Below are 57523 nucleotides of genomic sequence, written 5' to 3'. Positions count from 1 at the left end.
AAATCCAGCATTTAGAGGCAGAGTTGGGGTTTCAACTGTTTCGCCGCACCAAGCGGACGGTGCATTTAACGGCAGCGGGACAGGTTTTTTTCGAGGAGGCTGAGAAAATTCTGCAGCAAGTCGATCGAGCAATTCAACTCGGCCGACAAACCAGTCGGGGCGAACTCGGCCAACTGACGATCGGCTTTGTGAGTTCTGCAGCACACAACGTGGTTCCAGCTATTTTGCAGGCCTTTCGCACTCGGTGTTCCGCCGTCAAACTCGAACTGCACGAGCTGACAACAAACGAACAGTTGCAGCGGCTGCGGTTCGGGCAAATTGATATCGGCTTCGTGCGCCCTCCGGTTGAGGAAGAGGGGATAAATTCTGAAATCGTTTTTCGAGAACCGCTGATCGTGGCACTGCCAGAAACGCATCCGGCGGCCGATCTCACGCATCTTGAATTACGCGAACTTTCCACCGAACCGTTCATTTTGTTTCCGCGTTCCCAGGCTCCGGGACTCTACGATGCGATCGTCAGTCTTTGTCAGCAAGCAGGTTTTAGCCCGAGCGCCGCTCAAGAAGCAATTCAAATGCAAACCATTGTGAGTCTGGTAGCCGCCGAGATGGGAGTGGCGATCGTCCCGGCGTCGATGCAAAATTTCCAGCGCAGCGGGGTAGTTTACAAAGCGTTACCAGAATCAACCTGCATTGTGGCGATCGCTCTAATTTGGCGCAGCGATCCAACGGCGGCGGTGCAGCGGTTTTTGGAAGTCGCCAGACACATTAGCGGATTTGAGATTTGAGATTGTAAATTTTAGATTGACTGGCAATTTGACAAAGTTATCAAAACTCAAAGATTTTCTGTGCAACAACACCCGTAGAATGATTAATTGATGCTCGCAGTTCGAGCAACTAGCGCCGTAAAAGTCGGCACGATGCGACCTGAACGGCTCACAATATCCCACATAACTATTCAGAACAAGAGAGCAAGGGATGGTATTGGCAACAGAAATGGGTTCGTCCCAACCGGAATCCTCTTTCGACCTATCTACTTATCTAGTCAGTCAAAAAGAGGCGATCGAGGTAGCTCTCGACAATGCACTCCCGGTCATCTACCCCGAGAAAATTTACGAAGCAATGCGCTACTCGCTGCTAGCGGGGGGCAAGCGCCTGCGTCCGATCCTGTGTCTCGCTAGCTGCGAACTGGCCGGCGGCACTACATCTATGGCAATGCCCACAGCTTGCGCTTTGGAAATGATCCACACCATGTCGCTGATCCACGACGATTTGCCGGCGATGGACAATGACGACTACCGGCGCGGCAAACTGACGAACCACAAAGTCTACGGCGAGGATATCGCCATTTTGGCTGGCGATGGTTTGTTGACCTATGCTTTTGAATTTATCGCAACTAAAACTGAGAACGTACCCCCCCAACAGGTGTTGCAGACGATCGCCCATTTGGCGCGGGCATCCGGGGCTGCTGGATTGGTAGGAGGCCAGGTGGTTGACTTGGAATCCGAAGGAAAGACAGATGTTTCTCTGGAAACTTTGAATTACATTCACGCTCACAAAACAGGCGCGCTGTTAGAAGCCTGCGTAGTTTGTGGGGCAATTCTGGCTGGGGCCTCGGCTGCCGATTTGCAGCGGCTGTCTCGTTTCGCTCAAAATATTGGGTTGGCTTTCCAGATAATTGACGACATTCTGGATATTACTGCTACTCAAGAAGAACTGGGCAAAACTGCTGGCAAAGATGTTCAAGCAGGAAAAGTGACTTATCCCAGCTTGTGGGGAATTGAGGAGTCTCGGCGCCAAGCTTCGCAGCTTGTTGCTGATGCTAAGGCTCAATTGGCAGTGTTTGGGAGCAAAGCTCTACCGCTGCTGGCGATCGCCGATTTTATTACCAGCCGCAGTAACTAGAAATACCAAACACTATGCAGGAAATTTGCAGCGGCATATTCAACAATCATGTACTCGTGGTTGCTTTGCTCGCTTGTCTGGCGGCTCAGATCATGAAGTTGCCGATCGAGTTGGTCAAAAATCGCAAGTTTAATCTTCAGTATTTGGTAACAACGGGGGGAATGCCCAGCGCTCACTCGTCTTTTGTGGGCGCTTTGGCTGCTGGAGTCGGACAAACGATGGGATGGGAAAGTCCGGACTTTGCGATCGCTGCGATCTTTGCAATTATTGTGATGTACGACGCAGCAGGCGTCCGCCAAGCAGCAGGCAAGCAAGCTCGCATCCTCAACCAAATTATTGACGAGTTTTTTGAAGAAGATCACAACCTTAATGAGGCTCGCCTGAAAGAGTTGCTGGGACACACTCCTTTTCAAGTGCTTGTAGGTTTGGGGCTGGGAATCACTATTGCTTGGATCGCAGGGCCTGCATATTAGTTAACTGTTAACTGTTAACTGTTAACTGTTGACTGTTAACTGTTAACTAATGACTACTGACCGAATTCTGCTTGCAGCAGGTCATCGTTGTCATCGGCGATCGTGGCGACAATAGTAATAACCCGAGAAATTTCCCCGGTCGAGATTTCCGCCATCGTCCGAGTCGATACTACGGCAACTTGATTATCAACAATTGCAAAATGAGATTCCAAAGTAGACAGCCAATTCATTTCTAGAATTTTCCGCATTAATTGAGCTTCATTCTTCGCTGGCAACTGCAGTACAAAAGCCCAAACAGTCAAAGTATCATCTTCGGTTTCGCCCGTCAGTTGCACGAACACTTCAACACTGCCGTACCTGAACTTCCAAAGATGTCCGCCAGCTTCACTTTGACCGACCATCACTTTTTGGTCTACAGCCATGCTGGCGATGACAGTTTCAATTTCTTCTGCATAGGTGACGGCTGTGGCTTTTTCGACCTGCTCGGAGGCGATCGCGCTTTCCCTCGATTCGCTTTCTGCGGAAGCTGTTTGTATGTTCGGCTCGCTGGTAGTCATAATTATATTTAGATGGAAAACTATTCCAATAATCAGTTTACTGGCTAAAGCTTAAAATTATGACTTTAAATAACTGGTTCCGAGGCTATGCCTGGGAACCAGTATATCTCGCTTGTTTGCGGAGGCAGACGCAAGTTTGACTTGCAGAGCGGTTTCAACCAGGTTCGCGATCCTGTTTAAGCCTTGGGCTTAGTCGCCGCCGGCTTCTTCTCAATGGTATTCAAGCCGTTGAGGAACATGGGCACCAATTTCTCCACAAATGCCTGGGGGTCGCGGTTCCAGGCGCGCTGAGCTACATCGACTCTGGTCATTTGCAGGTCGGGGGCCAGCAGGCTTGCGGGCAAGCGTTCCATCAGGTATTGCGGGCGTTCCCACATCGGCATGGTGTTGGCAATATCCACTAGGCGGGTGACGCGGCGGAGTTCTGCCCCCAGCATGATATCCATTCCCGATTCATAAGCTGCTTGTTCGATCGCCACATACTTGCGCTTTGCCTGTTCCACCTTCTGGCGGTGTTCCGGGCTTTTGTTGGCCATTTGGGCCAGCCAGCGGTTGCCCCAGCGGACGTGACCAGCTTCTTCTGGAAAAATCTTTTCGATGGTTTCGCGGATTTTGACGTTTTCTGCGGTTTGGGGAGCCTGTTTGAGGGCGTGGATGTGCGCTGAGAAGAATTCGCAGCCCCGCTTTTCGGTGACATTGATTGCTGCTAAAACTGCAATTATACCGTCATCGAGGTTGCGGTATTGGTCTTTGTTCAGCAGGCGGTCAAATTCGTCAATGTAGGAGATTCCCGGTGGCGTTCCCACATTTTGGCCGAGGTCTACCAGCAAGTCGGTGAGCCACATCGCGTGTCGCGCTTCGTCGGAAATGTGCCGGGAGAGGTCGCGCACGAGTTCGGCCGGTTCCCCGTCTAGCCGTTCGATCACGTCGGTGAGGTCTTTGCAACTGCGCTGTTCGCTGTAGCGGTAGCGGTTGAGGGTGATCAGGTGAATTTCGCGATCGCGCACTACATTAGCTAAAATTTCGCGCGCTCCCATTGCGTTACGCGGCTTGCGGGGATAGGCAACTGTCATACTTTTATGTTGTTTTGTAAAGATACTTGTATAAGTGTAACGCAGTTTTTTCGACAACCAATTCCCTCGCAGGGCTGAAAGTTGTTGTGTAGCAAGCAGATTGAATTTTATACAGACAATTTTTTTACTAGCTCAACCAATGACAATAGTTTGGAGTTGCGAGTCATGCCATTTTAGATTTTAGATTTTAGGTTAAAAATGACTGATGAGTATCAGGGTTTGGAGCTTTTCTACAGTTACATTATTTTTTTAAACTGCTATCACGCAAGGGTTGCGTGGATCACACAAAGCAACCTCATACACTCAAAACTTTTCAGGTTCCGTCGAGTCTGAAGCCTCAACACTAGCAGACTCTTGTTGAAATTTTCGCGCCTCTTCTACTTCTAATCTAGCCAGAGTTGTCGCCACATCGGCTAACTGTAAAGCAAGATTCATCCGACAAATCGGGTTTTTTTCCCTCCAGAGGTCTTTTGCCAAGAAATGTACTCGATAGCGAAACATTTTAATTGAATTTGGCGGAGTAACTTTCACGGTCATAGTCTTTCTTCGGTTGAAGTTTGAATGCGGAGTAGCACCCGTTCTAGCTCCAAGTAAACAAATGTCAGCATGATTACTTTATCTTCATCGGTGATTGTAACACTACAGGTTGCCGATCGAGGTTCAACGCCTTCGTGCCTGACAACTACAGTATATTTTCCCTGCTTCAGGTTATCAAAATTCACATCGGCCTCAAACAGGTCAACTGTCTCCTCGGCCAGCACTCGTCCTTCTTGAGTCAGTAAAGTGACAAACGCAATGCCGTCGACTGAAGTCATGGCGACGTTACTCTGATTGCGGATCATCACAAAAATATCGGACATCTTTTGGTCATTGTTAATTGCTAATTGCTAATTTAGAATGAGTGTAGAATCTCACAAAAAAAGGAGCATAAATACGGTGAATCATTTCAAGTTTTTTCTAATTTTGAGTGTTAGTGCAGCGGTTCTCGGTTTGGGAAAAAGTGGGGTCCTAGCTGCTGTCTCGAATATCTCTGAGACAGAGCCTGGTTTACAGCTTCACGGCGTGCGGGTTGCTCAAAGGGACGATCGCAATTTAAGCAACTCGAAAGGTACATTAAAAGAAGGCAGTGTCCTCTCTGTCGATCCTGATGAAGTTACGGGCATACCAAAAGCTGAGGCGCAACAGCGTTTCATTGTGAATAAGATATATCGGGTTCAGGAAGGCACTACCGCTGACGATTTGTTTATTGTTGATGAGAAAGCAACTAAATGGGCTGTAGAGGATGTCTCTGAGGCTACAATGGGTGCTACTACTAATAGCTTCGCCCTGATAGTGTCGGGTAACAGGAGAGTCAGGGCGCTGATCCAGCAGTTCTAAACTCCAAAAAAACGCCGCTTTTAAGGGCGGCGTTCTTATTAATTAAAAATCACAGGTTAAAAATGGTATAATCACCTTTTTTAACTTTAGATTTTTAATTATTTATTTTCTAACAGTCGTAGTAGAGAGCAAACTCGTAGGGGTGAGGACGTAGCCGCATCGGGTTGACTTCATTGTCGAGTTTGTAGGAAATCCAGGTTTGGATGAAGTCTTCGGTAAATACGCCAGTTTCAGTTAAGAAACTGTGGTCTTTTTCCAAAGCTTCTAAAGCGCCTTCCAAGGAACCGGGAGTTGAAGGAATTTTGCTCAATTCTTCAGGGGAAAGGTCGTAGATATCCACGTCCAAAGGTTCGCCCGGATCGATTTGATTCTTGATGCCGTCAATGCCGGCGCACAGCATGGCTGCAAATGCTAAATACGGGTTGGATGTAGCATCGGGACAACGGAATTCTAACCGCTTGGCTTTGGGGTTGGTTCCCGACAACGGAATCCGCACTGATGCCGATCGATTTCCTTGAGAGTAAGCTAAGTTTACAGGCGCTTCAAAGCCCGGAACTAAACGCTTGTAGGAATTGGTCGTGGGGTTGGTGATTGCCAAAAGTGCCGGTGCGTGCTTGAGAATACCGCCGATGTAATGCAGTCCCATTTGACTGAAACCAGCATATTGATCGCCTGCAAATAGAGGCTGGCCGTCTTTCCAAATCGACTGGTGAACGTGCATCCCGGAACCGTTGTCGTTAAACAGCGGTTTGGGCATGAACGTGATGGTTTTGCCGTATTTTTTGCCGACGTTTTTGATGACGTATTTGTAAGTCAGCAAGTAGTCGGCGGCTTGTACTAAAGTTGCAAAGCGGAAACCGAGTTCGCATTGACCGCCGGTGGCGACTTCGTGGTGGTGTTTTTCGATGGGTACGCCGCATTTTGCCATTGTCAGCAGCATTTCCGTTCTCATGTCTTGAGATGTATCGGTTGGTGCTACTGGGAAATAACCTTCTTTGTAACGCGGTTTGTAGCCGAGGTTGCCGCCTACTTCTTCTTTGCCCGAATTCCAACGACCTTCGATCGAATCTACGTAATAGTAGCCGGAATTTTGGGTTTGGTCGAAGCGAACGTCGTCAAAAATAAAGAATTCTGCTTCCGGGCCAAAGAATGCTGTATCGCCGAGACCGGTCGAAAGCAAGTAGTCTATGGCTTTTTGGGCAATGGTGCGCGGACAGCGACTGTACGGTTCGCCGGTTCGAGGTTCTTTGATGCTGCAAATGAAGCTGATGGTCGGTTCTGCCATGAACGGGTCCATCCAAGCGGTTGTCGGATCGATGACCATCGTCATGTCTGATTCGTTGATGGCTTTCCAGCCCCGAATGCTGGAACCGTCGAAGGGTACGCCGTCTGTGAATGAGCTTTCGTCGATTTGGTCGTGGTACAGGGAAAGGTGCTGCCAGATCCCCGGCATATCGATGAATTTGAGGTCAACGATCTGGATCTTATTTTCTTGTATGTAGTTTAAGGCTTCTTGGGGTGTCTGGAACATGACTTACTCCTGATATTGGTTGTGTCTTGGCGATCGGCCGATTTCAGACTGTTTGGGCGATCGTAGGCCTTCAGTACCCACTATTTTGTATCTATGGCTACAAAATTTTGAAATTGGTTCCCAGTGCGGCCGGGCAGTTCGTGATTCTTGCCCTGTGGATTATTTTTCGGCTGAAGATACAAGGCAAACGGCTGAATTTTGCTGCAGTTTGCCGAGGATAGACTACGCTCCCTGAAAATCCCATCTCAAATCTTAATCAAACGCCGATTTGTAGTAGTCTACAATAGGCGGTCTGTCTCAGATAGCAAAGTATTGATAAAGATTTTTGGGAGAGAAACTTATGCGCGATGCAGTGACGAGCCTGATTGAAAATTATGATGTTGCTGGTAGGTATTTAGACCGAGATGGTATCGATCGGTTGAAATCTTATTTTGCAACGGGCACGGCACGGGTACAGGCGGCGGCTGCGATTAACAGCAATGCTGCGGCAATTGTCAAGCAAGCTGGTATCCAGCTATTTGCTGAACAGCCGGAACTGATCCGTCCCGGGGGAAATGCCTACACGACTCGTCGCTACGCGGCTTGTCTGCGGGATATGGACTACTACTTGCGCTATGCTACTTACGCCCTGGTGGCTGGAAGTACCGACGTGCTCGACGAGCGCGTGCTGCAAGGTTTGCGGGAAACTTACAATTCTCTAAGCGTTCCCATTGGCCCGACGGTGATGGGGATTAGCATTATGAAGGAAATGGTTAAGGCTCAGGTGGCCGCTGCTGGCTTGTCTGTGGGGCCTTTTTTGGATCAGCCTTTTGATTACATGATTCGCGAATTGAGCGAACAAGATATTTAAGTCAATTTGCTAATTCTTTTAACAGCAAATTGCACTTGTGGCTGGCAGTTAGCAGCAGTTAGATCGATCGCTTTTTTTGGCCTCACAGCCTCCAAGCGATCTTTTTTTATGGGTTATACAATTTTAGATTAAAGATTTCAGATTAAAAATAATAGATTAAAAATAATAGATTAAAAATTTGAATAATTGGGAATAACTGATGAATTAAGGGTTTGGAGCTTCCCTACAATTGCATTCTTGTTTAAAAGTGGTGCTAAAAATCGTCAACACATCCCCAGATGAGGCATTTGTTCAGGGGATTTTTGGTTTCGCGCAGAGCGATTTGTGCGACGGTTGTTGCTTCTACTTCGCCATTGGGGTAAAGAATGTGGATGATGTCACCGCTGACGAAGGCGAGGGGATTTTCTTGACAATTGCCAGGATTTCTGATAGGAAAGTTAATTGTTTTCATGGTCGATCGCCCTGATGGTATTTGTAGCGCTTTTAGCTGCATATAAATCATCCGCTAGTCGCAAAAATTATTGTGTGATTTTATGAAGGTATATCTGTGATAAAACTACACAATGAAAGCGATCTCAGTCACATAATGTGAGGTGGGGCGATCGCCCCGCGACGATCGAAAAACCAAAATAATCGCCAAAAATTAGCAGTCGGGCCTGTGCGTAAGTGCTAATCTGGTACTGTTCTTAACCCTATCCGTACAGATTAGAAACCTTGGCTAAACAGCGACTAGACACATTATTGGTCAGCCTAGATTTGTGCAGTTCCAGACAGCAAGCTCAGGCCTTGATTCGGACTGGGAAAGTCTCTATCAACCAACAGGTAGTTGACAAGCCGGGCACTGAGGTAGATATTGCAGCAAAAATTCAGATTAAAGAGCGATCGCGCTATGTTTCTAGAGGCGGCGACAAATTAGCCAAAGCTTTAGAAGTTTTTGCGATTCCCGTTGCAGGCAGAATTTGTCTCGACGGCGGCATCTCCACAGGCGGTTTTACCGACTGTTTGCTGCAAGCCGGCGCCGCCCTCGTGTACGGCATAGATGTTGGCTACGGTCAAGCAGATTGGGGCTTGCGTAACGATCCGAGGGTAATTTTGAAAGAACGCACCAATTTGCGGTACATGACTGCTACTGAGCTTTACGGCGACTCTGCGCCAGCAGATTTGGCGGTAGTAGATGTGTCGTTTATTTCCCTGGATAAGATTTTACCCGCGCTGTGGGAATTGTTGGTACCACCGCGAGAAGCGGTGTTGCTGGTAAAGCCGCAGTTTGAGGTAGGGCGCGAGAGAGTCGGGAAAAAAGGCGTAGTGCGAGACTCAGCAACTCAAGCCGATGCGATTTTTCAAGTGTGGAAGGCAGCCACAGCTTTAGGATGGCAGGAAAGGGGCTTAACGTGGTCGCCTTTACTTGGCCCGGCGGGTAATATCGAGTATCTTTTATGGTTGGGGATTGATCGCGAACAAGAAACAGAGCCGAGGGCGATCGAAGAGGATGTTGTGAAAGAACGGATCGCACAAGTCACCAAAGCGGCGGCGCGCGAACTTGTCGATCGATTGTAGATTGATTTCAAGATGTCAAGCTAATCTATTTTAAAAATCAAATTTGGAACTCCAGATTGCTCTAAATTTTAAAAAATTTTGTCAATCAGACTCCTCAACTTTCACTTAGTGAATAATTCCATGCAATCATTCAAACAAGCCGGTTCGATTTTCCTGTACGTTCTAGGTGCCATCGGGTATGTGGCGATTGTAGCTACTATTGTAGGCGTTTCAATTCTCATCAAGTGGGTCGCTCTGCTACTAGCCGACAAATTATTATATACACTTCTGATTATCGGCGATTTGTTGAGGGGTATCGAAATTATTGAACTGTTAAATATATTGGTATTTGCTTTTATCGGTATGGGAGTGGGTGTGGCGACAAGGCTTTTACACCCTCAATACGGCCGCAAAATTAGTGCGGCTTTGTTGATAGTTATAGTTCCCTTAGTTTTCATGATTACGCCAGCCATCCGATATAATTCTTGGATGGAAAAAGTAGGAGAATCTGATAAATTATCGCCTCCGCAAACTGCAACATTAACTAACTCATTTTTGAATAGAAAAGTAGGATTGCCAGGTTTTATCGGTTATTACGTATATACTGGTCAGTTTCCCGTTATTCCGACGAAACAATCGGAGATGAAAGACCTTGACAGCTTTGAAAAAAAAGTTAATTCCAGATTTGTACAGTTCACTGGTATTGCTCCGACTATTGTTTCTTGGTCAATGCGGGTTTGTTTTTGGCTGATTAGAATATTTTACTTTTCTGTAGCGGTAATTGCGACGATCGCCCATTTTAGGGAAGGTGTTAGAATTGCCAGACGGTAATACGATTTTCGATTTTCGATTAAAGAATTGGGAATCACGGATGAAGATCGCGGTTGGGAGCTTAGCTACAGTTGCATTATTTCTTGACAATTGTATAAGAATAAAAGCAGTAGGGTGCGTCATATCCTAGCTCTTCGATTATTCACAAATAACCATCTGGTGACGTACCCTACTCAACTACTCGGGCAATTTTTAATTGCCAATTTTAAACTCTTGCTGCAAGCGATCGATAATTGTATTGCGCTCGATGGTGGCGAGAATTTCTTGAATTACCGTATCTTGTCCCAGGGGGCCCCAGGTGCAGCCTTTTTCTAAGTAAACTTGGGCGGCGCGACCGACAGCGTAGGTTCCATAAGCTGCTAAACTAGCTTGAGTGACAGCGACTCCGGCAAAAGTAGAAAAGCCGATGTGCGGGGCCGCAGCCGCTGCACTTTTGCCAAATCCCAACAGAAAACTGCTACCCAATTCTCCCAAAAGTACGCCGCCAGCACTGGAGAAAATAGTCTGCCAAAGTTTCCCCGCTTCGTAACCAGTCATGGGTAAGCCGTAAAGTCTGGATAAAGAGCGAATTAAGGCTAAATCTGCGACACTTGCTCCCATTACATCCAAGAATGCCACTGGATTTAAACCGACAGCCAAAGCTTTATATTTTGCAAATTGCCAGATTAAATCTTCGGCTTCTGTTTGTCGCAATTTGAGAACGTGACGGGCAATGTTTGCTTCGGCATCTCTAGCTTCAACTAAAGCATTTAGAGCGAGGAGCGATCGACCTTCTCTGTTAAGAATTGTGAGAATTTTATTTTTTAGTTCGTCTATCTGCGCGGGTGGCGACTCCCATTCGTTAGTTACTCTTCCGTCGGACCATTCCACCCGCACTTGCACCGGCGCGGGTTCAGCGGCTACCATGACTATTTCTAATGATTTGGCAATTTTAGGCGGTGATTTTGCGGTAGATTTATCGGAGGAGTTGTTTGGGCGATCGGACAAATTTTCGCTATCTGTTTCCTCTGCTACCGCAGCGGCTGCTAACTCTTCAGAATTTCCCAGCGCTTGCAAACTTTCGTAAATAGCTTTTCTGTCTAATTCTGGATAAAGGTCAATTTTATTAAATACTAAAATTACTGGTTTTTGAGCTGTTTGCAATTCGCACAGTGCTTGATATTCAGTTCGGGTGATATCGCCTGCAACGACAAACAGAATTAAGTCAGCTTGGCGAGTTACTTGTTTCGCCATTTCGCCGCGCACTTCGCCGCCAACTTCATCAAGTCCGGGAGTATCGATTAATTCTACTTGCACCCCTCCTTTCCCACCCTTGCCAAGGGGGGGTTGGGGGGATTCGTCGCTGTCAAGGAAGGATAAAGGCACACTCCAGCGCACGGAACGCGGCCACTGAGTCACGCCGTTGAGAGGGCCTGTTTGCAGAATTTTTTGACCTAAAAGCGCGTTTAATACGGCTGACTTGCCACGGCTGACTAAGCCGAAAGTAGCAATGCGGATGACGTTGTGGTCTAGTTTTTCTGAGGTGGAAGTTAAGATATCTAACTGATATTGCAGCGCCGCTTCTAATTCTGTATTATTCGAGTTTTTTTTCCCTTGGCGCAGGTGGGAATAGCGCGCCAGGGCTTCGCGCAAACTGGCGCGGGCAAGGGATAAGCGATTTTCTTGAAGGGAATTGTCAGCCATTGGCGATCGGCTTTTTTAAGCAGGTATAATTGATCGTCGAATTATAAATCCTATTTCTTATTTTAATACAATTTTTCATAAATTTATAATTTTTTAGCGGTGAATTTTCCAAAAAATATTGAACGGGCATCTTGCCTGTTCTTTTCCCTAACACTAGGCTCCGCCTCGGAAAATTTGATCGACGTTCAGCTCCATATTGGGAAAGGTAGGTGAAATAATGCGATCGCTCCCTCTGAATTGTCTAATCCTATACTCTCCGTCCACGAGCTGGCAAACCGAAAGCGTGGGTGCTTTGGGGTCGCCAATATGACGTATTCCGCCCAATGCAGCATAATCCGCAATCCAATATTCGAGAATTCCCATCATTTCGTAATCTGCCAACTTTTTGAGATAATCGTCGCGCCAGTTGGTACTGACAACTTCAACAAGTAGCGGGATAGATGTTCCGTGGGTGATTGTTGCTGACTTCAACCATAGGGGTTCGGATGCTAAAGCTTGACGGTTTAATAGCAAAACATCAGGGATATATCCTGTATCTTTAGCTGGTGGCTTAACTAGCGCTTTCGAGGCAATGCGGTAGGGAAGTTGCAGTTGGGTGTAGAGCAGTGTAAATTGTTGAACAAGGTATGCTGTGATATCTTCGTGTTCTCCTGTTGGCTGCATTTCAACCATTACCCCGTCGTGAAGTTCGTAGCATCTGTTCTCGCCTTTGTATTCTAGAAATTCTTCAAAGGTTAGTATTTTTGGTTGAGTTTGTATCATCGTGCAAACTGCCTTTGAGTGTATAACAGAAGGAAGAAGGAAAATATTAACTGGTTGCGTGGCTCGGCGGGGGAACAGGCATCTTGCCTGTTCCACAACAGAAAAAGTGTCTTGTGGAACAGGCAAGATGCCTGTTCCTTTATTTTACTTAATTGGCCGCCGACTTAACGGTTTCGGGCCCAGATACCTGAGATGAAAGGCGACTCGCCACTTGGTTGACGAAAGATTGCAAGAAGGAAACTTGCTGATTTTGCGTAAATACTGCTTGCAAAGTTTTAGTCAACTGGTCGAGATTGAAAATGCCTGTGGGAGCATTTTCCAGTTCTTGACTTTGGAAATATTCAATTAAACTCAGTCCTGCTATTCTGGTAAAATATGCTGCACTAATTCCCTGCACCGCGCCTCCTGCTACATAGGTGACGGCATTGCTTTTCAGCAGTCCAGTAATAGTTTGGGTAGACAGTTCTACTAATCCCAATTTGAACATTTGATTAGCCAAAGTAGCCGCTACTGTCTTAGCTTGGTCTAAGGAAAACTTTCGCTGGTAGATAGCGCCGAGGTCGATTACGAGCTGGGTGCTGATGGCGGTTGTTGCTAGCAAGTCTAAAGCGGGAACCGGATTAGCAAACACGGTGGCTGCGGCGATGTACTGATATTGTTCGATAATGGGAATTGCCCGATCGCGCCTGACAGCATTTAATAAGGTTTTTGCCTCTAACTTGATACTTGCAGCCTCGCGCACTGCACTCGCCCAGACCAACTGTTGCCGTTCTTCAGTTAAGATTTTAGTCAATCTTTCCGTCAGCGCGTCGAGTTGAGAGACTTGTTTTTCGATGCGTTCTTTAAATGTGCCGTCCGCTTGGTGCTGGCGCACTTTAATAGAATTGGGAGAAGCTGCGATCGCAATTATATCTTCGTTTCCCAATATTCCTTGCATTTTCTGCTGCAAAGAGTTCAAAACCTGCGACTGCTGTTCTGGCAAATATTGGTCTTGTTTGTTCCAGACTAGCAGCACGCGCTGACCTGCTGCTGCTAGCTGAGATAATGTTTGAAATTCGGAATCAGTGATGTCGCCCGCTGTCACAAACAGCGCTAAATCACCATTGATTTTGGCATCGGCATTTGTATTAGCAAATAGCGGTGCTGTTTCTTGTAAACTAAGCTTTTGCGGGTGTTGAGATGCCCAATTAGAATTTAAAACTTGAATTAAGGCAGTTTTGCCGACAGCTTTGCCGCCCGTGACGGTAATCCGCAAATCTTGTCTGTCTAATTCGCTTCTGAGCCGATCGAGCTTTGCTGTTAGATTCGCCGGATCGGCGGAGTTTGGAGCTTCTGAAGCCAGCAATTTAATAGTGGCTTCGGAAGTCGCGATCGCTTTTTCGGCTGCTTCCCGGTTCGCCAGGGGTTGCGGGAGTGCGAGTTCGAGTTTGGGGGATTGTTGCTTCCACCACCAATACCCCGCACCGGCAGCAGCCAAGCCAATGAGTGCCGTTTCGCCCATTTCTGAACCCGAATGCTGTAGAGTTTCCAGCAGCCACAGCGCTGCTGAAAGTCCTATTCCGCCTATTAAAATCGGTCGCCGCAAGTTAAGTGTCATTTTTTCCTTCCTGTGGGTATTGTCACCAAGCTTAACCTTCGCCGGCTTGGCCTCCCTCCCTATATTCCATCGTACCTCTGTGGCATCCAAACTGGCAGGCGGGCGATCCGACTTTTTGTCATCGGGATTTGCGGCCCCGGCGACAATCAACTTTTTGCACTTCTACAAACGGGGAATAGGGGACTGAAGTCCTCACTACAAACCAATAGATTTTTACAGGATTTTGCAAATATAATAGTTGATTTTTTCTCTATGTTGGTAATGCTTGAGATTGTGATTCAAAAATATCAATTATTTGTTTGGGAATTGCTCGCGGTCGCATGGTGGTAACTTCAACCCAAACCCAAAGCGCCTCGGCTTTTAACAAGATTTCGTCACTTCCAGCTAAGCGAATTTCGTAGCGGCGGACAGCGCGCGGGCCGCGCATTTGTTCGATCCAAGTGGATATCTCCAATCGATCGCCCGCAGCGGCCGATCGCAAATAGTCAATCTCTATCCGCCGCATTACAAAGACGCCGCCCAGTTCCCGGTAGCGATCCAGTGTAAATCCCAAGTGTTCTAAATGTTCGATCGCAGCGTGTTCTAAATAATGCTGGTAGACAGCATTATTTACGTGACCGAGGGCGTCCATTTCGTAATGACGCACTCTAATTTGTGCAGTAAATGGTGTCAATTTCTCACCTTTCCACTTGTTGCGGTATTTTGTAGTTCCGAGTGCGATCGCGCTCTGGGTCGATACTCGATTGGAACTGATTGCAAGTTACACTAAATAGTTGAAACGCCACTGCTTCCAGGTTAATCTTAGTCCTGGAAGCACAGACGGTCATCACCTTGGTTTTTTTACGACAATACACTGGCTTAAAACCCTCAGTCTCGGTTGAAAAACCCGGTTTCTTGCTTCTGAGTGCGTCCCGGACTAAATCTTTGAGAAATCGGACGGGTAATTGTTTAGTCTCCCAGACAAATCCCTAAACCGCGGGCCGTTTTAACCAGAGTACCATCGAAGTCTACAGGTCTGTATTTGGCGATCGCATCTTCCAGAGGAACGCTCACAACTTCCCGCTTTTGCCAAGATACCATGCAGTCGTATTTCTCTTCGGCAATTAAATCAACTGCTGCGACGCCAAAAGCAGAAGCAATTAATCTTTCTAGCGATGAAGGAGTTCCTCCGCGTTGAATATGTCCCAAAACGGTGACGCGAGTTTCTGCACCGCTGCAGTCCGAAATTGTATCAGCTAAATACTGACCGATTCCGCCTAATCGACTTTGACCTAAGCGATTTGTGTGCATTACTAACTCGCCTTCTTCAGTGCGAACTGCCTCCGCTACTATAATTAAACTGTAGTTTTTTCCCCGGTCTTGGCGTTCTTGGATTTGGGCGCAGATTTTGGAAATTTGGTAAGGGATTTCGGGAATCAGAATTATATCAGCTCCCCCAGAAATTCCGGCACTGATCGCAATATGTCCAGCGTCGCGTCCCATGACTTCAACAATCATAACGCGACTGTGACTGGCTGCAGTAAAATGCAAGCGATCGAGTGCTTCAGTGGCAATATTGACAGCAGTATCAAAACCGATGGAACGCTCGGTAATTCCGACATCATTATCTATTGTTTTAGGAATAGCAACTAAATTCAAATTGCCGTGTTGAGCAATCTTCCTGAGAATGGCGAGACTGCCGTCGCCACCAATGCCAATTAAGGCATCCAGACCTAGTTGATGATAGCCTTCGATAATGTCGTCAGAACGATCGCGTAGAGTCCCATCCGGCATCGGAAAAGCAAAAGGGTCGCCCTTATTTGTCGTGCCTAGCATCGTACCGCCAATGGTGAGCCACGAGTCTACTTTCTCAATATCCAAGGGAATTGCTTCAGGGGGACGACTCATCAATCCGTTGGTGGCTTGACGAATCCCCATCACTTTCCAATTGTAAGTTCCCGTTGCGCGGTGGACAACGGCTCGAATAACTGCGTTTAAGCCTGCACAGTCACCTCCGCTGGTGAGAATACCGATACATTTTTGTTCTCCCATAATTAATGCCCGACTTTTGTTCTTCAGAACATGAGTTGATATTTTTAGATCCCGATCGTCCAATCCTGATTTTCGACGTAAATAGGTAGGCGAAAATAAACTTTACTCTGTTACAGAATGTAAAGCTATCATAACTTTTGTGATTGCTTTGATAAGATATCGCTCTTATGGGGAGCGTTTCACTCGTTTTTGACTACTTATGTATTTTCAAGCTTCCTCGATTTAATTGAGTGCGTCATCTCTGACGCATTCCACAAGTTCGATCGCCAACTAAGTAGCATCGCCAATCACCGTCTCCAACAAAACATCAATTTTACTTGGGATTGAGGCGTTTAGAAACTTGGTTAATTATACCGCTGAGAATAGCACCCCCCATAAGAATTCCGAGGGCGGGATTAAATACGGGCTGCCAGAGACTGTACCACAAATCAAAACCGAGATTCACGCCAGTCGATCGACCTGCTACTGCGATCACAAACCACCCAAAAATGGCAAAGACGAAAAACACATCAGCTACTAAAAACAAGTTGAGCAAGTTAAGAAATTTATCTTTCATTGTCGAGGGTTCCTTTTGAGTGTATATGTGTCAAGTTTTGGCAAGCGGTTGGTAATGGAGCGGATTGATAGCTGCAACTGGCGATCGAATAAAGATAAAATATCATTCAATTGTTTTCGCGCACAGGCTGTCAAAATATGGTTCGCTATACACTTCCTCAAAGCCCCGAAATTATTTTAACTGTCAAAGGGAAAGATTCAGCCAAAGCCCGCGAAGAAGCGATGGATCGGCTGATGGAACTCATGGATGAGGGCAAGCTGCCTACGGAACTCGTGGAGGGATTTGGGCCCAAGCAGTTTGTTGAAGTTAAGGATATCGAAGATGCTGCGTCGGAAGGCGAGGACGCAATTACTGAAGCCGTGCAGATTTTGAGCAATTTGGCAAGTCTCAAATTGAAAGTCATGGAATCCCGCGAAGAAGCACTCAAAATCCGGGCGGCGATCGACATTTTGTTTACCGATGAGGCTGTGACTGCCGAGGAAATTGGTCGTTTGAAAGATGGTTTCAAGGTTCTCAAAAACTTCGCTCAAGCTAATGTCCGCTATCGAGAAGCTAGAAGTAAAGCCGAAGAAGCACGGGCAATTCTCGACGAAGCTTTGCAATCTGTCGAACCGGAAAACAAGGCGCCGAAATCCGCGAAATAGTAGCAGGTTAAGTTAAAACCTATTTCGGTCATTGCGATCCGAAGGGAAGCAATCGCCGAGGTTTGCGATTGCTTCGTTTCTTTATTCGGACATACCATAACTCTGCTGCAAGACATAATATTAACTTTATCCACATTGAAATCAGGAAAAAATTGTGAGCCAACAACAAACAGGAATTCTCAGGAACTCGATGTCAGGCAGCTTGCTGCTGGCTAAACAGTTAGGTTTTCAACCCAAAACTGTGATTGATGTCGGCGCGGCATTGGGAACTTTTAACCTTTACGAAACTTTCCCCGATTCGCGACATTTGCTAATTGAGCCGATCGCCGAAAATGAACCTTATCTCGCCAAAATTTGCCGCAAGCTCAAAAGTGCAGAATACATTATTGCAGCAGCGACCAAAGAATCGGGAGTTTTCACCCTCAACGTCAGTCCCGGTATGGTGCATTCTTCAATTTCTGAAAACCGCGCTACTGACAGCAGCGATCCTTATGTGAGAAACATACCAGCAATTACCCTGGATGGAATATGCAGGGAAAGAAATTTGGCAGGCCCGTATTTAATTAAAGTTGATGTAGACGGACAGGAATTAGATGTTTTAGCAGGAGCAACTGAGATTTTGCAGCAGACTGAATATGTAATTGTAGAAGTTACTTTGTTCGGTCAGATGTATGATGTAATGAGTTTTATGAAGTCCCAAGGCTTCGCAGCTTACGATATTGTTGATTTGTCATATCGCCCGATTGATAAAGCTTTGTGGCAAGTTGACATGGCTTTTGTGAAGGAATCCGGTCACTTCCGAAGAGAGAGGGGTTACGCGACAGGAGAGCAGGATATCGAAGCACTTAACTCGCATCTCAAAGCTTATCGGGAAAGTTTAATCCAATACATTGACACTCATTACAGCGGCCCAGTAGAGCCGACACCACAGGTCACTCAATCTGTTGTGGGCGAAGATTATGTCATCATTTAACTCAAGTTGCTTCCATCGGATACTAAATTCGGGTCGCACTTCGTACTTGAGTTAATTAATGCTCAACATCTAAAAAACTGGTTTTCTAAATGCTGCTATTGCCGTCTATAAGCTTGCAATCTGCTGTAAATTGGCTTTCATATCATTTCCGGTTACGCCGGAATGATGTTGACTATTGACGGTTGACTGTTGACTGCTGACTGTGGACTGTTGACGCCGTGAACAGTCAACCGTCAACAGTGAACTCGAATTTACTATTCCGATGCTAACGGATTTGATATAAAGGCACTGCTTTTACTTGGCATCAAGCTGTCCAGGAAGAATCCCCCGTCAAGCTACGTTGTGACGGGGGAGTGTCAACTACCACAATTAATCCCAAGGCGCTTTTGTTGTGAATCGTTGAGTTGCTGGCGGCCTAAGCTGTCAACCCTCAACCAGTGGAGGCGGTCAATTCTATTTCTTTAGCCCAAGGTATTGCTGCCAAAATATAGTAGATGTTATCTCCTGGGCAGCACTTTTCCATTTTTCCCTTACGGATGACCATTCATTACTACCTTCAGCAGCAACTTTAAACCACCTAGTCAAAAGGTTAGTACCAGCTACTTTATCTACCTCATCTTGGTTGTTATAGCTTTTACTAAGCTTTACAATGCTCATGTGAAAGCTTTCTGGGTCAGTGTTTTTGATAAAATCGGGGCCTTTTAGATAGTCTTCAAAAGCTTTTACAACCATCTCTACATGATTGTAATCAAATTTTGCTAAAGCCTGAAGTATTACTTTTGTCAAATGCTCAACCGCAGCCATATATTCTGGAGAATAATGGATGGAATAAGCTATTAAATCATTGCGGATATAATAATAATTTTCCCAATTTACATTTTTGGCTGCCGCTGGTTGATGCCACACCGCCATTGATGGAAAAGCTACAATGTTATTGCCCAACTCTTTTATTCTTAAGCCAAACTCTACATCATCTATTTTGATAAATAAAGGCAGCGGTAGTTTAGTTTGTTCAACAAGTTCCTTAGAAAAAGAGAAAAACCAAAATCCGCCATAATCTACATCTTCTTCCTTGAGCAACCTGTTGAGAGAATTAGAATCTCGTAAATCGATATTATAATTTAAAGCAATTAATGCCCCAGGCCCAAATCCTCTAGTTTTAGAATAGGCGTTGTACGATGCTCCTGCTTCATACAACATATACTTTTTTTGTAAATTTAGCAGTCCACCCGCTACAGCAAAATCAGAATTGGCGTATTCATACAAAGGAAATAATTTATAAATACATTCACTTTCTAACTCTATATCGTCATCCATAAGCAAAAAGTGAGAATATTTTTCTTCCTCTAAAGCTTCGACCAACCCTCTGGTAAAGCCCCCGCTTCCACCAGCATTTATATTAGGAACTAGCCTCAGTTTTTGCTTTCCGAAATCAGCTTCATCTAAAGTTCTACCATTATCAACCACGAATACTTTAAAGTCCTTGGTTTCTAGTAATTCATCTTGAAAAATTGCACTTAATGTATTTTGTATGAAGTCCTCTTTTTTAAAGGTACAAATTACAATCCCCAAGGATGCTTCTCTAGTTTTACTTTGATCGGTTGCTATCCATGCCCCTTTAAATGCACCCTGTTCACTAGAACAAGTTATTTCAAAATATATTCTGCCCGCTTTTTTACCTTGAAGGAGATTTATTGGTGAGATTTTTACAGGGTCAGAGAATTGACATTTCTCAAAGCTCTCTTCAGAAATTATTTCTTTGTTTTTTTGTCCATCAAATTCTCGGTAAACAGAAACTTTAAAATCGCCTTCAAGTTTCAGCACATAGTAGATAGAGCTAAGAGTTGTATATTGAGTATAAAATCTCTCATAAAACGAATTAAAGTAAGAATTTGAGGAGACAACACCACCCCGAGATAAAACAACTTTTTTGTCATCTTCCTGGTAGTTTATAGAGGCAGATTCATTACACCGTATATATACATCCAAGGTTTCGGCTGATTTTGGTAGCTTAATTCCAGCTAATATATTCATGTAATATCTCCCTCTTCTTGTAGTAAACTTAGGTATTTTATTTGACTGATTTTAAACAGTCTTAGCTTAAGAGTAATTTGTGGATAGGTTCTAGTACCTCCTCCTTTAGGCATAACTCCTATGACATTTTTTTAAGTCGTGGATAAAGGGATTGATATCGAAACCAAGCCTCTTCTAGGATTGGATCAACTGATTGGGGAGTGGCAGCAAGCATTGGTGTGGCTGCCAGTTTGATAGTGTCATTAGCATCGGCGTATACGCCAATTCCGATACCCGCCAGTAGAGCAGCACCACGCGCGGAAGCCGCAGCAACTGTAGTTGCATAGAGGGGTATTCTCAATACATCGGTCAGTAATTGTTTCCAAGGCATTTCTGCAGTTCCACCGCCTGCTAAACGCAGTTCTGTCGCCTTAAAACCTGTTGCTTCAAGTGCCTCAAAACCTTGTCGCAACGCAAAAGCAACTCCCTCTAAAGCTGCCCGCATCAGGTGCGCCTGTGTGTGATGAAGTCCCAGCCCCACCCATGCCCCGCGTACATAGGGGTCAAGGTGTGGAGTTCGCTCACCCGTGAGGTAGGGCAAAAATGTCAACCCTTCACATCCTGGGGTAACAGAAAACGCTTTAGTATAGACTTCCTGCCAGCTCAAACCGAGGATACCTCGCACCCATTCAAGCGCTAACCCAGCATTTTGCATTGCTGCAAGGGCGTACCACTGGTTAGGTAGGGCGGTTCGATAGAGATGGGTACGACCATGACGATCGATAATTGGTTGCGATCGAGGTGTAATGATTTGAGCACCTGTGCCGATCGTTAGTTGAACCAATCCAGGCTCTAGTAGTCCGTTACCAAGTGCCGCCGCTGCGGTATCCGCAGCACCAGCGATAACCGGTAAGCCAACAGGTAAGCCGAGATGCTCTGAAGCAATAGTTGTTAGGTAGCCTGCGATCACACTAGAGGGGATAATTTTTGGTAACCAATCACCACGTAGATTCAGCGCCCCAATTGCTTCTCCAGCCCAGTTGTCCGACACAACATCGTAAAGCAAAGTACCGCTAGCATCAGATGGTTCTGTTGCGACTTCTCCAGTCATCCGTAACCGCAGCCAATCTTTTGGCTGGAGTGCCCAACGCGCTTCGGTGTAGACAGTAGCCTCGTGTTCTCGTAGCCACAACAAAGTCGGGCCCGCCATTCCAGCCGTAACCGGGTTGCCCAAGCGCTCTAGAATAGCTGCATCGAGCGAATGATAAGTGTTAAGCGTGGCACTAGAGCGAGTATCTGCCCAGAGGATAGCAGGACGCAGGGGCTGACCCGACTCCGAAGCTAGAACAACGCCGTGCATTTGTCCTGAAAGTGCGATCGCCTCTACCCCATCAGCGCGATCTCCCACTGCCTTCCTAACAGCCGAGGCAACAGCTAACCACCAATCTTCTGGTTCCGACTCAGCCCATCCAGGGTGGGGTGAATGAACGGGATAAGAGCTTGATGCTTCACCTATAGTGGTTCCGTCTGTCGCTAGGAGCAATGCCTTAGCAGAGCCTGTTCCTAAATCTATACCAAGCAGCATTAGGCTAATCCTCAAATCCTTCAGTGTCTCAGCAAACGGGCGATCGCTTTTACCAATTCTTCAGGTTCAACAGGCTTGGAGATATGCATCTGAAATCCCGCAGCTAAGGCTTGCTGCTGATTGATCTCTCCAGCATAGGCAGTAAGTGCGATCGCAGGAATCGTGCCTCCCTGTTGGGGCGACCACTTTCTAATTTGTCGAATCAAGGCATAACCATCCATCTCTGGCATCCCTATGTCACATAAGAGCAGATCGGGGACAGATTGATTCAGGAGGGCCAACGCCTGTACCCCCGAAGCGGCTGTGGCAACTTGTGCGCCGGATTGCATCAGGGTGAATGCTGCCAACTCCCGCATATCTGCATCGTCGTCCACAACCAAGACCCGAACACCTGCTAAGTCTGCCGCACTTTCTGAATGTCTGTCATCAGAAGAGGGTTCCGGCTCTACGATGTTTAACGGTAGCCGGATGGTAAATGTAGCCCCTAAGTTCTGTCCTAAGCTGTCTGCTTGAACGGTTCCTCCATGCAGTTCGGTAAAATGACGGACGATCGCCAGCCCTAATCCCAATCCGCCGAATTGTCGGGTTATTGTACCATCTTCTTGACGGAAATAGTCAAACACATGGGGTAAGAAGTCTCGTTTGATGCCTTTTCCAGTATCTTTGACTTGAATCTGAGCGTACATACCAACCTGTTCTAGTTGCACGTCGATGCGTCCTCCGGTTGGGGTGAACTTGACAGCGTTGGAGAGGAGGTTCCAGACTACTTGTTGGAGGCGATTGCTATCGCCTGAAACCGTTCCTGAAATAGGATTAAATGTGGTCTGGATTTGAATGTGTTTGGCTTCGGCTGCCAATCGTACCGTTTCTAGGGCAGCCTCAATCATTGCCGCTAGATTCACAGGAGCGACGTTTAACGTCATTTTTCCTTGCAGAATGCGGGAAACATCCAACAAGTCCTCAATTAATTGCGCTTGCAGCTTGGCGTTGCGTTCGATCGTTTCCAGGGCTTGCTGGGTTTTTGTGGCATCGAGTCGCCCACCTCGTAGCAATTTTGTCCAGCCCAGAATCGGATTGAGGGGCGATCGCAACTCGTGGGACAATACGGCTAAAAATTCGTCTTTAATTCGGTTAGCGGCTTCTGCTTTTGTGCGATCGCGTTGAGCCGCCCGGTACAACTGAGCATTGTCGATCGCCAAAGAAGCACGACGAGCCAATTCCTCTGCCTGTTCCAAATCTGTCGGGGTGTAGTGTCGTTTTGATTCGGCGGAGATAAAGGAAATGACCCCTAGAATTCGTGCCTGAGTTCGTAGTGGCACCGTCATTACCGATTTGAATCCAACCTGCCGCAGAATCTCTAAATGCTCTGGGTCACGGGCTGCCTGTACTAACAGTTCATCGGGAATCTCCGGCACCAAATCAGATTCCCCAGTTCGCAAGGTCAATGCAGCACCGCGAGGGTCATCGGGGTTCAGCGGATATTTGTCTCTCATCTGATATGCCCATTCCAGTTTGGCAGGGTTGATGTGAGCAACCGCAATCTGCTCGATCGCACCATCCTCTTCTATCATGTGAACCGTACACCAGTCCGCTAATTTCGGCACTGTAAGCTGCGCGACTCGCTCTAGAGTCGTTTGATAATCGAGTGAGGATGCCAGCACAGCACTCGCCTCAGAGAGAAAGCGTTGGGCAAGCTCTAACCTGACGCGCTCCGTCACATCGACTACATAAACTAAAACCCCTTCGACCTGAGCATTTGAGTTAACAGTCGGAAGATAGTAAACGTTGTAGTAACCGGGACGGCGATCGCTGCGTCCGGGAACATTCACCGCAAAGTTTGGTGAAATAAAGGGATTTCCTGTGGTATAGATGTGATGAAAGACTTCAACTAATTTTGGATCGGATTGACCAAAAAGTTCTGAAATGGAATGTCCTAAGTGTTGCTCGCGGGTTAATCCATTAATTTCTGCTAAGGCTTCGTTGATGGCAATAAATCGCTGCTGTGCATCTAACAGGGCAAGTCCAATCGGAGATGTATTAAAAATAGTTGCCAATTGGTGCTGTGCCGCTTCTGCCTCTGAACGGGCAATGCGTTCGCGATCTAGTAGTTGTTCTCGTTCCTGTTCCGCTTGCTTGCGCTGGGTGATATCAATGACAACTCCGATCGAGTGCTTGGGATGTTCCAGTGCATCATAAGTAAACTGTCCTCTCGCTTCGACCCAGTGAATGGAGCCATCTGGCCAACGCAGGCGATATTCATGGTGATACTCCTTCTTGTCAGCTATGCCTTGTTGAAGTTTTGCCTCAGCTTCTGCTAGGTCATCAGGATGAACCCGACTTGCCCAAACCTTATAGGCCGGTTCGCACTCATTCGGTTTTAGCCCTAGTATCGTGAAGTGACCTTCTGACCAGTGCAAGGCATTGGTCTGCATATCCCAGTCCCACGTTCCCATGCGTCCGATTTTCACTGCCAGTTGCAGGTGAGCTTCACTTTCGCGCAATTGCTCTTCTGCCCGCGATCGCTCCACGGCTAGCCAGGTTTTTTGAGCAATTCGCTCCATCAGCACCACCTCTTCCTCCGTCCAGTGGCGAACAGAGGCATGGTGCAACACCAACAATGCAACAAATCGCCCTTCTTTCACTAAGGGAACACACAGGAGAGATTTGGTTTGAATTGCGTCAAAGGTAGCAGTCCCCGCTCCGGCAGTCCGAGGATCGCGATCGACATCATCTACGACAATAGTTTTGCCCTGCTTTAATTCAGCAATGAGTTCAGGGCCAAACGAATCCATGTGATGGCTACCGACGATGCTGATGACACCATTGCAATAGTCGCGATCGACAATGACGTATTCCTGAGTTGGATCAATTTCACCGTAGGTACAGCGAGTGACTTGGAAGTGTTGTCCTGTGGAACAAACCACTTGCCACATAATTTCCTTGGGGTCTTGAATGGCACGAATCGCCTCATTCAATTCGATCAGAAATTGTTGCTGTCTTTCCTTGTGCTGAAGTTCTGCCAGTAATTCCTCAATCTGTTGCCTTGCCCGCACCTGGGCTGTCACTTCAATGTTATAAATCAACACACCCTGAATGGTTCCCTCAGCATCCCGGCAAGCAGCAAAGATGCAGTGGAAAAATGCTTCTTCCAACACCCCATCGCCGTTCCGATCCCAGTAAGTAGGTGACTCCTCCCGAATAAATGTTTCTCCTGTCCGGTAAACCTGTTCCAATGCTTCAAAGTAAATTTGCCCCTCTATCTCCGGGAAAACATCCCGTATTGATTTCCCAATAATGCCTGGAGTGCGTCCAGTCCCTTGCAGGTAGCTGGGATTGGCAAATTCATACACAAGATCGGCACCTTTAACAATGGCAATCATGGCAGGCAATTGCATCAGGATGTCATGCAACCGCTTGCGTTCGGTTTCGGCTTCGAGTCGGGCAGTTTGTTCTCGTTTTAAAAGGCGATCGCGTTCTGCTTCGATCAGTTTGCGTTCTGTAATATCAACCGAAACGCCTATCATGCGAACTCCTTGCCCCGTCTCATCCCGATAGACTTGCCCCTGACTGTTGAGCCAGCGCACAACGCCGTCTGGACAAATTACCCGATACTCCGGTGCGTAGGGCTGTTCTCCAGCCAATGCCCCTACCGTCGCTTGGAGCACCTGTTGTCGATCGTCTGGATGAATGAGCGCAACAAACTCTTCTCCCGTCCCTTCATAAAGACCCCAAACGTCTAGAGCATTAGCAGAACACACCACTCGATTGCTCTGCAAATCCATATCCCAGACAAACATCTGAGCCGCTGTCAGTGACAATCGCAAGCGTTCTTCGCTCTCTCGTAATGCCTGTTCAACTTGTTTGTAATCGGTCACATCACGAGTAATCCCCAGTACCGTTTCTACGGAGCCATCAGGAGCAAATTCAGGGACAATATGCGACTGATACCATCGAATACCATAAGAAGTCGGAAAATTAAATTCAATCGCCTGTTCGGAGCCGGTTTCAAACACTTGCTGCAAACTCTCCTGCCAAACGCGATAGTTGTCTTCTGGCATTCCTAGCTCAGCATTAGTCTTGCCAATAAAGCGATCGGCTGGAATGCCGGTTGCTTTTTCTACAGAAGGACTGACATAAAGGTGACGAAATTCTGAATCGATTCGAGTAATAATATCCGGGGCATTTTCAGCCACCATTTTGAACTGTTCCTCTCGCTGCTGCAGTTCTAATTCCAAGCGCTTGCGCTCTGTTAAGTCGATTAAGAAGCCTACACCTAAATTCTTGGCTCCTCCTAAATAGGCAGTCCCAATTAAAACAGGAACTCGGCGACCATCTTTACGAATGTATTCTTTCTCAAACGGGGCATGGCGACCAACTTGTTTCATCTGTGCCTTTGCTTGCTCGTCTAAGTGCCGAAACTCTAGTGGAGTAATCTCCAGGAAGTTTACCTCTCCCGATAAAACTTCTTCTCGCGTGTAGCCTAAAGTTGCTAACCAAGCATCGTTGACTTCCAGAATATTGCCTTGAAAGTCGCCAATAATAATGCCAATGAGATTTGCCTCCAATAATCCTCGTAGGCGTGATTCACTCTCGCGTAAGGCTTGCTCTATACGTTGGCGTTCGCTCACGTCTTGGAAGACAACAACGGCTGCAACAATCTGCCCCTGGTTATCTAAAATCGGTGCTGAGTTGACGTTAATGAAAATGCGGCTACCATCATTTCGATGAATTTCTATCTCTTCGTTGGTAACGACTTCACCTGTTTTTAGCGATCGCACCAATGGATACTCCTGAGGGGCATAGAGGTGACCATCTAAGTGAAAGATTTCATTTGGAATAAGGGGTGCATAGTCCTCAACAGCAAGCAACTGTTCGTAGCCATACCCAACAATTTGCTTGGTTTGTTCGTTCGCCAGAACTAATTTACCGGATGCCGCATCGGCAATCATGACTCCAGCAGGCATTTGTCGCAAAACGGCTTCAAATTGGGCGCGTTCAATTTCCAGCTCGTGCAACAACCGTTCTCGTTCTGCCTCCGCTTGCTTGCGATCGCTCACATCTCGAAAATAAACCGCTACACCCTCCGCAGAGGGATAGGCATTCGCCTCTAACCAACGCTGAACCGGCTCCCCAAATTCTTCCCAGGAAACAGGAACCTGTTCGATCGCTGCCCGATGTAGTTCCCGATAGGCAATTCCACCGACCAACTCAGGAAAAACCTCGTTCCAAACGTGCTTTCCCACTAACTCTTCTGGCGTTTTGTGCAGGATTTTAGCCGCCGCCCGATTCACGTAGGTGTAGCGCCAGTCGCGATCGAAGGCGACAAAAGCATCCGTAATGCTTTCAAGAATCGTTGCTACCTTGCCCTCAGTTTCTTGGGCAGGGAACAACTGTTCGCCTTCAAGAGTGCGAGCAAAGCGTTCAATGACTTCAGAGCGAGAAATTCCTCGCCTGTGAGCCTCTTTATCAAGCGATCGCCATGCTGTATTAGTCAGAGATACGCTCACTCGTTGTTTCATCTCCGAGTTCCAATTGCTAAGAAACTTGCCTGTGGCGTCGCGCTTCATGAAAATTCATCCGTATACATACACGGTCTTCTCCATTGAACCTGAGTTACTCGCTGAGAAGAATCCGCCTTAAGATAGATGCTTTGGCGAGAGGGAAGATAGGAAAGAATGACCTCAATAAATATTGCGGTGTACAGGCTGCTGAATTTCCCTTTGCACTCGTAGACATAGAGCTGGGCTAGACGGGAGAACCCCACGGCTTTAACGTAGTGCAGCCGTGGCAGTGTCAAATAAGTTTCCTCAGCGATGCGGATGGTGCCTACGAGAATCGGGCTAGCGTTCCTTTAGCACCGAACTCATGCAAACTACGCAACTGGTCACCAACAGCCTCGACGAAACGTGGCGACTCTACTAAATCTCCAAAAATTTCAGTGAGGCTGAGTAATGGTCTGGGATCTAATTCACTCAAACTGGCGCGTTGAGTGAGGATGTCTGCTAATGGGTCATCAATGGGAATAGGTTGCCCTTGTTTATCATGACTATTGATGTATCGACACCAAGCAGCAATCGTCAAACTTAGGTAATCGATCGCACCTTCAAGTTGTAATTTATCGCGGATCGATCCCAAAACAAACTTAGGAATTTTGGCCGATCCATTCAGGCACAGGCGCGGAAGCTGATCGCGAATTTTGGGATTGGAAAACCGTTCTATTAAAGTTTTTTTATAATCGTCTAAATCAATCCCAGGAACGGGTTGGAGTGTTGGTGTCACCTCATCCATCAGGTTAGCGACTGCTTGCACAAATAAGGGATCGGCCATGACTTCATAAACGTAGTTATAACCTGCCAGAGAGCCGAGATAGCCAATCAGCATATGGCTGGCATTGAGCAGGCGAATTTTCATCATTTCATAGGGATGAACATCCTTAGTCATCTGTACGCCAAGGGATTCCCAATCGGGTCTGCCTGCACAAAAGGTATCTTCGATTACCCACTGGGTGAAAGGCTCCGCGACGCATGGAAACGCATCATCAATACCAAACTGTTGGGCCACCATTTGGATATCTGCTGGGGTTGTCAGCGGAGTAATGCGATCGACCATGCAGTTTGGAAACGCAACGTGTTCAGCAATCCAACGTCCTAACTCCCGATCGCCCATTTCGGCAAATGTTGTTAGCATTTTCCGCACCATGTTGCCGTTGCCCTGGATATTGTCGCAGGACAACACTGTAAACGGTGCCAACCCCTGTTTACGCCGCTTATCGAGTGCGGCTGTCAAAAAACCGTAGGTCCCAATTGGTTGGTCAGGATGTTGCAAATCGTGCTGCATCGTCGGGTGGTTTACATCGAAATTGCCACTTCCTTCAATGTAGTAGTAGCCGCTTTCAGTGATCGTTAGAGTAACGATTCGGCATTTGGGATCTGCTAATGTTTCAATAACTGCTTGACGATTGTCTGGCGCAAACAGGTATCGAGTGATTGAACCAATGATCCGAGCGCGATCTCCTTCTAGAGATCGCTCAACTAAGGTATACAAACAATCTTGGGACAGAAGCGCATCCCGCATTCGCCTGTCATAGTCATTGTCAAGCAATCCAACACCACAGATTCCCCAGTCACTACCAGGATTCTGATGCAAATAATCATCGAGATAAAGCGCTTGGTGCGAGCGATGAAATCCACCAACCCCAATATGCACAATGCCATTAGTAATTTGATGGCGATCGTAATTCGGTACGCGCACGTTTCCAGGTAAAAGAGACAGGGATGCTTGATTCAGCTTCATTGTTGAGCCTGTGTTGGTATTGCTGTTCATCTTAATCTATGGCCTTGTGTTGACATCCACCCCGACTTAAAAGTACGGGGATTCCCAATCGTCACCGATTAGGTTTCTGCTTCGTAGCACCTGCCTTCGGAGATTTACTCTCTTGGGGTCTTATGGTTGCTCCACAGACTGACACGGCTAGCCCAGCCGCCAAAATATTTTTTGCTGCATTGATATCGCGGTCATGCTTTGTCCCGCACTTAGGACATTTCCATTCCCGAATATTCAACGGCAATTTATCTACAATTTGACCGCAGTTTCCACAACGTTTAGAACTAGGAAACCAGCGGTCTATTTTTATAAGCTCTCGCCCGTACCACTCACACTTGTAACTTAGTTGGCGAATTAACTCACCCCAACTAGCGTCGCTGATAGCAAGAGCTAATTTATGGTTCTTCACCATATTATTAATAGCCAAATCCTCAACTACAATCGTTTGGTTTTCACGAACCAGTTGAGTCGTTAGCTTGTGCAGGAAATCTTTACGCACATCAGCTATCTGTGCGTGGACTTTAGCCACTTGCACCCGCGCTTTTCCTCGATTATTGCTTCCTTTCTGTTTACGAGCTAAAGCTTTTTGCTTCCTTTTTAACTTCTTGCGAAGCTTCTTGAAATGCTTGGGATTGACAATCTTGTTGCCGTCGCTAGTGGCAATCAGACTGCTGATTCCCACATCCAAACCTATAGTTTTATCTATTTTTGGAAGCGGTTTAATCGTGTAGTCGTCTACAACTATGGAGACATACCAGCGCCCAGCGGGTGTTAATTTTACCGTAATAGTAGACGGGATACAGCCTACGGGAATTTGTTTGCTCCAGCGAATAGGTAGCGGCTCATTACACTTAGCCAGAAATACCTGTCCGTTTTTCCAACGGAAAGCGGACTTGGTAAATTCAGCGCTACCGCCGTTGTGCTTTTTCTTGAAATTAGGATATTTAGCTCGTCCCCCAAAGAAATTGGTAAAAGCTGTTTGAAGGTGTCTGAGCCCCTGCTGAAGAGGTACGCAACTAACTTCGTTCAGGAAATCAAGCTCCTCCTCTTTCTTCCAATTCGTCAGCATTGAGGAAGTTTCTCTGTAGCCAACTCTCTCTTGACGCTCGTACCAAGATTCTGTACGAAAAGCTAAAGCCTTGTTGTACACTAGCCGCGCACAACCCATTGTCCGTCGCAAGAGATTTTCTTGCTCGGCGGTGGGATAGAAGCGATAGCGGTAGGCTTTTTCCATCATCACACTCTAACACGTCTTCTGTGATATGGTTGATCTTTCTTGTCTTGTGTCTTTTTGTAAAGCCGTCCTATAAGGACGGGGTTTCCACCCATTTTTTTTGATGAAAAGACAACCCAGATCCCCGACTTCTTTGTTGAAACTCTGATTGCCCTGAACCAATTTGATTCAGAAATCCGGGTTCTGCCGGGAAGCATAATAAAGTTCGGTACATCAACTCATAGTGTTCGGTAAACCCCTATGGTTCAAAACGTTGTGATTATTGGAGCGGGCCCGGCTGGACTGCTACTGGCGCATTATTTATTGCGTCGTGGCAACTACCATATTGATATCTATGAACGCCGTCCCGATCCTCGGTTGACTGATGTTTCTGGAAACCGCACATTTCCGCTCTCGCTTCAGGAACGGGGCAGAAAAGCAATTCGAGCAATTGTTGGGTTAGAGGAGGCGATCGCCGCTCAAAGTGTGTTCTGTCATGGGACGATTATTTATCAGAAAAAGGGCAAATCCCGACGGATTCCTCGCGAAAATCCGGTTCTCACAATAGATCGCAATCGCCTCGTGACGATTATGTTGAAGCAATTAACCGAAACCTTTAGTCCGAATCAGCTTCAAGTACATTTCAACTGTGAATGTACGGCTGTGGATGGTACGGCTAAAACCGTGATGTTGAAACCTTCAGAAGGAGATAGCTTTACCGTTCACTACGATCTATTGGTGGGTGCCGATGGGGCGCGATCGCAAATTCGAGACTATTTAGTCGAGAATGCAAGCTTGCCGTGTTCGCAAAACTATGTTCCGGATGCCTATAAATCTGTGTTTTTAAGGCGGCTCACTCCGAGTGCGGGAGTGGAGTTAGAACCGAATAAAATCCATACCTGGAATTTGAATAATAAAACCCGGATGTTGATGGTACCCCAGCCAGGAGACCAATTGAATGGCGTGATTGTTTTTGATGCACAGACTAATCCCCTAGAAGGATTATCAACGAAAGAAGAAGTCAAAGCATTTTTTCTGGAAAATTTCCCGCTGTTTGGTAAGTTGATGTCGTTGGAAGAAGCGGAGGCGTTGCTGAAGCGTCCGGTGGCGAGGGTGCTAACTGTACGCTGCGATCGCTTTCATGAGGCCGATAGTGTTTTGCTGATTGGCGATGCTGCTCATGCGGTATCTCCCTCGATTGGTCAGGGGTGTAATTCTTCATTAGAGGATGTGCTGATTTTGGGACAATTGTTGGAGCAGTATGGGGATGATTGGGGGAAGGTTTTGCCGCAGTTTTCACAGCAGCGAGTCCCGGATGCCCATGCCTTGCAAGAGTTATCAAATTATTCGTTTCCTCGCACGAAGTTGTTGCTGGCTGAGTTTTTCTTGCGGTTGACGATAGGAAGGCTATTTCATCGATTGTTTCCCCGTTTAGTTAAGCCGTCTGTGTTTGATTTGGTGTTAGATACGGACTTGTCTTATTCGCAGGTGTTGAGTCTGAGCCAAGGTTGGATTCATAAGGTGAAGCGTTCGATGACCCAGAATTCTTGATATTCAGCAACGCCATTTTTCACCATCCTAACTAAGGGCATCAAGCCTAGGCGTGATGCTCTGTGTCCTTACACTGGGGTTGCTGATAATAGACCGATAATATCGTCCATCCGCTCGATATAACTTGAATGCCACCACTTCACCCGCAGGAACCTTCAGGTTAATGTTGCCCAGAACCTTAAACTCGCCCTTGCCATCGGGCAACGGAAAACTCTTACTAACCTGCTCAACGGCGATCGGTACATCATTCGTGACTCGTGCGGTTGTCATATCTGTTATATCGATTCCGGTTGCACCGGAATCATTGTTGACTGTTGACTGTTGACTGTACAGCCAGAGCCTACGCTGCACGCTACAGTGCTTAAGAGCGTACCGCTTCGTTACAGCAAGGGCGCAGATCCTACGAGCGATCGCCCAGCCCATGTGCGGGCAGGTGCCAGTCTCACTTGGTTTGGCGATCGGCTGTTGACGCGGTGACAATGCCTCTGGAACTTTGAGGGTAAAAGCATTGAAGCCCCTGAACCTCAAAAAAGATAGCGGATTATTGAGAGGTTTATTCACTCCTAAGATCGTCCGACAGATCCTTGAACCTGATTCTCTACGATCGCCACTCTCTTTTCTGGAGTCACGCCAGCGAAGATCCTTTCGCTTGGTTACTCAACTCAAAACCTTGACGCAGCCTTGCTTTCAACCTGCTTGTCACCCGGTCAAGATCGGCTGGCGTTGATTCAAGAGGCTCCCAATTTCCTCTTATAGCCTTGGAAGACTCAAATTCATCTGCCTTAGGTATTGGATTTTTTATTGATATAGATTATCATCAGTGCTGTTGAGCTAAATTGCTGGCACTACCAGGGGTCAATTAGGAGAAGTGGATGAATTTTTCAGCAATACGTGAACAATTTTTGGCAGGCGGTATTGTCATGTGGCCGCTGCTGCTTTGTTCAATTCTATCGGTAACGCTGGCGAGCGAACGCGCCATATTCTGGATCAGAATTTACAGACGACAAAAGCAAGTTGCTCATGATGTTTTGCGGTTCTATCAACTCAATAACATGGTGAGTGCGATCGATAAGCTCAAGCAGAATGTTGACTTACCAATCGCCCGCATTTTCCTCAGCACGTTGCAGCTTGAAGAGGCGACACCTGAAGAATTTATTCTAGCGCTCGAAACCGAGGGAAAAATCGAAATCCCGCTACTGAAGCGGTTCAATCATATTTTTGACACGATCGTTGCGCTAGCACCATTGCTCGGTCTTCAAGGCACAGTATTTGGGCTAATGACCACATTTGCCTCAATTAATATTGGCAACCTTGCAGCGACAAATAAATCGGGTTTGACCGCAGGCATTAGCGAAGACTTGATTGCCACTTCTGCCGGATTGCTAGTGGGCATTATCACTCTGACATTTTCCAGCATTTACCGGGGCTTATATGAGCGCGAAGTTGGTCGAATTGAAGAATATGGAGGGCAGCTAGAACTGCTCTATCGTCGTCATTATCGAACTGCACAAAAAGAGTATGAACCTACCAAAAGAGCCTAAAATTCCTCCACAAATTAATATTGTGCCGCTGATTGATGTGGTGTTCTCGCTGCTCACATTTTTCATTCTCTCTAGCTTGTTCTTAAGCAGCCCTGAAGGACTGCCTGTGAATTTGCCCAAAGCGACTGCGAGCCAGCCGACACAGACAACGAACCGAGTCACCATCACGATTGATTCAAAAGGACAAGTCAGTATCGATCGTCAGCCGACAACGGTAGAGGCTTTGCCCGCACAACTGACCGCCTTAGCTGCTACTCGTCCAGACCTGATTGCCGTGATTAACTCTGACGAAACCGTTGATTTTGGCTTGGCTGTAGCCGTTATGGATCGGGTGCGACAGGTTAAAGGAGTTAAACTAGGCATTGCGACTCGCAGACCCCAATGACCTGTGAGCCTAAAAAGCTCTGTGAACTACCACGTTTCATTTGTACGAAATAGAAGCGTGGCGTCCAACTTCGCCAAGGCTGGATTCATAAGGTGAAGCGTTCGATGGCCCAGAATGCTTGATATTCAGCAACGCCATTTTTCACCATCCTAATTAAGGGCATCAAGCGATCGCCGGATGCTCTGTGTCTTTAGACTGGGGTTGCTGATAATAGACCGATTAGATCGTCCATCCGCTCGATAACTTGGTGGGCACCAGCCGACTGAAGACCCTCTGCACGGCTGCTTCGTTCATCCTCGCTTATATGAGTTCCCCCTACATAACCGATAATCTGCCCAATTCCAGCGGCAACCGCAGCCCTTACCCCACTGACAGAATCTTCAATTGCCACGCAACCCGAAACTTCTGCGTCCAGACACTTGACTGCATGTAGGTAGATGTCAGGAAGCGGTTTGGGACGCGGAACAGGGAGAGAGTCGTGAGCGCTAAATACCTGCTCGCTTGGGAAAAAGTCGGTCAGGGCAGCAGCACTAAGGCAAGCACTCAGCCGCTGCAAGCTGCTGTTACTTACAAGTGCATATTCAAATCCGTCGTCGCGCAGGGAAGACAGCACTTGGGGCGTTCCGACCGTCGCTTTTGCCTCTACAGTAAGCCGTTCGATCGCTCTCTTTTCTTCTTCAGCCACTAACCTGTCAATATCGCGCTCATTAAGACTGGTTAATGAGTCGGGGTAGATCTTTTTGAGTATTTCCCTGTAGGGTTTCCCGGCGAAGCTTTTAACAAAGTCCTCAAGTTCATAGTGTTGAGCGCCAGGGAACTCACGAGCCACTTCATTTGTCAGCCTCCAGGCGCTCTTAAGTGCTATGGTTTCACTGTCAACGACAGTTCCGTCATGATCGAAAAGCACCACCAAATCATGCTGAAGCGCTTTCATTTAAAAGACCTCCCTCACTGTAATTTTTAAGCGTAGTCAATAGTCCGTGGGTCTGGAGATCTCGCAAAGCTTGTTGGCATTCATTATCTACGACCTCTGTCTGTTCGCAATTCTCCAATCCCAGAATCCCGCTAATCACTGCGCCTTCTTGAATCGCTGTAATTGCGCTTTGGGTATCCTTGGCCTGATAGGGTTGACCCGACTCGCACGCCTCTTCTCTGACTGCAAGAAGCCACGCCGCAACGGGAAGTATAATCCGCTTCATGCTGACCTTTCGGCTATAAGCATCCTGAAGTATCGGAAATATATACTTGCCTACTTTCCTACAGGTTTCTGAAGAGATTCTCTCAGTAGTATCGGGAAGAGCCTCGTTACAGAGCCTTAGTAATACCTGCTCCATATATTGTTCGCACATCTCGCGAGGCACTGGTGTTGCTGCTGCGATATCGTCCATCAGAAGCCGAGTAAACAACTGGAATTCCGGTACCGCGATCGCCTCGTGCATATACTCTATACCTGCTCTTACAGCTAAACAGGCTATGAAGGAGTGTACTGCATTCAAGAATCTCGACTTCATATAGAGGAAGGGAGTGATGTCGCTAGTCATAATCACCCCCGTCTCTTCCCACTTGGGTCGATCGCCTGTGAAGTTGTCTTCCACGACAAACTGCCAAAATGGTTCCGTTACAATGGGTGCGCGATCGCGAACTTGCAACAGTCGGTTGGGGTAGTTATAGTCGGATTCTTGCTCTTGAGGCACAATCCTGTCTACAACCGAATTAGGGAACGTGGCGTTATCCCTGATGTATTCTGCAAGCTGGGGATCGATCTCTTCAGCGTAAGCTAGCACTGCTTTTCGCAGGATCTCCCCGTTTCTTGGGAGGTTGTCGCAAGAAAGGGTGGTGAACGGAGTCATTGAGCGATCGCGTCGTCGGCGTAGCGCCTCTACTATAAAGCCAATTGCAGTTGTTGGAGTGGAAGGATTTCGCAGATCGTGCGCGATGTCTTCATTCGCTGTGTCGAGATTAAAATTCTTGTCTAGATGGTAGCCTCCTTGAGTAATAGTAAGAGTCACCAGATGCACAGAGGGAGACGCCATCTTTTCAAGCACATACTCGCACTTCTCTCTACCATTAACTATTTCCCTGATAGAACCTATAACTTCCGCTTCCTCACGATTTTGAGCGCAACTAGAGTGTTTGGTCAAAGTGTAAAGGAATCTCTGGGGTTTCAACCTAGTAATGGTCTGTTGACTCTTGAGGCTAACCCCACAAATCCCCCATCTCTGCTCTTGGAAACCCTTCTGTGCAAGATAGTTATGTATTATGTAGGCAAGGTGACCCCTAAAAAAACGACCTGGCCCGAAATGGACGATACCAGTCTTAAGCGCCCTCCTGTCGTAAAGAGACTGTTGCCTCCACAAACCAGTTACAGTACTGAAGCGAGAAGTTGAAGAAACACTGGGCGGTCTGAGTAAGTTAACCATGATACTTCTTAAATAAGTGTGATCGGGTAAAAGGAAAATTTGTCAGTCTGGGTATACCCAATGACCTACAAGCAACACAAATGTCTTAAACTGCGAAAATGTCGGGTAACCTTTGTGCCATCTACAAAGAAGCGTATTACCAGATGGTAGTTAGGGTGTGACACATAGAGCAGAGAAAGAAAAAATCAGGTAAACCTAATTAAGAATCAAAGCTCAATTGGTCATTAACCTGAAGTAAGGCACAAGACTGCGCCACCTACTGCAACTTTGTTCAACTTGGGCAAGTGCGTAAGCCGAATGTATGTCTTATAAGGCGCAAAAAGAGTGCTTTTTATTCTGGCTTTAGATTCCCCCATAACTCTGTAGACTTTGATGTTATTTCCCTTGGTCGCTGCTCTCCTCCTTTTTCAGGAGAATCTACAAACAATTCTTTATAGGTACTTATAACAACAGGGTAATTAGGGTCTGACAGGTAGAACAGAGAAAGAAGAAATCAGGTAAACTTAATTAATTAAGAATCAAAGCTCAATTTGTCATTAACCTGAAGTAAGGCACAAGACTACGCCACATACTGCCACTTTGTTTAGCTTGGACAAGTGGATAAGTCGAATGTCTTTCCTAAAAGGCGCTAGACTGCTTTTAAATTATGCCCTTAGATTACCTAATAGCTCTGTACACCTTGTATATTATTGGCGTTGGTCGCTGCTATCATCTGTCTTCAGGAGAATATACAAATAATTCTTTAGAGGGACTTATAATCACAATCAAGTGTATACTTGGCTACAACCAGTTAAGTTAGAGTTTGGCGTTTGTGTAGCAAGCGTCCAAAAAACAACGCTTGCCTTGAAAAGTCCTGTCTGTAGCGGCTGGCTGATACAGCATTGCAAGGCCGTTTCAGTCTGTCCATAAATTTTTAAAGTTTCCTCACTCACAACTGGGATCTGCACTCCTCTTGAGCAAATCCTCCACAGACACCTGACAATCTGGAAATGCCAAAGGTGCGATTAAATCCGACTCTGCCAACACAAGCGGGCTAGCATAACACTCTGCCCCTGGCTCCGAAAACACATACAATCGACGGGCATTGATATCTAGAATCCAAATACTCCCTGATTCCTGACCGAGCGATCGCAAGCAGGGGCTTTCAATTCCCTGTTAGTTAAGTTAGATCGCTCCGTAGATGTTGCCCGCGTGGAAGGTTATCTTGTTTGGACGAACGGCGGGCTGACTTGAATATTTACCGCGCACAATTGAGGCCCATCAAGAGTGAACTCGCTATAGTTTCTTGAGGTAAAAGCTGACGCCAACAGCTTCTATAAAATTGGAATTACGGCTCGACTAATTGAGGAAGGGATAGCCGCAGTGCAGCGGGATGTGAGAGTCCATTACTCAGAGGTGGCCATCAACTTGCTGGGATTGTGGGAACACCGAGGGAATGGGGAACTGTACTTCAAACACCGCTACAAAGTGTTTAATTATCGCATCGAGAAACTGACGGAGTATTTCGTGTTTCTCAATGTCAAGCGCACCCTACGGGGTTTGTTTGAAATGGAAGCAAGAGTGCTCATTGACATCCACCCCGGCGTGAACGCACGGGGATTCCATCTATTCAAGCCAATCAAAAATTGACAATTGCTTAAATTCTGGTGGGTTGACGCTTCTTTGGGTGCTGCTATCCTGGGATAGTCTTATGCTTCCTCCACGCCCGTTTAAAGTCTCCGAAAGTCCTCCGGCGACTAAAATGTTAGTTGCGGCGTTAATATCCCTATCATGAGACGTGCCACAGTTGAGGCAAATCCATTCTCGAATTGAGAGATCTAACTTCCCGATTTTAAACCCACAACAAGAGCAGGTTTTAGAAGTCGGTTCCCATCTATCAATGACTCGAAAATCTCTGCCATATTTTTCTGATTTTGCTTCTAGGAAATTTCTAAATGTTCTCCAACCTAAATCAGATATTGCACGGGATAATTTGCGGTTCCTAACCATTCCTGACACATTTAAGTCTTCTAACACAATCGTTTGATTCTCACGAATGAGTTGAGTTGATAACTTGTGCAGGAAATCTGTGCGAGTATCAGCTAGTTTAGCTAACCGCTTTCGATAAAATTCATGTCGTTTAGATCCTTTGGTTTTCCGAGATAGAGATTTAGATAACTTTTTTAGCTTCCTAATCCTTTCCTTTAGGGGTTTGGGAGCTTTTATTTTTTGTCCGTTACTCAGAGTTGCAAAGGTTGAAATTCCTAGATCGATACCAACTGAACTATCAGAAGATGGCAAGACTTCGGGTTGAACTTCCACGACAAAACTGAGGAAATATCGGTCAGAACTTTCCTTGATGATTGTGACTGAACTGGGTTCTGAGGGCAACTCTCTTGTCCAAACCACCTTAAGCTTCCCAACTTTCGCTAAATAAACCTTCTCACCTTTGATGGAAAATCCTAGTTTAGTGAATCGGGCGGATTGTTTAGATTTCCGTTTTTTAAAACGAGGGGGTTTAACTTTTTGTCCCTGACGTTTCCCTTTACAGGAATTGAAGAAGTTTTGGTATGCTTGCTCTAAATCGTTTAAGGATTGTTGCAGGGGAACTGCTGAAACTTCTGATAACCATTCCCGTTCCTCTAACTTCTTAGCTTGAGTGATGAATTGCTTTTGAAGTTCGGCATTTTTCGGTTTATTTTTGCCTCCAATATATTCAGAAATGCAAAAACCTAGACTATCGTTCCATACTACTCTGACACACCCAAATAACTTGGCTAACGCCAATTTATGAGAGGGTGTCGGATAGCATCGGTAGCGATATCTAGCTTTCATTTGTTTTTGATATTTACTGTCTTTATCTTAACATAAACCAGAATAAAAAGCCGTCCTAGAAGGACGGGGCTTTAAACCCAAAATTTTCGGTAATGTTGAGCTGCAGGCGATCGGCTTGTGCTGGGTGATGTTGAGTTGGATATGCGGGTTGGGGGTGAGTGCGATCGTCCAACAACAACCTAGACGAACGCCACCTCTGATTTCTAATTCAACTTCAAGGAAGTGCGGAGCGTTGTTGAATGCGCCCAAAAGAATGGGGACGCTCTCAATTTTCGCTTGTCAGGAAGTACCCTTCTCCACAAAAGTTTTTAGCTTTGAAGCGTTCCTCACGGCATTTCCCTCTCCGTCGTTGTTGAAGTAGACGAACACGCTTCGCCCTTGGCTTTCCCACTCGTGGATGCGATCGGCCCACCAATGCAAATCATCATCCGAGTAGGAGCCGCCGTAGAGATTGTTGGGGTCGGGGCCGTGGAGGCGCACATAGACGAATGAGCCCGTTGCGCGCAGGATACAGGGGAGGAGGGCCCCGCTCATCACGCAGTAAGCCGCTCCTTCGCGTTCCAGCAGCGAAAATACCTCTTCTGTGTGCCAGCTTGGGTGTCGGAATTCCACAGCTACTTTGATCCAGGAGGGCACCTGTTCTAGAAAGTAGGCTAGGCGGGCCAAATCGCAGCCGAACTGGGGAGGAAGCTGGACGAGCAGAATACCCAGTCGATCGCCCAGGAATTGAAGTCCCTCGCTCATCCGTTCCAACCACTTTTCTGGTGAGTAAAGACGCTTGGAGTGCGTTAGACCGCGGGGCGTTTTTACGGTCATCAAAAACCCTTGGGGGAGGCGCTCTCGCCAGTTAGCAAAGGTAGTGTTTGGCGGCCAGCGGTAGTAGGTGCTATTAACTTCGACGGTTTGATAGTGCTGGATATAGCAATCGAGCCTAGAGCGAGGCGGTAGCTGGTGGGGATAAAGCACACCTTCCCAATGGTCGTAACTCCAGCCTGAAGTGCCGATGTGAACAATCGCATCCGGGTTCATTATCCCTTCCTTGATTCGGATCTGGAAATCGCTACTAAACAAACAAAGTCCGCGCAGGCGGACTAAGAATATGATATTTGAAAACTGAATGCGATTGAATTAGTTGGCTCGATCGCTGCTACCTCGCTCTGCCGCTTTTTCTACTGCTTCCTGTCCCGGCGTAACTGCTTCGCCCACGTTATCTTTTACTGATTCTATAAATTTTTTGGTACTGGGGGCAATGGGTTGGTCGAGATTCAGCTTTTCTCGGATATTGTCAAGTACACCCGTGGCATCCTTCTCTGTATCGCTTGTTGGCTGCTGAGCGGGACGGGCAACTTCGTAAGACTTAGCTTCAGGGGTTAAAGATGTAGCGAGCGCTTGCATTTTGTTGCCCGAAAACTCCAATTCGGAGCTAAAAATCAGCGCTATTCCTAAAGCAAAGATTATTCCTACTCGCAGGCAAGTTTTGACTAAGCGCGATGTAAACTTTTTCATTGAAAAACTCTGTTTTTTCTATGACGACTGTAATATACAATAATTGCTGTTGTTGGTTTGCAAATCTATCTAAAGATAGGACTTCCTGTCAATTTATTGCGTTAACGTTCACCTAAATCAACCTCAACAAAAAAGTTTTGGGCGCGGCAGCGCCAACAGGCGATCGATCGCAACTAGGAACTCAAAAAAGGTACATTTACTACTTCCCCTGACACCGATCCGACTTGCACTTTCAGTCCTTCGCCGCCCGCTTTTGTGCGGATGTAAGCAAGACCAAAAAAGCCCGATTCAGTTTCCGTAAAACTGGTGAGTTTGCCGACTTTATCCTCTCCGATGGTGAGGGTTGTTCCGGGTTCAACCGCACCGCTTAACTGCACGCCCCAAAGTTGCTGTTTGACTGCTTTGTAGGTGTTCAACCGGGCAATTGTTTCTTGACCGATGTAGCAGCCTTTGTCATAGGTAAGGGTGTGTAAAAGACGGGCTTCTAAGGGGTTGTAATCATCTGTGAGTTCAAAATCGGGTGCGGGGCGTCCTTGTTCGATTCGCAGTTGTTCCCAAACTCGATCGCCCATCGGTACGGCCCCAGCTTGGACTAATTCCTTCCACAAGGTGGCTGCATCGCTTGCTGGCGCAATTAACGTGTATCCGGGAGTTGCTAAACCGCTACCAACCGCAACTCGGACTTCCATACCTGCAAAATTTATCAATTTGTGAGTAGCGTAAGGTTGATTTTCTAGTTCGGTAACTCCGATTTTTTCTAGTAGTTGAGTGCTTTCGGGGCCGAGGAAACTGAAAGCAACAGTTGTATCGGTTAAATCTGTTAACTCGACGCGATCCATGGGGAAAATATAGCGATCGAGCAATTCCAGTAGTTGGCGGCAGCGGTTGGCTGAGACTAGCAGCAGTACGGCATCTTCTGTAGCGTAAGCGGTGGCGAGGTCGATCGTCCGGGCGGTGGAAGTCACGAAAACGGTGTCGCAACCTTGACCTGGTTTGAGTATATTGAAGTTATTGGTACTTTGATTGTGCAAGAACCGCAGGCGATCGCTGTCTGAGATTTGAATGCGTCCCCAGTGAGTGCGATCGTACAAAGCCACACCTTGTTTAGTTGCTGCGATCGCTTCTGCGTCGTTACCAAAACTGACTGGCACAATTTCTTTGGTTGTTAACTCTGCAAAAGTAGCACCGGCCGCTGCTTGAATGTCGTGCAATTCTTGAATCATAAGATTTTGTTGACTGTTGACTGTTGACTGTTGACTGTTGACTGTTGACTGATGACTGTTAACTACTGCTTTCTTGCCAACTGACAAATGACTATTTGCTCAAATTGGCGAATATTTCTTGTATTAATTGACTGGCTTTGGCATCAAGACGATTCCAATCTACATCGCCCGTGTCCTCCTCAATCAAGCTAGTATCAATTACAACTTCTTGGCTTTGCAGTTGAGTGTGGGCGGGCTGGTAGTTGACAAAGCAGACTCGATAGCAAAGTTCCCAAATATCGACACATCTTTGCTCGCCTTGATTCTCTAACATTAGTTGATAGCCCGGAATTGGAATCTGCACTTCTTGATAAGTACCCGTCCAGACAGACCCCTCTAATTGTTTGCGGATGTTGTCGATCACTCGGATCATCGCTGGCTGCATGAGCAGTTCAGCTTGCTGCCAAGCGATCGGGCTAGTTATTTTAGGCTTCATATACACGGTTCTAAAAAAGAAAATCAATAAATTAATTTTCTAGCATTGGGTGTCAACTTTTGAGACATCCGCCACAGAATGTTAAATTTAGTCGTCACCCAATTCAACCCTCAACAGCAACAGCCGTTCTCGGCTTGAAGGCTAAAAACGGCTGAAACTGTTGATATTGTGTTATCGGATGGGTAATGTAGGATTTGAACCTACGGCATCCTGCGTGTAAAGCAGGCGCTCTACCACTGAGCTAATCACCCAATTGCACTCACCGGGATTTATCATATCACAGTAACTCAGAAAGATCAAGTAAAAAAAATCCTAAACTTTAAATGCCCTCTGGCCGCACCCACGATCAAATAACCATGTGGAGTTTGCCCTTGGTGGCAGCCCTCACCTTTGGCCAGACTCAGAGCAGCAACCTGACTTTGCTCGTTTCCGGCAGCTTCTTATTCGGCGGGCTGATGTTTGGCCCCGACTTGGATATCTACTCCTGCCAGTATCAGCGCTGGGGATGGTTCAAACCGATTTGGCTCCCGTACCAAAAAAGCCTGCGCCACCGCTCTTTTTTGTCCCACGGCCCTCTGATCGGCACTGCTTTGCGAATCTTGTACCTCGCTATCTGGATCGCGGTTCTCGGAATGTTGGGATTGGCAATTGCCGAAAAAGTCGGGAACTTAGGCGGGAATTGGCAGGATGTGGTTTTGAGTTACGGGCGATCGATCTGGGAACACCACATCGAAATTTTAGCCGTTTACATCGGTCTAGAATTGGGGGCGATGAGCCACTATCTGAGCGATTGGGGCGGCTCGGCTTACAAAAGATTCAAAAAGAAAGGATTGAGCGGGTTGCGCCCTCCTAAGACAATTAAGAGGCGAAAAATCAAAGCTCCCACTCGCACATCTAGCAAATCCCTAGCAGAAGGAAGAAGGAAGAAGGAAGAAGGAAGAAGGAAGAAGTAATAAAATCAATTGTTGGAGCCGTTAACAACGTTATAACCGTCTTGGCGGTTGATAAAAAAGGTAAATTATTATGTCTAATTCTGAAAGTCGATCGCTCACAGCACTAAAAGAACTTATAGAAGTTGTGGCGAAATTGCGATCGCCCGACGGCGGATGTCCTTGGGATTTAGCCCAAACTCCCCAAACTCTAGTTCCTCACATCATAGAAGAAGCTTATGAAACCGCCGATGCGATTCGCAAAGGAGATAAAGATGCGATCGTCGAAGAATTGGGCGACTTACTGTTACAGGTAATACTGCAAGCTCAAATTGCCAGCGAATCCCATGAGTTTACCTTCGCCGAAATCGCTGCGGGCATTACAGAAAAACTAATTCGGCGACATCCCCACGTCTTTGGCGATGTCGAACTCAACAGCGTGGATGAAGTCAACGAAAACTGGGAAAAAATCAAAGCAGCAGAAAAAGGCACAACTTCGGAAAAGCCGCCAACTTTAGCCTCGAAAATGAGCCGTTATGCCAGCACTTTGCCACCGATCACCGCCGGGATGAAAATCTCTCAAAAAGCTGCGGAAGTGAGTTTTGATTGGGACAGTGTAGACGGCGTTTGGGAGAAATTTCACGAAGAAATGGCAGAATTTGAACACGCTCTCAAACACGAGGATAAGGCAGCGCAGCAGTCCGAATTGGGAGATATTATGTTTGTGTTGATTCAATTAGCTCGCTGGTACGATTTAGATCCGTCGGCTGCTTTGCAGGGAACGAACGATCGCTTCGTGCAGCGATTTGCGAAGGTAGAGGCTGCGTGCGATCGACCTTTGTCGGATTATGCCCCAGAAGAGTTAGAATCTCTGTGGCAGCAAGCTAAAGCTTTAATTGCTAAACAAAAGGGCGATCGGTAATAACTCACTCCCGATCGCTATTGTTAAGAACAGGCAAGATGCCTGTTCCACAACAACTCAATATTTTGCTTGTGGGGTGGGCTTCTAGCCCGCACTATTGTTAAGAACAGGCAAGATGCCTGTTCCACAACAACTCAATATTTTGCTTGTGGGGTGGGCTTCTAGCCCGCCCTGAAAAGCTGATTAACAATACTGCCAGATGTCAGCAATCAATTACTCATAAAGCTTCGCATCGTTGTATGGGGGATGTTCGCACGCGATATATAAAGCATTTGTCGGTTCCAGGGCTTCCCCAGTCACCGGATCGATCGGCTTGAGGACAAAGCATAACAGAGAGAGCGATCGCCAATCCAAACTTTCTAACTTCCCGCGTTCGTAGCGACTAACAGTAGCATTACTAATACCGACATCTTTTGGTACAGGATCTCCGGCGGTCCGAAACAGAGCTGCCTCGTATTCTTTTGTGACCATTTCTGTTTCAATAATTGACCAGCCCCGAATCTCTCTAGCTGCTTTCAGAAGTTTGCCCAATCTACCGCGTCCCGTATCCGTAAATCGCACAGGGCGCAGTTTTTCCTGATCGACGACAGCCTTAAAGTCAAGAAATCCCGGCATTTTACAGATCCAATTTAACTCTTAAGCTAGCTGTACTTTTGCCTTGCTCAAGGCAGCACACAGGGTTTGAGCATTACACATTTAGAAACATTACTGCAACTTCTCTGCATTCGTGTAGAATGATATAATATAGTAAGATCCAAAGACGAACACAAACTAACTCACCCAAGTTCAGGAGTGACTCAGCTATGACAGCACTGTTTCGCCGCATCCAACCCTCGAAAAAGCTCCGCATCACCGTCAGGTCGATCGCCCAACTGCTCAAAATCAGCCAAAATCAAATTAAGCGAGTCGAATCGTGGGCTTTCGTGGTTTTCGTGCATCGGCGGGACAGAGGCGGACAATTTATCTCGTACCGCAGGCTGGAAGAATGGCAAAATGCGATCGCCCATCATATCCAAACCTGCCCCACCCTTGGAGAACTCTCGCAGCTCAAAACATCCATTCACTACGACAGCCGGAAATTCAAAAAACAATCTTTCCCCAAAAAACTTGACTTTTTAAATCAAATGTGCATTCAAAGACAAGACGAACTCAGCATATGGGAAAGCTTAAACTGCATTGCTTCCTAGCAAAAATGAGGCAGATTTCCTTTCCAAAAACAGAAGCGAAACATTTGCGAGCAATTGCGAGATAAAATTACCCCAAAAATCACCCGCGAATGCTCCGCCACATTCATGAAAGCAATCACCAAAGCAATTAAGACATTGCTTGAGCGATATAATCAAAATAAGGAGCTGCTTCCTTAGCATCCTCCTGATTGAGCAAAGCCAAAGAAGCTTCCTTCAAACAGCGGATAGCTTCGACCATGCCAGGAACAGGAACGCCGAGAGAATTATACATTTCCCGAACGCCAATCAAACCGATGCTTTCGATCGGCTCTTTGTCACCCGCCAAGATACCGTAGGTAATCAGGCGCAAGTACCAGCCGTAGTCGCGCAGACACAAAGCCCGTTCGCGCTGGCCGTAAGCATTGCCACCAGGAGAGATAAAATCAGGTCGTTTTTTCCAGAGTTTTTTACTAGCTTCTTCAACAATTTTCCTCTCACTGTCAGACAGCGCAGTAGCAATACGCACCCGCTGTTCTCCGGTTTTAAAAAAATCTTTGATGCTTTGAAGTTCGCCGGTACTGGGATAGCGAAGTTCGTCGTCGGCTTGGAGAATTAGTTGGCTAACTACGCTCATTGTTATTCAAAAAAATTGAGGATATTTGAGAGTAAGATTAATTGACATTCTCATCCGTTAAAGATGAGATTCTGGGTTGGGCGATTTACTTTGCTTCTAACATTTATCAACATTAGAAGTAGCGGGTAAATCTCCGCAAACGTTATGCTTGATGTTCAAGCCCGTTTCCCTGTGTTCCAGGGTACTGCGGGAAAAACTCAAAAACTGCGATTGAGAGTTTTGATGTCGGCAGACACTTTGACTGTTTAACGAGTTTTTGCTAGCTCGCCCCAACAGCATATCGCACAGGCTCGATCGGGGCAACTCACGGCAGGCTTGACTTGCAGGTTGAAGCTTGGCTTTAGCACCAAGACTTTCAGCAGCAGGAAGACAGCCTGCAATTGAGTTTGAGTGCGATGGCTTACGCCCCGCTTCGCTACGACTTATCTCAGGAAAGAGAGAGCGATATTGCATTACCATATCAAATCCTACCACGACTACTTGTGACCAAATCTAAATTCCCCACCCCAAACTCGACGAAATTGGCAAACCCTTGCCAGCAAGGTCAACTGATTGAGATAGAGATTACCGACTTGACAGACACCGGCGACGGAGTTGGTCGTTTTGGTGAGTTAGTAGTGTTTGTGCCCGATACCGTGACAGGCGATCGAGTCCTTGTCCGCCTCGTGCAAGTCAAATCCACCTATGCTACAGGCAAGCTGGACACACTTTTGGAAGCCTCCCAACACCGCATTCGAGCTAACTGCATTGTCGCCGACAAGTGCGGTGGCTGTCAGTGGCAGCACGTAGATTATCAATATCAGCTTGCAGCCAAGCAAAACCAAATCATTCAAGCCTTAGAAAGGATTGGCGGATTTAGCAATCTGCAAGTTGATGAAATTTTAACTGGAAAAATCGAGGGATTTCCTCAATTTTTGGGATACCGCAACAAAGCGACTTATCCCGTGGCAATATCTGCAACAGGTCAAGTCCAAGCAGGTTACTATCAAAAAAGCACTCACAAATTAGTCAATCTAAATCAGTGTCCGGTGCAAGACCCGCGCCTCAATCCTTTGTTAAAAGAAGTCAAAGAAGACATCCACTGGCGGGATTGGCAAGTCTACGACGAAAAGAAACATACAGGAGAATTGCGTCACTTGTCCTTGCGAATCGGACGGCGCACGGGCGAGATGCTGCTAACTTTAATAGTTCGCACTGGAGACTTGCCGGGACTCGAAGAGCAAGCATCAGAGTGGCTGAAACAATATCCTCAACTGGCAGGGGTTTGTTTGAATATAAATCCCGCTCAAACAAATGTGATTTTTGGTGCAGAAACTCGCTGCATAGCAGGTCGTTCTTATCTGCGAGAAAGCTTGGCTGGTTTGAAATTTCAGCTAAGAGCTGATACTTTTTTCCAAGTCAATACAGAGGCGGCGGAAGCTTTGTTAGAGGTAATTGTAGGGGAATTGAATTTGCATGGAAACGAGGTTTTGGTTGACGCTTACTGCGGAATTGGTACTTTTACTTTACCCCTGGCAAAACAAGTAAAAATAGCCATAGGTTTAGAAGTGCAACCGGCGGCGATCGAACAAGCCAAATTAAATGGTGAGTTAAATGACGTGAGAAATGTCGATTTTCAGGCGGGAACTGTAGAGAGTTTGCTGCCTTCCTTGGGATTGACACCGGATATTGTGCTGTTAGATCCGCCGAGGAAAGGGTGCGATCGCGCGGTTTTGGAAACTATCAAGGAAATCAAACCAAATCGCATTGTTTATGTTAGCTGCAAGCCTGCTACTTTGGCTCGCGACCTGAAGATTTTGTGCGAAAATGGGGATTATAAGTTAGCGCGAGTGCAGCCGGCGGATTTCTTTCCTCAGACTTCTCATGTTGAGTGTGTGGCTTTTTTGGTCAGGTGAATGAAAGGGCGATCGACCCACTAGACTGATTGCATAAATCTTTGATTGATAGGAAAACCGCAGATGCAACGCAGATAATTTCAAGATTGTGGCGAATGTATGCACTTTAAGCCTAGTGAGTAAGTGAGTACAAAGAGATATAAACTGGGGGCGTGGGTTGAGGAAGTGAAGCAGCGTTTGCTATCTTAGAATACGGGTTTCAAACTCTCGAACTCTATCGCATTGTAGCGGTTTCTAAATCTGACAATATTTCTTCCCGACGGGTGATGGCAAAAGTGGGAATGCAGTAGGAACAGAAGGTGGATTGCTTGGGTGCAAACTCGATCCAGTCCGCGCTGAATCGGGGGGAGTCCAGAAGTATAGAATAGAGGTTGCGGAACCGGCACACCGCCCGATCGCTCGCCCCCAGCAATTTGTTACCCTAAAAATAGAATCTTCCCTCCCTCAACTCCCTCCCATGAACAACGCTTCTCCCCTGATTCAAACGATAACTCCAGAACGCTGGGCCGGGTTTAGTATGGACTTTATAGGGGCGGGTTACACGGGTCTGTTGGTCAAAAACGGCCGCGTCGTGCGTACCCTAAAATCCGGGCGACATTTCAGCTTTGCCCTTCCCCTGCTGGAACAGTCTCAAATTGTCCTTGTAGACACCAAACTCCGCAATTTGGACGTTCAGTCGCACGGAGATTTTTTGTCTAAGGATCGGTTTTTAATTGATGCTACTCTGACTGTTATTTATCAAGTTATAGATCCGAAACGGGTAGCTTTGGAATTGTCCGATCCTATAGCTGTTTTAGCAAGTGCAGTTAAGGATTGTATGGGATTAGCGATCGGGCAAATACCTTTACAACAGCTTATCAGTCAAGGACGGCTGTTGCTGCGCCAAAATTTGCTCGATCGCGTCCAAGATTTTTATACTCTAGGTTTTAACTTAGAAGACGTGCGAATTGGCGATGTCAGCTTTCCCGAAACTAACGGAGTTATTCGCCAAGTTGAGGGAATGAGTGCCCGACAAGAAGCAGAAAATGCCGCCGCTCTGCAAATGAGAATTGCCGAAGCCGGCCGCCCGCTCGCTCCTCAATCTCCCGTACAGCAGTTAAACTTAATTTCAGGTAATTCTCCTGCGAGTCTTCCAGCTTCAGACACAGCAGCAGGGTTCGATCGAGATTTACAACAACTGACAGAACAACTTGCTCAAAACAGTCTCCCTCCTGGGAGAAATCCTCCCCAACTTGCACCAACGGTACTCGCAAGCAGCGATCGCAAAACAACCGCATATTTAATCTACAAACTTTCTGGAGAGGCGATAGCCCTAACCGCCAATCCTTTTACAATTGGACGCGAACCAACCAACACTTTAGTATTACAAGATCCGCAAAGTTCGCGCTACCACGCTCAAATCCGCCGGGCCAATGACGAACTTGGCAAACAGCGGTATCAGCTTGTCGATAGCGGCAGTTCCAACGGCACTTTTGTGGGTGGGCAGAGGCTGGCTGCTAACGAGCCTTTTTGGCTACCAAATGGCTGCGAAATTGCGATCGGCGACCAAAAATGGATATTTCAAAATTCGTGAGTGAGAGAGATGAAGATTTGTTTAAACAGCAGATAAACACAGATAAATTCCATCGGCGTTCATCTGTGTTTATCTGCTGACATCTGCGGTTGCCAAATCCCAATCTAAGTAACTTGCTTTAATCACGATATAAAAGTAATAGATTCCGAATCTACCGTCAACAATATGAATGTTTTTTTAACCGCAGATAAACCCAGATAAACACAGCTTAATTCTATCGGCTTTCATCTGCCAGGTTTCTGTAGGCGCGTTGTCAAGAGTCCCCGCCCTTTCCACACAGCTTGACAACTTCTCCCTCCCCAATTCCCTATACTCCCAGGTAGAAGTCTCTTGCCAACCCTAGGGGGGATATCTCCACAAGCATTTCGAGCGACAATTTGTCAAGATAGAAAATATTAAGTAGAGGACAACCCCATGAACTTTTCTATACAATCTGTTTACAACTGGTACCGCGACACCCTCCGCAACCCCAAATACCGCTGGTGGATTATTCTGGGAACCCTGGCATATTTGGTAAGCCCGATCGACATTGCCCCAGACTTTCTCCCCGTCATCGGACAAATTGACGATGTGGCGATCGCAGTCTTGCTTATTTCCGAAGTTTCACAAATGGCGATCGACTACTTTAAATCTCGCCAAACAGAGACAGCTTCTGCATCCGAAGCCACGGGTGCCAATTATTCTGAAGCCAACGGCAGCACCGTTGACGTAGATGCAGTTTCTGTAAAATAATTGCCAAAAATAATCGAGCGCTACAACCCCGACTTCTTAAAGAAACCGGGGTTTTTGTTTTTTAAATGGCAACTGCTCAGATCGTGCTCCAAAGCTGGTAATTTTAACTATGATCCATCTGTGCTAACAACAAATTTTTATAGATGAAGTTTAGTGAAATAGTAGAAAAACTTAACTCAGCCACCAGTCGCACCCTCACAGCCTCGGTTGCTACCGATCCGGAAATTACAGGCGCGGCCCCTGTTGATGAAGCTCCATCGGGCACAATCAGTTATATAGAAGGTGCTAAATTTGCCGTTCATACAGCCACTACAAATGCTTCGGCTTTAATTTTACCCTTAGATGAAAGCCTCCAAGCTCAATGTACCGATCGCAACATTGCTTGGATTGCCGCAGCAGATCCGCGATTGCTGTTTGCTGAAACGATCGCCATTTTCTATCAACCGTTTCGCCCAGCATCCGAAATTCATCCTTCAGCCGTCGTTCACCCCTCAGCAGAAATTGGTGAAAATGTCTATATCGGCCCCCACGTCGTTATTCAAGCAAAAGTCAAAATTGGCAGCAACGTTTGCATTCACCCAAATGTCGTAATTTACCCAGATTCGGTAATTGGCGAAGGTACGGTGTTACACGCTAACTGTGTCATTCACGAACGTACTCGCATCGGGGCAAATTGCATGATTCACAGCGGTGCGGCGATCGGGAGCGAAGGTTTTGGGTTCGTGCCGACAGCCACAGGATGGGTGAAAATGGAGCAGTCTGGCTGCACTGTATTAGAAGAGGGCGTTGAGGTTGGCTGCAACAGCACGATCGACAGGCCCGCTGTCGGAGAAACCCGCATCGGCCAAAATACAAAAATCGACAATTTAGTACACGTAGGTCACGGCTGTCAAGTAGGGAAAAATTGCGCCTTTGCCGCTCACGTTGGCATGGCCGGCGGGGTAAGAATTGGCAACAATGTAATTTTGGCAGGCCAAGTGGGAATTGCTAATCAAGCCAAAATCGGAGATGGGGCGATCGCCACTGCTAAAGCCGGAATTCACAGCGATGTGCCCGCAGGTGCGATCGTAACGGGCGTTCCAGCAATTCCCCACAAACTATTTCTCAAAGCCGCAGCCGTTTACAACCGCTTGCCCGAAATGTACCAATCTTTGAGGCAAATTCAGCGCAAGCTCGATCGGTAATCAATTGGCAGTTGGCAGTAGTCAGTTGGCAGTTGGCAGTAGTCAGTAGTCATTAGTCATTAATCAGTAGTCAACAGTCAACAGCCAACAGTATTAGAGTTGCAACCTATTAAATGTGGAATAGTATAAACAACCTGCAATTGATGTCGCCGTCAATACCAGCAATTGTCAAAATAATCTTCTTTTTCTTGACTTGGATTGTTGTGTGGCTTCCTGCAGCGATTGTGCTGGCGATCGCCCTCAAATGGCATCCACCCCAACCCTTGGGGAACAAAAAACTACCTTTACTAGCTTCCCTCTACGTGATTGTCCCCTTCATTTTATGGGCGACAAGCTGGATTGAAAACACATCTTTTGCCAACTGGGGTTGGGATTGGCAACCCGCAGTTTTGATGTCATTAATGCGGGGATTAGGATTAGGAATAATCAGCTTAGTAATTTTATTCGGTCTGCAATTAACCGCAGGTTGGATCGATCTAAAAACAAGCGAAAATTCCACCGAAACAGGCGAAAAAAAAATTAATTTTTGGACTTTAATTTTTAACCCTGCTAGTCTGCTGACTCTGTTATTAGCACTGTGGATTAGCGCCACAGAAGAGTTAATCTTTCGCGGCTGCTTGCAAACAATCCTCCAGCAAGATTACTCAGTGCTAATCGCAGCAGCGATCGCCAGTTTCATGTTTGCGATCGCCCACCTAATTTGGGCCGCCAAAGAAACTCTACCGCAACTACCAGGATTGTGGCTGATGGGGATGGTTTTAACATTAGCCCGCATCGCCGACAATGGCAGTTTAGGATTGGCGATCGGCATTCACGCAGCTTGGATTTGGGGTATAACTACCGTAGATACAGAAGGCGCAATTAATCCGACAGGCCGCGCACCCGAATGGATTACAGGAATAGCAGCGAAACCGCTAGCAGGTGCAGCCGGCATTTTATTGCTACTAGCAACCGCAACCTTACTCTTCCTGACTCAAATCAGCGTTAATCAGCGCTAATCAGCTTAAATCTGCGGTAAAAATTCCGACATTAATTCAAGTGTCGATCGATCGTCACAATCGAAACCGGATTCAGCGCGTCAAAACGAGTTGAATTTCCTCCAGGCAGAGAACGCGACAATTGCACTTGCACGATTCGGTAACTCCAGTGCGGTTCCCGGCGCACCCGATCGCCCATCCAGCTCAAAACAATAGCAATATCCTCCAAAGCATCCAACGCCAGCACGATCGAGCCTCCAGGAAGCAGCCGCAGGGCGCAAACGCCCAAAATTTTAGTTAACCCTCCGCCACTGCCGCCAATAAAAATCCGGTGCGGAGGACGCAAGCGGTGCAAGATTTCCGGGGCGGTTCCGTAAATCGAGAACACATTTTGCAGTCCAAAACGGCCATAGTTGAACTCGATCGCAGAAGTACCAGAAACCGTTTGTTCGATCGCGTACACCTCAGATTGCGGGAATAAACGAGCAATTTCGATCGACACAGAACCGTTACCAGCACCCACATCCCAGACAACTTGTCCCGGTTGCAAAGCCAATTGTCCCAGCACCAACACCCGCACTTCCCGTTCAACCGTCAAACCAGGCTTGTCGCCACAACCGATAAAAGCTGCATCGGGAATGCCCAACAAAGGCAACTTTTCCAAATCCAAAGGTTCTGCCCTCGGCGGGGACTCCCGCAGCATCACAACCACGCTCAGCGGTGCAAAAGACTCTCCCAGCAAAGCTGACAGAGAACGCAGGCCCACCCGCTCGTCAGCAGCACCCAAATTCTCGCAAACCCAAAATTCGTAGCGTGTAGGCAAATCTAGAGCTTTGACCAAATTTGCCAGGGCGGCCGGAGTATGAGTTTCGTCCGCGAGCACCGCAATTTTCTCGACACCCAGTTTTAGTTTTGCCGTCAGTTCCTCAAAATAACGTCCTTGAGAGCCAACAAAATGAGCATCTTGCCAAGGGATTTGCAAGCGGTTAAAAGCCAACTGCACAGAACTGACGTGGGGGTGAAAAGTCAATTTTTCTGCCGGCAATTGGGCAATTAACAACTTTCCCCAGCCGTAGAACAGCGGGTCGCCGGCCACTAAAATTACGATCGGTCGATCGCGGGGTTCCACCCTCCCCGCAGAGGGATATAATTCGGTTTCAGTCGCCCACCAGCGCCGAATTTCCAGAATTGCTTCGGTCAAATCTTCCAACGCCCAGCGCTCTCCGTCGTGCTGGGGAAAATAGCTCAAATGGCGCTCGCTGCCTATTAGCAGAGCGGCCATTTCTACAACCTGCCGCGCCGATTCGCTCAGCCCAACAGCTCCATCTAAACCTATACCAACAACGTTTACTGTCACTTTTTAAGCAAAAAGTAAAAAACCAGAATTACTGATTTTTCCTGGTTTTTCATAAATTTTTTCCTTGACTTTACTGTCAAACAAAAATAATTAAAGCATTTAATAGGCAATATCCTGACTATTATCACAGGGGAGAGGGGGCGAGAGAGTGGGAGAGTGGGAGAGGGGGCGAGAGAGTGGGAGATGGGGAGAGTGGGAGATGGGAAAAAATCTTCCTTCTTCCCTCTTCCCTCTTCCCTCTTCCCTCTTCCTTCTTCCTTCTTCCTTCTTCCTTCTTCCCTCTTCCTTCGTTAAAATTCAAAAACAGGCCATTCCGGTTGGCGGAGGTAGGTGGCCATGTCCTCAAACTTCCGCAGTTCCACTCGGTTTACGGACAGTTCTTGCGGCGTGTCCAGCCATTGCTCGTTTAACTCCGACAGCACAGCGCACAAGCGAGCGCGGTCTAGGTTCGGGCCGGTGTCGCCAAAATAAGCCAGAGTAATGTGTGCCGTAAAATGATATTGCTGTTCGATTCCCAAAGCCATTAAATCGGGATTTTGATAGATCGATCGGCGAAACTCCAGAATTTGCTTGTAAGAGTTTTCGTCCGTCGGTGCTAAACAAACACCCACAGCTCTAGTCATCACCATCAACCCCAGCACTATCCAGCGAATGGGAGCGCCGCCCGCTAAGGGTTTGCAGGCGGCAAAACGATCGGCCATGCGCGAGCGCAGTTGCTCCTCAAATTCGGGATTTTTATCAGAGGCATCTCGAAAAGCGCTGTTCCAAATCAAATCGGCTACGGTTAAATGGAAGCTATCAGGAGGCAGTGCCACGAGCGCACCCTCCGCTATTTCCTGCAATAGCCGTTGTTGGCTCGAGTGCAAATTACTATAAAATGCAGCATTTTCTGCATCTTCCTCCGCAGGGGGCGTAATCACTGAATAACCTGGAAAAGGTACAGGAGTTCTCCGGCCTGCTTCGTCGGGCTTAAATTTTGGAGATTCCTGAATGTGTTCCACCTGGGACTTGTAGGAGTCCAGCAGCGTCATTCGCGCCACCCGATTTACGTAAGCTTGATAAGTATCATCCAATCTTGATTTCCTCGCGGTGACAAACTCCCACACCAAATTTTATATTATGGTGCGGGCATCCAACAGTCCAATTCAGGATATGTTGGACTTGGGGAACCTGCAACTCTGATTTTTTGGGCTACTGAGCGTTTTTCATGCAAATTTACCTGTTTTGGGGGGAAGACGACTTTGCGATCGCGCAGGCTGTGACAAGTTTGCGCCAAACAGTCCTCGACCCCAACTGGGCTAGTTTTAACTATGACAAGATTATTGCCGATCGAGCCGACGCTGTGGTTGAAGGACTCGATCGAGCGTTAACGCCCGCCTTCGGTACCGGCAGCCGTTTTGTCTGGCTGGCAAATACGACTGTAACGCAGCAGTGTTCTCCAGAACTGTTGGCCCAATTGGAACGAACACTGCCAGTGATTCCCCCCACCACCGTGCTACTGCTGACAGCAGTCAAAAAACCTGACAGCCGGCTCAAGTCTACCAAGTTACTCGTCAAGTCGGCCACCGAAGTGCGGGAATTTTCACCGATTCCGCCTTGGAATGACAAAGAATTAGCCCAGCGAGTGCGCCAAGTCGCCGACGAAATGAACGTAAAATTGACAGCCACAGCGATCGAACTTTTGGCCCAATCGATTGGCAGCGATACCCGCCAGCTATACAGCGAACTTGAAAAATTGCTCCTGTTTGCTGGCAACCGCAGCCAACCTCTGAACCCGGAGGAAGTTGCCGCACTGGTGCACTGTCACGCCCAGAATACCTTCCAGCTAGCCGATGCGATTCGCGAGGGCAATACCTCCGCCGCTTTGGATTTATTGACCGGCTTAACGGCGCGCAACGAGCCGGGTTTAAGGATTGTGGCTGGCTTGACTGGTAAGTTTCGGATTTGGCTGTGGGTAAAAGCGATGATCCAAGCCGGCGATCGCGATGATAAAATTGCTCAAGCTCTAGACCTCGGCAATCCCAAACGAGTATACTATTTTCGTCAAGAAGTCAAGAACGCCAGCCTAGAAAAACTGCAAAAAAGTTTGCCTTTGCTGCTAGAGTTAGAAGCTTCTTTAAAGCGGGGCCGGGAAGAAATCTCAACCCTGCAAACCAAAGTTATAGAACTTTCTAGCTTGTTTCGCTGATGCGCGACAGGGCACAGGATCTGCCCCTTACTGTAAATTTTTACAACAAATTTCGATAGCGGCTATGTGCTTGATGCTGGAGCGCGGGCCAAAAGGTCAATAGAGACTAGAAATACTCTCAGAATGCCAAAGTAGAAGTTAATGTGGTAAATAAATATTGTCCGCCGAATGCCGATCGGTTAATATTATTTGCCGGCTCTCCACCCCCCCCAAAAAAAGAGCGCTACCCATGACACAACAGAACCCGCGGGAACTGCTCAAGCAAGGCGATCCAAAAGCGATCGCATCTAGCATCAACCGTACACTCAAACCCAAAGGCATCAACGCCGATGTGACGCGGGACAACGGCTGCCTCCACATAATTCTGGAGGCAGACAAAGTACCGGATCAAATGGTATTGGTCGATTTCATCCGCACCGGCATGACGAAGCTGGGACTCGAATCAATTCACACTGTAAAGGTTTACGGGCGTCGAACAGGTGACGGATCGCCTGCGTGGGAAGATGAAATTGATCTGATGCCAGCCGAGCCCATGCCTTACCCCTTGGATAGTGGAATGCCTGACGACTCTGTAGGTTTAGATGATGTCGAACCCGAAGGCGGAGACTATTATCAAGAAGGAGAATTCGATCGAGATGACGACGAGGAAGACGAAGACGAAGACGAAGATCAAGCCCCGCCTCCGAAAAAACAATTTCCCAAATGGGTAATACCTGTGGGTATCTTAGTACCTCTGGCGGCGATCGCAGGGCTTTTCTTTACTAAAACTTTCCCATTCGGCGACTCGAACCCAGAACCCATCGCCCCGGAAGCTGCTTCCCCCTCCCCCCAACCCTCATCTCCCCCTTCTAAAGCCGCTGTATCCTCTCCAGCCGCATCTCCTGGCACCCCACAGGCAGCCTCCCCTGCACCAAAACCCGCTCCCACTGCTGCTGCGCCAGCAAGCCCATCTCCAGCTTCTCCTGCACCAAAAGCCGCCGCGCCTAAGCCTGACTCTTGGAGGGAAGCCGTTAACACAGCTCAGAAGGCAGCAATTTCGGCCCAGAAGGCTCAGTCTCAAAATGAGTGGATCGCAGTAGCAAGCGAGTGGCAGCAAGCGGTTAAGCTCATGAGAGCCGTACCGTCAACCAGCCCTAACTATCAAAAGGCTCAGCAAAAAGCGGCAGAGTATCAGGCTAATCTGATTGTTGCCAACCGCAGGGCGGCAGCAGCGCCTTAATAGTTTTGAGTTTTGAGTTTTGAGTGGAATACTCGATGTGCTAAAAGTCAAAAGTCAAAAGCCAAAAGTAAAAAAAATTGTTTTTACTGAAAGCTTTCTTACTTTTGACTTTTTTCAATGTTATTTAAATTTCATTATTTAACTTGACCTATTGCTTTAACTCCAAAAGCTGTAATTATTTTTCCTTCAATCGTTTTTAATCTCCTTCTAGTTTCATTTGGGAAACGTCCTACTCTGACGAGATGGGGAGCATCCCGGTTTTGCAAAAGCCTCAAATGGCCAAGAGGTCGTTGAGGTAAGCACAACGAAGTTTTAGCATTTG

At 47.0% G+C, this 57523-nt stretch carries 55 protein-coding genes, 1 tRNA gene and 1 pseudogene (1 of these 57 cut by a window edge); 24 read left to right on the top strand and 33 right to left on the bottom strand.

What is annotated here, in order from left to right; translation table 11 throughout:
* The 3 genes from QUB33_RS16605 to QUB33_RS16595 all read left to right on the top strand — a co-directional run.
* A protein-coding gene (locus tag QUB33_RS16605) for a LysR family transcriptional regulator (protein WP_333351666.1) crosses the window boundary here: on the top strand, nt 1-785 show its 3' portion. Its footprint begins 103 nt before the window's first position; only the last 785 of its 888 coding nucleotides appear in the window; its start codon lies beyond the left edge, outside the window; the stop codon is at nt 783-785.
* Between the two features lie 190 nt (nt 786-975).
* Entirely contained in the window at nt 976-1902 is a 927-nt protein-coding gene (gene crtE, locus QUB33_RS16600; RefSeq protein WP_333351665.1) for a geranylgeranyl diphosphate synthase CrtE, read from the top strand.
* Nucleotides 1903-1916: 14 nt separating this feature from the next.
* Entirely contained in the window at nt 1917-2375 is a 459-nt protein-coding gene (locus QUB33_RS16595; RefSeq protein ID WP_190658220.1) for a divergent PAP2 family protein, read from the top strand.
* A gap of 53 nt (nt 2376-2428) precedes the next feature.
* Here QUB33_RS16595 and QUB33_RS16590 read toward each other — a convergent pair whose 3' ends face one another.
* From QUB33_RS16590 to QUB33_RS16575, 4 genes are all read right to left on the bottom strand, one after another.
* Entirely contained in the window at nt 2429-2932 is a 504-nt protein-coding gene (locus tag QUB33_RS16590; protein WP_333213598.1) for a YbjN domain-containing protein, read from the bottom strand.
* Between the two features lie 176 nt (nt 2933-3108).
* Complete coding sequence (locus QUB33_RS16585) at nt 3109-4005, bottom strand: ferritin-like domain-containing protein (RefSeq protein WP_333213600.1); 897 nt, start codon at nt 4003-4005, stop codon at nt 3109-3111.
* Nucleotides 4006-4308: 303 nt separating this feature from the next.
* Nucleotides 4309-4542, bottom strand: a complete 234-nt coding sequence (locus QUB33_RS16580; RefSeq protein WP_333213602.1) for a hypothetical protein — start codon at nt 4540-4542, stop codon at nt 4309-4311.
* Entirely contained in the window at nt 4539-4820 is a 282-nt protein-coding gene (locus QUB33_RS16575; RefSeq protein WP_333351664.1) for a hypothetical protein, read from the bottom strand. Before QUB33_RS16575 ends, QUB33_RS16580 begins: the two co-directional genes overlap by 4 nt.
* A 121-nt stretch (nt 4821-4941) precedes the next feature.
* On the opposite strand from QUB33_RS16575, the gene QUB33_RS16570 reads away from it, so the two are divergent.
* Entirely contained in the window at nt 4942-5382 is a 441-nt protein-coding gene (locus QUB33_RS16570; RefSeq protein WP_333351663.1) for a hypothetical protein, read from the top strand.
* A 109-nt stretch (nt 5383-5491) separates the two neighbouring features.
* On the opposite strand, the gene glnA is transcribed toward QUB33_RS16570, so the two are convergent.
* On the bottom strand, nt 5492-6913 hold the full coding sequence (gene glnA, locus QUB33_RS16565; RefSeq protein WP_190658238.1) for a type I glutamate--ammonia ligase: 1422 nt from the start codon (nt 6911-6913) through the stop codon (nt 5492-5494).
* A 340-nt stretch (nt 6914-7253) separates the two neighbouring features.
* Between glnA and apcB the strand changes: the two genes are divergently transcribed.
* A complete protein-coding gene (gene apcB / locus QUB33_RS16560; protein WP_333064367.1) occupies nt 7254-7763 on the top strand; it encodes an allophycocyanin subunit beta in 510 nt (169 codons plus the stop codon).
* A gap of 253 nt (nt 7764-8016) precedes the next feature.
* Here apcB and QUB33_RS16555 read toward each other — a convergent pair whose 3' ends face one another.
* Nucleotides 8017-8214: a hypothetical protein gene (locus tag QUB33_RS16555; protein ID WP_333351662.1), complete on the bottom strand. Its 198-nt coding sequence runs from the start codon at nt 8212-8214 to the stop codon at nt 8017-8019.
* 263 nt (nt 8215-8477) lie between these two features.
* Here QUB33_RS16555 and QUB33_RS16550 point away from each other — a divergent pair, with 263 nt between their 5' ends.
* Both QUB33_RS16550 and QUB33_RS16545 read left to right on the top strand, forming a co-directional pair.
* Nucleotides 8478-9320: a TlyA family RNA methyltransferase gene (locus tag QUB33_RS16550; RefSeq protein WP_333351661.1), complete on the top strand. Its 843-nt coding sequence runs from the start codon at nt 8478-8480 to the stop codon at nt 9318-9320.
* 78 nt (nt 9321-9398) lie between these two features.
* Complete coding sequence (locus QUB33_RS16545; protein ID WP_333351660.1) at nt 9399-10130, top strand: hypothetical protein; 732 nt, start codon at nt 9399-9401, stop codon at nt 10128-10130.
* A 192-nt stretch (nt 10131-10322) separates the two neighbouring features.
* On the opposite strand, the gene QUB33_RS16540 is transcribed toward QUB33_RS16545, so the two are convergent.
* From QUB33_RS16540 to QUB33_RS16510, 7 genes are all read right to left on the bottom strand, one after another.
* Nucleotides 10323-11813, bottom strand: a complete 1491-nt coding sequence (locus QUB33_RS16540; RefSeq protein WP_333351659.1) for a DUF697 domain-containing protein — start codon at nt 11811-11813, stop codon at nt 10323-10325.
* Between the two features lie 153 nt (nt 11814-11966).
* Complete coding sequence (locus tag QUB33_RS16535) at nt 11967-12575, bottom strand: Uma2 family endonuclease (protein ID WP_333351658.1); 609 nt, start codon at nt 12573-12575, stop codon at nt 11967-11969.
* A 148-nt stretch (nt 12576-12723) separates the two neighbouring features.
* Entirely contained in the window at nt 12724-14172 is a 1449-nt protein-coding gene (locus QUB33_RS16530; protein ID WP_333351657.1) for a slr1306 family protein, read from the bottom strand.
* Between the two features lie 250 nt (nt 14173-14422).
* Entirely contained in the window at nt 14423-14845 is a 423-nt protein-coding gene (locus tag QUB33_RS16525; RefSeq protein WP_190735045.1) for an acyl-CoA thioesterase, read from the bottom strand.
* Nucleotides 14846-14849: 4 nt separating this feature from the next.
* Nucleotides 14850-15026 (bottom strand): hypothetical protein, encoded by a 177-nt coding sequence (locus tag QUB33_RS16520; RefSeq protein WP_333351656.1) that lies wholly within the window; start codon nt 15024-15026, stop codon nt 14850-14852.
* A gap of 94 nt (nt 15027-15120) precedes the next feature.
* Nucleotides 15121-16203 carry an ATP-dependent 6-phosphofructokinase gene (locus tag QUB33_RS16515; RefSeq protein ID WP_333351655.1) on the bottom strand — a complete coding sequence of 361 codons (1083 nt, stop codon included), beginning with the start codon at nt 16201-16203 and terminating at the stop codon, nt 15121-15123.
* 313 nt (nt 16204-16516) lie between these two features.
* Entirely contained in the window at nt 16517-16759 is a 243-nt protein-coding gene (locus QUB33_RS16510; RefSeq protein ID WP_333140736.1) for a hypothetical protein, read from the bottom strand.
* Nucleotides 16760-16896: 137 nt separating this feature from the next.
* Between QUB33_RS16510 and QUB33_RS16505 the strand changes: the two genes are divergently transcribed.
* Both QUB33_RS16505 and QUB33_RS16500 read left to right on the top strand, forming a co-directional pair.
* Entirely contained in the window at nt 16897-17403 is a 507-nt protein-coding gene (locus tag QUB33_RS16505) for a hypothetical protein (protein WP_333351654.1), read from the top strand.
* 154 nt (nt 17404-17557) lie between these two features.
* Nucleotides 17558-18376, top strand: a complete 819-nt coding sequence (locus tag QUB33_RS16500) for an FkbM family methyltransferase (protein WP_333351653.1) — start codon at nt 17558-17560, stop codon at nt 18374-18376.
* A 453-nt stretch (nt 18377-18829) separates the two neighbouring features.
* Here the strand turns inward: QUB33_RS16500 and QUB33_RS16495 are convergent, their stop codons facing one another.
* The 5 genes from QUB33_RS16495 to QUB33_RS16475 all read right to left on the bottom strand — a co-directional run bounded on the left by QUB33_RS16495 (nt 18830) and on the right by QUB33_RS16475 (nt 30531).
* Nucleotides 18830-20410: a glycosyltransferase gene (locus tag QUB33_RS16495; protein WP_333351652.1), complete on the bottom strand. Its 1581-nt coding sequence runs from the start codon at nt 20408-20410 to the stop codon at nt 18830-18832.
* A gap of 118 nt (nt 20411-20528) precedes the next feature.
* Nucleotides 20529-21974, bottom strand: a complete 1446-nt coding sequence (xylB, locus tag QUB33_RS16490) for a xylulokinase (protein ID WP_333351651.1) — start codon at nt 21972-21974, stop codon at nt 20529-20531.
* Between the two features lie 20 nt (nt 21975-21994).
* Nucleotides 21995-27541 carry a PAS domain S-box protein gene (locus QUB33_RS16485; RefSeq protein ID WP_333351650.1) on the bottom strand — a complete coding sequence of 1849 codons (5547 nt, stop codon included), beginning with the start codon at nt 27539-27541 and terminating at the stop codon, nt 21995-21997.
* A 259-nt stretch (nt 27542-27800) separates the two neighbouring features.
* A complete protein-coding gene (locus tag QUB33_RS16480; RefSeq protein ID WP_333351649.1) occupies nt 27801-29297 on the bottom strand; it encodes a mannitol dehydrogenase family protein in 1497 nt (498 codons plus the stop codon).
* 61 nt (nt 29298-29358) lie between these two features.
* Nucleotides 29359-30531, bottom strand: a complete 1173-nt coding sequence (locus tag QUB33_RS16475; protein ID WP_333351668.1) for an RNA-guided endonuclease TnpB family protein — start codon at nt 30529-30531, stop codon at nt 29359-29361.
* Between the two features lie 240 nt (nt 30532-30771).
* Here QUB33_RS16475 and QUB33_RS16470 point away from each other — a divergent pair, with 240 nt between their 5' ends.
* The gene (locus QUB33_RS16470; protein WP_333351648.1) at nt 30772-32061 is read left to right on the top strand and encodes an NAD(P)/FAD-dependent oxidoreductase; all 1290 of its coding nucleotides are present in this window, start codon (nt 30772-30774) and stop codon (nt 32059-32061) included.
* Between the two features lie 27 nt (nt 32062-32088).
* Here the strand turns inward: QUB33_RS16470 and QUB33_RS16465 are convergent, their stop codons facing one another.
* Nucleotides 32089-32622, bottom strand: coding sequence for a hypothetical protein (locus QUB33_RS16465; protein ID WP_333351647.1), 534 nt, complete (start codon nt 32620-32622; stop codon nt 32089-32091).
* Between the two features lie 311 nt (nt 32623-32933).
* Here QUB33_RS16465 and QUB33_RS16460 point away from each other — a divergent pair, with 311 nt between their 5' ends.
* The gene (locus tag QUB33_RS16460; RefSeq protein WP_333351646.1) at nt 32934-33602 is read left to right on the top strand and encodes a MotA/TolQ/ExbB proton channel family protein; all 669 of its coding nucleotides are present in this window, start codon (nt 32934-32936) and stop codon (nt 33600-33602) included.
* Complete coding sequence (locus QUB33_RS16455) at nt 33580-33987, top strand: biopolymer transporter ExbD (protein ID WP_333351645.1); 408 nt, start codon at nt 33580-33582, stop codon at nt 33985-33987. The genes QUB33_RS16460 and QUB33_RS16455 overlap by 23 nt, the downstream gene beginning before the upstream one ends.
* 190 nt (nt 33988-34177) lie before the next feature.
* Here QUB33_RS16455 and QUB33_RS16450 read toward each other — a convergent pair whose 3' ends face one another.
* Both QUB33_RS16450 and QUB33_RS16445 read right to left on the bottom strand, forming a co-directional pair.
* A complete protein-coding gene (locus QUB33_RS16450; protein ID WP_333351644.1) occupies nt 34178-34894 on the bottom strand; it encodes an HAD family phosphatase in 717 nt (238 codons plus the stop codon).
* Nucleotides 34895-34901: 7 nt separating this feature from the next.
* Nucleotides 34902-36407 (bottom strand): mannitol dehydrogenase family protein, encoded by a 1506-nt coding sequence (locus QUB33_RS16445; protein ID WP_333351643.1) that lies wholly within the window; start codon nt 36405-36407, stop codon nt 34902-34904.
* Between the two features lie 1374 nt (nt 36408-37781).
* Between QUB33_RS16445 and QUB33_RS16440 the strand changes: the two genes are divergently transcribed.
* Nucleotides 37782-38036, top strand: coding sequence for a hypothetical protein (locus tag QUB33_RS16440; protein WP_333351642.1), 255 nt, complete (start codon nt 37782-37784; stop codon nt 38034-38036).
* On the opposite strand, the gene QUB33_RS16435 is transcribed toward QUB33_RS16440, so the two are convergent.
* The 6 genes from QUB33_RS16435 to QUB33_RS16410 form a co-directional block, all read right to left on the bottom strand.
* Nucleotides 38013-39221 (bottom strand): RNA-guided endonuclease TnpB family protein, encoded by a 1209-nt coding sequence (locus QUB33_RS16435; RefSeq protein ID WP_333351641.1) that lies wholly within the window; start codon nt 39219-39221, stop codon nt 38013-38015. The two genes, QUB33_RS16440 and QUB33_RS16435, sit on opposite strands and share 24 nt — an antisense overlap.
* Nucleotides 39222-39500: 279 nt before the next feature.
* Complete coding sequence (locus QUB33_RS16430; protein WP_333351640.1) at nt 39501-40250, bottom strand: DUF72 domain-containing protein; 750 nt, start codon at nt 40248-40250, stop codon at nt 39501-39503.
* 99 nt (nt 40251-40349) lie between these two features.
* Nucleotides 40350-40727, bottom strand: a complete 378-nt coding sequence (locus tag QUB33_RS16425; protein ID WP_333351639.1) for a hypothetical protein — start codon at nt 40725-40727, stop codon at nt 40350-40352.
* A gap of 173 nt (nt 40728-40900) precedes the next feature.
* Nucleotides 40901-41950, bottom strand: coding sequence for a CAF17-like 4Fe-4S cluster assembly/insertion protein YgfZ (ygfZ, locus tag QUB33_RS16420; RefSeq protein WP_333351638.1), 1050 nt, complete (start codon nt 41948-41950; stop codon nt 40901-40903).
* A 91-nt stretch (nt 41951-42041) separates the two neighbouring features.
* Nucleotides 42042-42425: a hypothetical protein gene (locus tag QUB33_RS16415; protein ID WP_333351637.1), complete on the bottom strand. Its 384-nt coding sequence runs from the start codon at nt 42423-42425 to the stop codon at nt 42042-42044.
* Nucleotides 42426-42604: 179 nt separating this feature from the next.
* Nucleotides 42605-42676 (bottom strand) — tRNA-Val (locus tag QUB33_RS16410).
* A 72-nt stretch (nt 42677-42748) separates the two neighbouring features.
* On the opposite strand from QUB33_RS16410, the gene QUB33_RS16405 reads away from it, so the two are divergent.
* Nucleotides 42749-43378 carry a metal-binding protein gene (locus tag QUB33_RS16405; RefSeq protein ID WP_333351636.1) on the top strand — a complete coding sequence of 210 codons (630 nt, stop codon included), beginning with the start codon at nt 42749-42751 and terminating at the stop codon, nt 43376-43378.
* 70 nt (nt 43379-43448) lie between these two features.
* Nucleotides 43449-44276 carry a nucleoside triphosphate pyrophosphohydrolase gene (gene mazG / locus QUB33_RS16400; protein WP_333351635.1) on the top strand — a complete coding sequence of 276 codons (828 nt, stop codon included), beginning with the start codon at nt 43449-43451 and terminating at the stop codon, nt 44274-44276.
* A gap of 213 nt (nt 44277-44489) precedes the next feature.
* Here the strand turns inward: mazG and QUB33_RS16395 are convergent, their stop codons facing one another.
* Nucleotides 44490-44891, bottom strand: a complete 402-nt coding sequence (locus QUB33_RS16395; RefSeq protein WP_006634106.1) for a helix-turn-helix transcriptional regulator — start codon at nt 44889-44891, stop codon at nt 44490-44492.
* A 188-nt stretch (nt 44892-45079) separates the two neighbouring features.
* Between QUB33_RS16395 and QUB33_RS16390 the strand changes: the two genes are divergently transcribed.
* Nucleotides 45080-45463 carry a hypothetical protein gene (locus QUB33_RS16390; protein ID WP_333351634.1) on the top strand — a complete coding sequence of 128 codons (384 nt, stop codon included), beginning with the start codon at nt 45080-45082 and terminating at the stop codon, nt 45461-45463.
* Nucleotides 45464-45590: 127 nt separating this feature from the next.
* Here the strand turns inward: QUB33_RS16390 and QUB33_RS16385 are convergent, their stop codons facing one another.
* Nucleotides 45591-46076 (bottom strand): allophycocyanin subunit alpha-B, encoded by a 486-nt coding sequence (locus QUB33_RS16385; protein ID WP_190655955.1) that lies wholly within the window; start codon nt 46074-46076, stop codon nt 45591-45593.
* A gap of 96 nt (nt 46077-46172) precedes the next feature.
* Nucleotides 46173-46535, bottom strand: a complete 363-nt coding sequence (locus QUB33_RS16380) for a hypothetical protein (RefSeq protein ID WP_333351633.1) — start codon at nt 46533-46535, stop codon at nt 46173-46175.
* Nucleotides 46536-46558: 23 nt separating this feature from the next.
* Between QUB33_RS16380 and rlmD the strand changes: the two genes are divergently transcribed.
* The 6 genes and pseudogenes from rlmD to QUB33_RS16355 all read left to right on the top strand — a co-directional run bounded on the left by rlmD (nt 46559) and on the right by QUB33_RS16355 (nt 52458).
* The gene (rlmD, locus tag QUB33_RS16375) at nt 46559-47971 is read left to right on the top strand and encodes a 23S rRNA (uracil(1939)-C(5))-methyltransferase RlmD (RefSeq protein WP_333351632.1); all 1413 of its coding nucleotides are present in this window, start codon (nt 46559-46561) and stop codon (nt 47969-47971) included.
* 176 nt (nt 47972-48147) lie between these two features.
* Nucleotides 48148-48261: pseudogene (locus QUB33_RS29685) on the top strand (GNAT family N-acetyltransferase); the annotation flags it as partial.
* Nucleotides 48262-48275: 14 nt separating this feature from the next.
* On the top strand, nt 48276-49544 hold the full coding sequence (locus QUB33_RS16370; protein ID WP_333351631.1) for an SPFH domain-containing protein: 1269 nt from the start codon (nt 48276-48278) through the stop codon (nt 49542-49544).
* Nucleotides 49545-49958: 414 nt separating this feature from the next.
* A complete protein-coding gene (locus QUB33_RS16365) occupies nt 49959-50276 on the top strand; it encodes a YkvA family protein (RefSeq protein ID WP_333036095.1) in 318 nt (105 codons plus the stop codon).
* Between the two features lie 143 nt (nt 50277-50419).
* On the top strand, nt 50420-51460 hold the full coding sequence (gene lpxD, locus QUB33_RS16360) for a UDP-3-O-(3-hydroxymyristoyl)glucosamine N-acyltransferase (protein ID WP_333351630.1): 1041 nt from the start codon (nt 50420-50422) through the stop codon (nt 51458-51460).
* 113 nt (nt 51461-51573) lie between these two features.
* The gene (locus QUB33_RS16355) at nt 51574-52458 is read left to right on the top strand and encodes a type II CAAX endopeptidase family protein (RefSeq protein ID WP_333351629.1); all 885 of its coding nucleotides are present in this window, start codon (nt 51574-51576) and stop codon (nt 52456-52458) included.
* A gap of 31 nt (nt 52459-52489) precedes the next feature.
* On the opposite strand, the gene cbiE is transcribed toward QUB33_RS16355, so the two are convergent.
* Together cbiE and QUB33_RS16345 are read right to left on the bottom strand one after the other, a co-directional pair.
* The gene (gene cbiE / locus QUB33_RS16350) at nt 52490-53794 is read right to left on the bottom strand and encodes a precorrin-6y C5,15-methyltransferase (decarboxylating) subunit CbiE (protein ID WP_333351628.1); all 1305 of its coding nucleotides are present in this window, start codon (nt 53792-53794) and stop codon (nt 52490-52492) included.
* A 290-nt stretch (nt 53795-54084) separates the two neighbouring features.
* Nucleotides 54085-54825 (bottom strand): DUF1868 domain-containing protein, encoded by a 741-nt coding sequence (locus QUB33_RS16345; RefSeq protein WP_333351667.1) that lies wholly within the window; start codon nt 54823-54825, stop codon nt 54085-54087.
* A 176-nt stretch (nt 54826-55001) separates the two neighbouring features.
* Between QUB33_RS16345 and holA the strand changes: the two genes are divergently transcribed.
* Nucleotides 55002-55982 (top strand): DNA polymerase III subunit delta, encoded by a 981-nt coding sequence (holA, locus tag QUB33_RS16340; RefSeq protein ID WP_333351627.1) that lies wholly within the window; start codon nt 55002-55004, stop codon nt 55980-55982.
* Between the two features lie 229 nt (nt 55983-56211).
* On the top strand, nt 56212-57201 hold the full coding sequence (locus tag QUB33_RS16335) for a hypothetical protein (protein ID WP_333351626.1): 990 nt from the start codon (nt 56212-56214) through the stop codon (nt 57199-57201).
* Between the two features lie 134 nt (nt 57202-57335).
* On the opposite strand, the gene QUB33_RS16330 is transcribed toward QUB33_RS16335, so the two are convergent.
* Nucleotides 57336-57523 (bottom strand): hypothetical protein (locus QUB33_RS16330; protein WP_333351625.1); only part of this gene is annotated, 188 nt, incomplete at its 5' end.

The sequence above is a fragment of the Microcoleus sp. B3-A4 genome (genome assembly GCF_036705385.1).
Taxonomy (GTDB): Bacteria; Cyanobacteriota; Cyanobacteriia; order Cyanobacteriales; family Microcoleaceae; genus Microcoleus.
This window is presented reverse-complemented; position numbering and strand designations above follow the sequence as displayed.

What these genes read in the sequence shown, in the direction of transcription:
- QUB33_RS16515 (WP_333351655.1), bottom strand. Translation starts at nt 16,203, where the DNA reads ATGGGAGAACAAAAATGTATCGGTATTCTCACCAGCGGAGGTGACTGT.
- QUB33_RS16460 (WP_333351646.1), top strand. Translation starts at nt 32,934, where the DNA reads ATGAATTTTTCAGCAATACGTGAACAATTTTTGGCAGGCGGTATTGTC.
- QUB33_RS16395 (WP_006634106.1), bottom strand. Translation starts at nt 44,891, where the DNA reads ATGCCGGGATTTCTTGACTTTAAGGCTGTCGTCGATCAGGAAAAACTG.
- QUB33_RS16575 (WP_333351664.1), bottom strand. Translation starts at nt 4,820, where the DNA reads ATGACTTCAGTCGACGGCATTGCGTTTGTCACTTTACTGACTCAAGAA.
- QUB33_RS16345 (WP_333351667.1), bottom strand. Translation starts at nt 54,825, where the DNA reads ATGACGCTGCTGGACTCCTACAAGTCCCAGGTGGAACACATTCAGGAA.
- holA (WP_333351627.1), top strand. Translation starts at nt 55,002, where the DNA reads ATGCAAATTTACCTGTTTTGGGGGGAAGACGACTTTGCGATCGCGCAG.
- QUB33_RS16355 (WP_333351629.1), top strand. Translation starts at nt 51,574, where the DNA reads ATGTGGAATAGTATAAACAACCTGCAATTGATGTCGCCGTCAATACCA.
- QUB33_RS16485 (WP_333351650.1), bottom strand. Translation starts at nt 27,541, where the DNA reads ATGAAGCGCGACGCCACAGGCAAGTTTCTTAGCAATTGGAACTCGGAG.
- lpxD (WP_333351630.1), top strand. Translation starts at nt 50,420, where the DNA reads ATGAAGTTTAGTGAAATAGTAGAAAAACTTAACTCAGCCACCAGTCGC.
- QUB33_RS16540 (WP_333351659.1), bottom strand. Translation starts at nt 11,813, where the DNA reads ATGGCTGACAATTCCCTTCAAGAAAATCGCTTATCCCTTGCCCGCGCC.
- QUB33_RS16335 (WP_333351626.1), top strand. Translation starts at nt 56,212, where the DNA reads ATGACACAACAGAACCCGCGGGAACTGCTCAAGCAAGGCGATCCAAAA.
- QUB33_RS16555 (WP_333351662.1), bottom strand. Translation starts at nt 8,214, where the DNA reads ATGAAAACAATTAACTTTCCTATCAGAAATCCTGGCAATTGTCAAGAA.
- apcB (WP_333064367.1), top strand. Translation starts at nt 7,254, where the DNA reads ATGCGCGATGCAGTGACGAGCCTGATTGAAAATTATGATGTTGCTGGT.
- QUB33_RS16580 (WP_333213602.1), bottom strand. Translation starts at nt 4,542, where the DNA reads ATGACCGTGAAAGTTACTCCGCCAAATTCAATTAAAATGTTTCGCTAT.
- QUB33_RS16415 (WP_333351637.1), bottom strand. Translation starts at nt 42,425, where the DNA reads ATGAAGCCTAAAATAACTAGCCCGATCGCTTGGCAGCAAGCTGAACTG.
- crtE (WP_333351665.1), top strand. Translation starts at nt 976, where the DNA reads ATGGTATTGGCAACAGAAATGGGTTCGTCCCAACCGGAATCCTCTTTC.
- QUB33_RS16595 (WP_190658220.1), top strand. Translation starts at nt 1,917, where the DNA reads ATGCAGGAAATTTGCAGCGGCATATTCAACAATCATGTACTCGTGGTT.
- QUB33_RS16505 (WP_333351654.1), top strand. Translation starts at nt 16,897, where the DNA reads ATGGTTCGCTATACACTTCCTCAAAGCCCCGAAATTATTTTAACTGTC.
- QUB33_RS16495 (WP_333351652.1), bottom strand. Translation starts at nt 20,410, where the DNA reads ATGAATATATTAGCTGGAATTAAGCTACCAAAATCAGCCGAAACCTTG.
- QUB33_RS16435 (WP_333351641.1), bottom strand. Translation starts at nt 39,221, where the DNA reads ATGAAAGCTAGATATCGCTACCGATGCTATCCGACACCCTCTCATAAA.
- QUB33_RS16590 (WP_333213598.1), bottom strand. Translation starts at nt 2,932, where the DNA reads ATGACTACCAGCGAGCCGAACATACAAACAGCTTCCGCAGAAAGCGAA.
- QUB33_RS16480 (WP_333351649.1), bottom strand. Translation starts at nt 29,297, where the DNA reads ATGAACAGCAATACCAACACAGGCTCAACAATGAAGCTGAATCAAGCA.
- mazG (WP_333351635.1), top strand. Translation starts at nt 43,449, where the DNA reads ATGTCTAATTCTGAAAGTCGATCGCTCACAGCACTAAAAGAACTTATA.
- QUB33_RS16510 (WP_333140736.1), bottom strand. Translation starts at nt 16,759, where the DNA reads ATGAAAGATAAATTTCTTAACTTGCTCAACTTGTTTTTAGTAGCTGAT.
- xylB (WP_333351651.1), bottom strand. Translation starts at nt 21,974, where the DNA reads ATGCTGCTTGGTATAGATTTAGGAACAGGCTCTGCTAAGGCATTGCTC.
- glnA (WP_190658238.1), bottom strand. Translation starts at nt 6,913, where the DNA reads ATGTTCCAGACACCCCAAGAAGCCTTAAACTACATACAAGAAAATAAG.
- QUB33_RS16405 (WP_333351636.1), top strand. Translation starts at nt 42,749, where the DNA reads ATGCCCTCTGGCCGCACCCACGATCAAATAACCATGTGGAGTTTGCCC.
- QUB33_RS16535 (WP_333351658.1), bottom strand. Translation starts at nt 12,575, where the DNA reads ATGATACAAACTCAACCAAAAATACTAACCTTTGAAGAATTTCTAGAA.
- QUB33_RS16455 (WP_333351645.1), top strand. Translation starts at nt 33,580, where the DNA reads ATGAACCTACCAAAAGAGCCTAAAATTCCTCCACAAATTAATATTGTG.
- QUB33_RS16445 (WP_333351643.1), bottom strand. Translation starts at nt 36,407, where the DNA reads ATGGTTAACTTACTCAGACCGCCCAGTGTTTCTTCAACTTCTCGCTTC.
- ygfZ (WP_333351638.1), bottom strand. Translation starts at nt 41,950, where the DNA reads ATGATTCAAGAATTGCACGACATTCAAGCAGCGGCCGGTGCTACTTTT.
- QUB33_RS16380 (WP_333351633.1), bottom strand. Translation starts at nt 46,535, where the DNA reads ATGGTAATGCAATATCGCTCTCTCTTTCCTGAGATAAGTCGTAGCGAA.
- QUB33_RS16365 (WP_333036095.1), top strand. Translation starts at nt 49,959, where the DNA reads ATGAACTTTTCTATACAATCTGTTTACAACTGGTACCGCGACACCCTC.
- QUB33_RS16385 (WP_190655955.1), bottom strand. Translation starts at nt 46,076, where the DNA reads ATGAGCGTAGTTAGCCAACTAATTCTCCAAGCCGACGACGAACTTCGC.
- QUB33_RS16585 (WP_333213600.1), bottom strand. Translation starts at nt 4,005, where the DNA reads ATGACAGTTGCCTATCCCCGCAAGCCGCGTAACGCAATGGGAGCGCGC.
- QUB33_RS16425 (WP_333351639.1), bottom strand. Translation starts at nt 40,727, where the DNA reads ATGAAAAAGTTTACATCGCGCTTAGTCAAAACTTGCCTGCGAGTAGGA.
- QUB33_RS16390 (WP_333351634.1), top strand. Translation starts at nt 45,080, where the DNA reads ATGACAGCACTGTTTCGCCGCATCCAACCCTCGAAAAAGCTCCGCATC.
- QUB33_RS16430 (WP_333351640.1), bottom strand. Translation starts at nt 40,250, where the DNA reads ATGAACCCGGATGCGATTGTTCACATCGGCACTTCAGGCTGGAGTTAC.
- QUB33_RS16470 (WP_333351648.1), top strand. Translation starts at nt 30,772, where the DNA reads ATGGTTCAAAACGTTGTGATTATTGGAGCGGGCCCGGCTGGACTGCTA.
- QUB33_RS16530 (WP_333351657.1), bottom strand. Translation starts at nt 14,172, where the DNA reads ATGACACTTAACTTGCGGCGACCGATTTTAATAGGCGGAATAGGACTT.
- QUB33_RS16475 (WP_333351668.1), bottom strand. Translation starts at nt 30,531, where the DNA reads ATGGAAAAAGCCTACCGCTATCGCTTCTATCCCACCGCCGAGCAAGAA.